Annotated in this window: 41 protein-coding genes and 1 pseudogene (1 of these 42 running past the window's edge); 19 read left to right on the top strand and 23 right to left on the bottom strand. The window is 37.5% G+C overall.

The window, feature by feature from the left end:
* From CSC80_RS12645 to CSC80_RS12655, 3 genes and pseudogenes are all read left to right on the top strand, one after another.
* A pseudogene (locus CSC80_RS12645) lies at positions 1-344 on the top strand (NADH:ubiquinone reductase (Na(+)-transporting) subunit F); the annotation flags it as partial.
* A 73-nt stretch (positions 345-417) separates the two neighbouring features.
* Positions 418-780 carry a hypothetical protein gene (locus CSC80_RS12650; RefSeq protein ID WP_058106063.1) on the top strand — a complete coding sequence of 121 codons (363 nt, stop codon included), beginning with the start codon at positions 418-420 and terminating at the stop codon, positions 778-780.
* Positions 777-1,790, top strand: coding sequence for an FAD:protein FMN transferase (locus tag CSC80_RS12655; RefSeq protein ID WP_099192337.1), 1,014 nt, complete (start codon positions 777-779; stop codon positions 1,788-1,790). Before CSC80_RS12650 ends, CSC80_RS12655 begins: the two co-directional genes overlap by 4 nt.
* Here CSC80_RS12655 and CSC80_RS12660 read toward each other — a convergent pair whose 3' ends face one another.
* Genes CSC80_RS12660 through gpmI form a run of 3 tightly spaced genes read right to left on the bottom strand, consistent with a single transcriptional unit; the run spans position 1,791 to position 4,933 of the window.
* Positions 1,791-2,555 (bottom strand): class I SAM-dependent methyltransferase, encoded by a 765-nt coding sequence (locus CSC80_RS12660; RefSeq protein WP_099192339.1) that lies wholly within the window; start codon positions 2,553-2,555, stop codon positions 1,791-1,793.
* A gap of 9 nt (positions 2,556-2,564) precedes the next feature.
* Positions 2,565-3,389: a type I methionyl aminopeptidase gene (gene map / locus CSC80_RS12665; RefSeq protein ID WP_091602217.1), complete on the bottom strand. Its 825-nt coding sequence runs from the start codon at positions 3,387-3,389 to the stop codon at positions 2,565-2,567.
* Positions 3,390-3,415: 26 nt separating this feature from the next.
* On the bottom strand, positions 3,416-4,933 hold the full coding sequence (gene gpmI / locus CSC80_RS12670; protein ID WP_091602219.1) for a 2,3-bisphosphoglycerate-independent phosphoglycerate mutase: 1,518 nt from the start codon (positions 4,931-4,933) through the stop codon (positions 3,416-3,418).
* Positions 4,934-5,157: 224 nt separating this feature from the next.
* Here gpmI and CSC80_RS12675 point away from each other — a divergent pair, with 224 nt between their 5' ends.
* Both CSC80_RS12675 and CSC80_RS12680 read left to right on the top strand, forming a co-directional pair.
* Positions 5,158-5,550, top strand: coding sequence for an ankyrin repeat domain-containing protein (locus CSC80_RS12675; protein ID WP_071342490.1), 393 nt, complete (start codon positions 5,158-5,160; stop codon positions 5,548-5,550).
* Positions 5,551-5,721: 171 nt separating this feature from the next.
* The gene (locus CSC80_RS12680; RefSeq protein ID WP_091602222.1) at positions 5,722-6,108 is read left to right on the top strand and encodes an ankyrin repeat domain-containing protein; all 387 of its coding nucleotides are present in this window, start codon (positions 5,722-5,724) and stop codon (positions 6,106-6,108) included.
* Between the two features lie 109 nt (positions 6,109-6,217).
* Here the strand turns inward: CSC80_RS12680 and CSC80_RS19505 are convergent, their stop codons facing one another.
* From CSC80_RS19505 to CSC80_RS12715, 8 genes are all read right to left on the bottom strand, one after another.
* Complete coding sequence (locus CSC80_RS19505; protein ID WP_172822512.1) at positions 6,218-6,385, bottom strand: DUF6747 family protein; 168 nt, start codon at positions 6,383-6,385, stop codon at positions 6,218-6,220.
* A gap of 136 nt (positions 6,386-6,521) precedes the next feature.
* The gene (locus CSC80_RS12685) at positions 6,522-7,292 is read right to left on the bottom strand and encodes a M48 family metalloprotease (RefSeq protein WP_074669812.1); all 771 of its coding nucleotides are present in this window, start codon (positions 7,290-7,292) and stop codon (positions 6,522-6,524) included.
* Positions 7,293-7,331: 39 nt separating this feature from the next.
* The gene (locus CSC80_RS12690) at positions 7,332-8,066 is read right to left on the bottom strand and encodes a M15 family metallopeptidase (RefSeq protein WP_071340116.1); all 735 of its coding nucleotides are present in this window, start codon (positions 8,064-8,066) and stop codon (positions 7,332-7,334) included.
* A 129-nt stretch (positions 8,067-8,195) separates the two neighbouring features.
* The gene (locus CSC80_RS12695) at positions 8,196-9,377 is read right to left on the bottom strand and encodes a gliding motility-associated C-terminal domain-containing protein (protein WP_099192590.1); all 1,182 of its coding nucleotides are present in this window, start codon (positions 9,375-9,377) and stop codon (positions 8,196-8,198) included.
* Positions 9,378-9,381: 4 nt separating this feature from the next.
* Positions 9,382-10,035 carry a hypothetical protein gene (locus CSC80_RS12700; protein WP_091602225.1) on the bottom strand — a complete coding sequence of 218 codons (654 nt, stop codon included), beginning with the start codon at positions 10,033-10,035 and terminating at the stop codon, positions 9,382-9,384.
* A gap of 2 nt (positions 10,036-10,037) precedes the next feature.
* Entirely contained in the window at positions 10,038-15,896 is a 5,859-nt protein-coding gene (locus CSC80_RS12705) for a hypothetical protein (protein WP_099192341.1), read from the bottom strand.
* A 235-nt stretch (positions 15,897-16,131) separates the two neighbouring features.
* Entirely contained in the window at positions 16,132-17,295 is a 1,164-nt protein-coding gene (locus tag CSC80_RS12710; protein ID WP_099192343.1) for a gliding motility-associated C-terminal domain-containing protein, read from the bottom strand.
* The gene (locus tag CSC80_RS12715; protein WP_099192345.1) at positions 17,295-20,513 is read right to left on the bottom strand and encodes a hypothetical protein; all 3,219 of its coding nucleotides are present in this window, start codon (positions 20,511-20,513) and stop codon (positions 17,295-17,297) included. Before CSC80_RS12715 ends, CSC80_RS12710 begins: the two co-directional genes overlap by 1 nt.
* 280 nt (positions 20,514-20,793) lie before the next feature.
* On the opposite strand from CSC80_RS12715, the gene CSC80_RS12720 reads away from it, so the two are divergent.
* From CSC80_RS12720 to CSC80_RS12745, 6 genes are all read left to right on the top strand, one after another.
* Positions 20,794-21,537: a hypothetical protein gene (locus CSC80_RS12720; protein WP_099192347.1), complete on the top strand. Its 744-nt coding sequence runs from the start codon at positions 20,794-20,796 to the stop codon at positions 21,535-21,537.
* Complete coding sequence (locus CSC80_RS12725) at positions 21,527-22,300, top strand: hypothetical protein (protein ID WP_180268620.1); 774 nt, start codon at positions 21,527-21,529, stop codon at positions 22,298-22,300. The genes CSC80_RS12720 and CSC80_RS12725 overlap by 11 nt, the downstream gene beginning before the upstream one ends.
* Before the next feature lie 52 nt (positions 22,301-22,352).
* On the top strand, positions 22,353-22,859 hold the full coding sequence (locus CSC80_RS12730; protein ID WP_099192350.1) for a DUF6702 family protein: 507 nt from the start codon (positions 22,353-22,355) through the stop codon (positions 22,857-22,859).
* Positions 22,860-22,917: 58 nt separating this feature from the next.
* Positions 22,918-25,230 carry a M1 family metallopeptidase gene (locus CSC80_RS12735; RefSeq protein ID WP_071340108.1) on the top strand — a complete coding sequence of 771 codons (2,313 nt, stop codon included), beginning with the start codon at positions 22,918-22,920 and terminating at the stop codon, positions 25,228-25,230.
* Positions 25,231-25,322: 92 nt separating this feature from the next.
* On the top strand, positions 25,323-25,652 hold the full coding sequence (locus CSC80_RS12740) for a twin-arginine translocase TatA/TatE family subunit (RefSeq protein ID WP_232231303.1): 330 nt from the start codon (positions 25,323-25,325) through the stop codon (positions 25,650-25,652).
* 6 nt (positions 25,653-25,658) lie between these two features.
* On the top strand, positions 25,659-26,234 hold the full coding sequence (locus tag CSC80_RS12745; RefSeq protein WP_099192352.1) for a phosphatase PAP2 family protein: 576 nt from the start codon (positions 25,659-25,661) through the stop codon (positions 26,232-26,234).
* Here the strand turns inward: CSC80_RS12745 and CSC80_RS12750 are convergent.
* Positions 26,197-26,838: an O-methyltransferase gene (locus CSC80_RS12750; protein ID WP_099192354.1), complete on the bottom strand. Its 642-nt coding sequence runs from the start codon at positions 26,836-26,838 to the stop codon at positions 26,197-26,199. The genes CSC80_RS12745 and CSC80_RS12750 overlap by 38 nt on opposite strands.
* A 63-nt stretch (positions 26,839-26,901) precedes the next feature.
* On the opposite strand from CSC80_RS12750, the gene CSC80_RS12755 reads away from it, so the two are divergent.
* The 3 genes from CSC80_RS12755 (at position 26,902) to CSC80_RS12765 (ending at position 30,035) form a co-directional block, all read left to right on the top strand.
* Positions 26,902-27,372: a GNAT family N-acetyltransferase gene (locus tag CSC80_RS12755; protein ID WP_099192356.1), complete on the top strand. Its 471-nt coding sequence runs from the start codon at positions 26,902-26,904 to the stop codon at positions 27,370-27,372.
* A gap of 65 nt (positions 27,373-27,437) precedes the next feature.
* The gene (gene kynU, locus CSC80_RS12760; protein ID WP_099192358.1) at positions 27,438-28,706 is read left to right on the top strand and encodes a kynureninase; all 1,269 of its coding nucleotides are present in this window, start codon (positions 27,438-27,440) and stop codon (positions 28,704-28,706) included.
* A gap of 180 nt (positions 28,707-28,886) precedes the next feature.
* Complete coding sequence (locus CSC80_RS12765) at positions 28,887-30,035, top strand: MFS transporter (RefSeq protein ID WP_099192359.1); 1,149 nt, start codon at positions 28,887-28,889, stop codon at positions 30,033-30,035.
* Position 30,036: 1 nt separating this feature from the next.
* On the opposite strand, the gene CSC80_RS12770 is transcribed toward CSC80_RS12765, so the two are convergent.
* Together CSC80_RS12770 and CSC80_RS12775 are read right to left on the bottom strand one after the other, a co-directional pair.
* Positions 30,037-31,203 (bottom strand): hypothetical protein, encoded by a 1,167-nt coding sequence (locus tag CSC80_RS12770; RefSeq protein ID WP_099192361.1) that lies wholly within the window; start codon positions 31,201-31,203, stop codon positions 30,037-30,039.
* Between the two features lie 43 nt (positions 31,204-31,246).
* The gene (locus CSC80_RS12775; RefSeq protein ID WP_099192363.1) at positions 31,247-31,927 is read right to left on the bottom strand and encodes a hypothetical protein; all 681 of its coding nucleotides are present in this window, start codon (positions 31,925-31,927) and stop codon (positions 31,247-31,249) included.
* 80 nt (positions 31,928-32,007) lie between these two features.
* Here CSC80_RS12775 and CSC80_RS12780 point away from each other — a divergent pair, with 80 nt between their 5' ends.
* The 4 genes from CSC80_RS12780 to CSC80_RS12795 all read left to right on the top strand — a co-directional run bounded on the left by CSC80_RS12780 (position 32,008) and on the right by CSC80_RS12795 (position 34,347).
* The gene (locus CSC80_RS12780) at positions 32,008-32,634 is read left to right on the top strand and encodes a sigma-70 family RNA polymerase sigma factor (RefSeq protein WP_082643028.1); all 627 of its coding nucleotides are present in this window, start codon (positions 32,008-32,010) and stop codon (positions 32,632-32,634) included.
* The gene (locus tag CSC80_RS12785; RefSeq protein ID WP_058105933.1) at positions 32,634-32,831 is read left to right on the top strand and encodes a hypothetical protein; all 198 of its coding nucleotides are present in this window, start codon (positions 32,634-32,636) and stop codon (positions 32,829-32,831) included. Before CSC80_RS12780 ends, CSC80_RS12785 begins: the two co-directional genes overlap by 1 nt.
* Before the next feature lie 16 nt (positions 32,832-32,847).
* Positions 32,848-33,693: a mechanosensitive ion channel domain-containing protein gene (locus CSC80_RS12790; RefSeq protein WP_071340100.1), complete on the top strand. Its 846-nt coding sequence runs from the start codon at positions 32,848-32,850 to the stop codon at positions 33,691-33,693.
* 105 nt (positions 33,694-33,798) lie between these two features.
* Positions 33,799-34,347, top strand: coding sequence for an ATP-dependent Clp protease proteolytic subunit (locus CSC80_RS12795; protein WP_058105935.1), 549 nt, complete (start codon positions 33,799-33,801; stop codon positions 34,345-34,347).
* 91 nt (positions 34,348-34,438) lie between these two features.
* Here the strand turns inward: CSC80_RS12795 and CSC80_RS12800 are convergent, their stop codons facing one another.
* The 8 genes from CSC80_RS12800 to CSC80_RS12830 all read right to left on the bottom strand — a co-directional run bounded on the left by CSC80_RS12800 (position 34,439) and on the right by CSC80_RS12830 (position 56,077).
* Positions 34,439-36,385 (bottom strand): OmpA family protein, encoded by a 1,947-nt coding sequence (locus tag CSC80_RS12800; protein WP_074669796.1) that lies wholly within the window; start codon positions 36,383-36,385, stop codon positions 34,439-34,441.
* Positions 36,386-36,403: 18 nt separating this feature from the next.
* Positions 36,404-37,306, bottom strand: coding sequence for a type IX secretion system membrane protein PorP/SprF (locus CSC80_RS12805; protein ID WP_099192365.1), 903 nt, complete (start codon positions 37,304-37,306; stop codon positions 36,404-36,406).
* Positions 37,307-37,598: 292 nt separating this feature from the next.
* Entirely contained in the window at positions 37,599-51,449 is a 13,851-nt protein-coding gene (locus CSC80_RS12810; RefSeq protein ID WP_099192367.1) for a Calx-beta domain-containing protein, read from the bottom strand.
* Positions 51,449-51,730: a hypothetical protein gene (locus tag CSC80_RS19340; RefSeq protein WP_143751752.1), complete on the bottom strand. Its 282-nt coding sequence runs from the start codon at positions 51,728-51,730 to the stop codon at positions 51,449-51,451. Before CSC80_RS19340 ends, CSC80_RS12810 begins: the two co-directional genes overlap by 1 nt.
* A 724-nt stretch (positions 51,731-52,454) precedes the next feature.
* Positions 52,455-53,987: a cryptochrome/photolyase family protein gene (locus CSC80_RS12815; protein WP_099192369.1), complete on the bottom strand. Its 1,533-nt coding sequence runs from the start codon at positions 53,985-53,987 to the stop codon at positions 52,455-52,457.
* A gap of 18 nt (positions 53,988-54,005) precedes the next feature.
* The gene (locus CSC80_RS12820; RefSeq protein ID WP_099192371.1) at positions 54,006-55,301 is read right to left on the bottom strand and encodes a DASH family cryptochrome; all 1,296 of its coding nucleotides are present in this window, start codon (positions 55,299-55,301) and stop codon (positions 54,006-54,008) included.
* A 3-nt stretch (positions 55,302-55,304) separates the two neighbouring features.
* Positions 55,305-55,442 (bottom strand): DUF2256 domain-containing protein, encoded by a 138-nt coding sequence (locus tag CSC80_RS12825; RefSeq protein WP_099192373.1) that lies wholly within the window; start codon positions 55,440-55,442, stop codon positions 55,305-55,307.
* Entirely contained in the window at positions 55,442-56,077 is a 636-nt protein-coding gene (locus CSC80_RS12830; protein ID WP_099192375.1) for a flavin reductase, read from the bottom strand. Before CSC80_RS12830 ends, CSC80_RS12825 begins: the two co-directional genes overlap by 1 nt.
* A gap of 157 nt (positions 56,078-56,234) precedes the next feature.
* Between CSC80_RS12830 and CSC80_RS12835 the strand changes: the two genes are divergently transcribed.
* Positions 56,235-57,584: an NAD(P)/FAD-dependent oxidoreductase gene (locus tag CSC80_RS12835; protein ID WP_099192377.1), complete on the top strand. Its 1,350-nt coding sequence runs from the start codon at positions 56,235-56,237 to the stop codon at positions 57,582-57,584.
* A 73-nt stretch (positions 57,585-57,657) separates the two neighbouring features.
* Here the strand turns inward: CSC80_RS12835 and CSC80_RS12840 are convergent, their stop codons facing one another.
* Positions 57,658-57,671 carry the 3' portion of a C4-type zinc ribbon domain-containing protein gene (locus CSC80_RS12840; protein ID WP_058105943.1) on the bottom strand. The gene runs 766 nt beyond the window's last position, so only the last 14 of its 780 coding nucleotides appear in the window; its start codon lies beyond the right edge, outside the window; it ends in the stop codon at positions 57,658-57,660.

Here is a 57,671-nt window from a genome sequence, read left to right on the forward strand (position 1 = left end):
AGTAACTTACTGGTACGGTGGTCGTTCTAAAGAGAACTTTTCTACTTGATCATTTCTATAAGTTGGAAGAAGAGTTTCCAAATTTCAAATTCTACTTGGCATTATCAGAACCATTAGAAGAAGATAATTGGAAAGTAAAAGAGAATATAGATGCACCTGGTGATGGTTTCGTAGGTTTCATACACAATTGTGTAATTGATAACTACCTAAGTCTTCATGAGTCTCCAGAAGATATTGAACTTTATTTCTGTGGACCACCGTTAATGAACAAAGCTGTTCAGAAAATGGGTGAAGATTTCGGAATTCCAGATGAACATATACGTTTTGATGACTTTGGAGGATAAGTTATAAGTTGTTGAAATAGAATGAATTAACCGGTATGTAATGTATCGGTTTTTTTTATAATTTTATTTAGATATGCACGTATTAACAGAACAGGAGCTTCACAATTTGGCAATGAATATTGTTGGGAAGCAGTTAGAGGAAGCAGGGTTTGAGTTTTTAGCGGTCAATAGTGAATTGCGTAAGAATCCGCAATTTGTTTGTACCAAGGATAAGAAGATGCGTTTTATTGTGGTTAAGGCAATTGAATATCCAGGTGATCCCAAGGATTTAGATTTTTTTATGTCCGATTTAAAGAAAATGAAAGAACACGCCCTTAAGTTTGAGGCAACTACATTTTATGCAGGTGTGGGGTTGGTGAATGCAGCTGACCATAATTTACCGGTGTATTTAGATGAGGAGTATATTGTTGATTATGATGGTTTGGTAGAAATATGAAAAAGTACTTTTTAATAATTGGTTTGCTTGCTGTTGGTCTTCAATCGTGTAAATTCGGCAGTGATAATTTTGTACGTAATGATAATGTTGGTGGAGCCTTAGGTACTTCATATAGTATTATATCCTTTACGGAGAATAAATCTGACTTACAACCAGAAATTGATTCGGTATTTGCGGTCATTAACCAATCGTTATCTACATATATTCCAGAGTCGGATATATCAAGGGTCAATAATGGTGATAGCACTGTGGTTGTAGATGCTATGTTCAAGGAGGTTTTACAGCTGTCACAAACCATTCATAAGGAAACAAATGGCTTCTTTGATCCTACTGTTGGTACATTGGTGAATGCTTGGGGTTTTGGACCTGAGCAAAAAATAACTATGGATAGTTTAAAAGTGGATAGTCTTTTAAATTATGTTGGTCTTGACAAGGTTTCTTTAAATCAGAATAATCATATTATAAAGACCGATAGTCGCATCTATTTAGATTTTAATTCAATTGCCAAAGGTTATGCTATAGACAGGTTGGCTGCCATGTTAAATGCTAAGGGAATTCAAAACTACTTAATAGAGGTGGGTGGTGAACTTGTAGCGAAAGGTAAAAACGTGCTTAAGAATAAATCTTGGGTAGTAGGTATTGATGACCCTGAAATGGATATAAGCAGGGCTACCAGAATTTTAATCAATTTAAACGACAAGGCATTGGCTTCGTCAGGAAATTACCGTAAATACAGGGTAGATGAGGCAACTGGTAAAAAATATGTTCATACCGTAAATCCTAAAACCGGTTACACGCAATTATCCAATACACTAGGCGTAACCATTTTAGCTGATAATTGTGCTACGGCAGACGGTTATGCTACCGCTTTCATGGCAATGGACCTAGATGAGGCGTTTAAGGTAATCAGTGAGAATAAAAGTTTAGAGGCTTATATCGTATATATAGATGAGCATGGTGATACTCAGGAATATATGACACAAGGATTTAAATCGTTAGTAGTGGAATAATTATTTCCTTACTAATGGAATGATTTCACCAGGAGCTAGTCGGTATCTATCTATTTCTTCTTGGCTCAAAAGTTTTGTGAAATCTATTTCTTCGACCGTGAAACCAATAGTTCTCAATTTATTGAAATAGTCTCTACCATAAATTCGAACATGGTCATATTGACCAAAAATCTTTGCACGTTCTACTTTGTCCGTTATAGAATCGTCTTCAAAGGTGTTTTCCCTATTTAAGTCTTGTGGTATTTGAAAAATGCCCCAACCGCCTGGTTTTAAAATTCTATATAATTCAGACATCGCTTTGGTGTCATCTGGTATGTGTTCTAATACATGATTGCATAAAATCACATCGAACTTGTTGTCTTCAAAAGGCAAGTTGCATATATCTGCTTTAACGTCCGCTAAGGGAGAATTTAGGTCTGTAGTTACGTAATTAAGGTTCTTTAATTTTCTAAATCTTTTATAGAAAGCTTGTTCTGGTGCAAAATGTAATACGTGTAAACGGGCTGTAAAAAAGTCCGTTTCCTTTTTCAGAAACATCCATAGCAATCTATGTCTTTCCAAAGATAGGGTAGAGGGTGAAAGCACATTTTCCCTTGGGTTTTCATATCCATATGGTAGAAAACTTCTAAAGGTGTTGCCATCAATTGGATCTTCATAGGTGTTGCCCCGGTAATAAGCCTTAAAAAATGGTTTTACCAAATAGCTAAGTGAAATTAATACCGGTCTAGGAACAAGGTTGAGAAAAAATTTAAAAATTTTTTTCATGCTTGTTGACTAGCTTTTTACGATGGAAGAAGTAAACTCATCTTCTTCATCACTTTCAATACCCAAGGCTTCATAAATGTATTTAAAAGTGGATAATAGCTCTGGTTTTCCATTCACAATAGCAACATCATGCTCAAAATGGGCGCTAGGTTGACCATCTGCGGTAAGTATCGTCCATCCGTCTTTAAGTTGTTTAATATTTTTAGTCCCCATATTGGTCATAGGCTCTATAGCTACCGTCATACCTTCAAGAAACTTTTTACCTCTTCCGCGTCTACCATAATTTGGCATTTCAGGACCTTCGTGCATTTTTCTTCCCAAACCATGACCAACCAATTCACGTACCACTCCGTAGCCATGGTCTTCCGTAAATTTTTGAATAGCATAACCTACATCACCAACACGGTTACCTACTTTAAATTCACGTATGCCAACATAAAGTGATTTTTTAGTGACCTCAAGAAGTTTTTTTACCTCAGGGCTAACTTCGCCTACTTCAAAAGTGTATGCATGGTCACCGTAAAATTCGTTTTTTAAAGCACCGCAATCTATTGAGATGATATCACCTTCTTTCAATGGTGTATTATTTGGAATACCATGTACCACTTGTGCATTAGGGCTCATACATAAAGAGTTTGGAAAATCATATAAACCTAAAAAGCCAGGTACTGCACCATGATCGCGAATAAAAGTTTCTGCCATAGCATCTAACTGAAGAGTCGTAACTCCCGGTTTAACTTCTGCAGCGATCATTCCCAAGGTCTTGGAAACGATCAAGGCGCTTTCTCGCATTAATTCAATCTCTTCAGCTGTTTTTATTTTAATCGTGCTCATGATGTGCTAATGGGTTGGTTTTGTAATTATACCAAAGAATTTTGGGTCATAAATTTTGATTGTTCAACGCCCATTAATTTTAATATCGTTGGTGCAATATCACCTAGTACACCATCTTTGATTTGATGAATATCCTTGTCCACCAAAATTAATGGTACAGGGTTGGTGGTATGTGCCGTGTTAGGTGAGCCATCTTCGTTGATCATGGTCTCACAGTTACCGTGGTCAGCAATTACGATTACGGAGAAATCTTTTTCTATAGCTGCGGTAATAACGTCTTTTGCGCATTCGTCAACAGTTTCACATGCCTTGATCGCGGCATTCATGTCACCGGTATGACCAACCATATCTGGGTTCGCAAAGTTCAAGCAAATAAAATCTACATCTCCTTTTTTGATTTCAGGGATGATTTTATCCCTAATCTCGAATGCACTCATTTCTGGTTGCAGATCGTATGTAGCCACTTTTGGTGACGGACATAATATACGCGATTCTCCTTCAAAAGGAACTTCTCTACCGCCATTGAAAAAGAAAGTAACGTGTGGATACTTTTCGGTTTCGGCAATTCTTATTTGTTTTTTACCCGCATTGGATAAAACCTCACCTAGCGTTTCTACAATATTGTCCTTATTGTAAACAACATGAACATTGTTGTAAGATTCATCATAATTGGTAAGGGTAACATAGTAAAGATCAAGTTTGTGCATATTCTGTTCATGCATATCTACTTGACTTAGTACTTGGGTCAATTCTCTACCACGGTCAGTTCTAAAGTTGAAGAAGATAACCACATCCCCTTCCTTTACAGAAGCAATAGGAGTACCGTCCGTATTGGTCATTACGATAGGTTTAATAAACTCATCAGTAATATCGGCATCATAGCTTTTTTGGATTGTTTTACCGATATCGGTAGATTTTTCACCTTCGGCATTTACAATTACATCGTAAGCTTCTTTAACGCGTTCCCATCTTTTGTCGCGGTCCATGGCGTAATATCTACCAATAACCGTTGCCAATTTTGTGTTTTTATCAGAACCGTATGCTACAATGTCTTCTAGAAAGCCTTTTCCACTTTTTGGGTCAACGTCTCTACCATCGGTAAATGCATGTAAATACATATTGTTTACACCAGATTCTTTTCCAGCAGCTATTAAACCCTTAATATGGTTTGTATGGCTGTGTACACCACCATCGCTTAACAAGCCTAAAAAATGAACATCTTTATTGTTTTTCTTCGCGTAGTCAAAAGCACTTTTTAAGACCGGTTCTGAACTTAAGGTATTTTCGTTGACCGCCTTATTTATTTTGGCAAGATCTTGATAAACTATTCTACCGGCACCTAAGTTCATATGACCTACTTCGCTATTTCCCATTTGACCTTCTGGCAAACCAACATTCATTCCGTCGGTCAACAAATTGGAATTAGCATATTTGGTATATAAACTATCTATAAAAGGAGTATTGGCTTTATCTACTGCAGATACTTCTGGATCTGGAGACTTGCCCCAGCCATCTAATATCATTAAGATTACTTTTTTGTTCATCTTTATTAGGTTTTAAGGCTACAAAAATACTATGATCTATTAAGTTAAGCTACTACATTACCTACCTTTTTTGTAAAGCTGGAGTAACACAACAAATTTGTATTCTGTGTTAAGATTTGTTTGTTAAAGTTTAGTTATAACAATGTTAAAGGCTGAAACAATTTATGTAGACAAGCGTCTTTTAAATGTACGCTATTGTACTTCATCAATTAAAATCAATCATCATGAAAAAAGTAATTCTAACATTATCCATGGTTGCACTTACCATGGGGTCAACAATTTTGGCTGCAGACAAAACTAGCAACGCTACAGATTCTAACACAACACTTGTAAAAAGGGTAAACATCAGTTCATTTTGTAAAGCGGTAATTAAGGGGGATTTAGAAACGGTTAAGCGTTTAATTGACCTTGGTGAAGATGTAAATCAAAAATCTCTAGGTATGACACCGGCCATGTTTGCTGCCCGTTATAATAAGGTGGATGTTTTAGAAATTCTCATTGATAATGGGGCGGATCTAAATCTAAAAAGTAACCAAGGCTATACCGCGAAACGTTATGCGGAATTATCAAATGCAACCGATGCTCTTGAACTTATTGAAATTGCAGCTGGCAGTTAATTATTTCAATTATTGTTGTAGTTGAAAAAGCTTAAAGAACAAGAATGTCAATTTGATACGGTGTAAGTGTTAAATATATATTATTTAATTCTTAAATTTAAGAATATCTTAATGATTTATATGTAAATTTATAATATTGATAATTTTAACACTAAATAAAATATAAATATTATGAAAAAAGTAATTACATTTTTATTCTGTATAGGGGTGTTCTCGATAGCTAATGCCAATGTAACCGGTATTGAAAATTCTAATACATATACTATTGAATCTATTACCGTAAATGATGAAATTAGTTCATTATGTAAGGCGGTAATTAAGGGAGATGTGGATAAGGTTAGAAGTTTAATAGCAACGGGGGCGGAGCTTAACGAAAAATCTTTAGGACTAACACCGGCGATGTATGCTGCACGTTACAATAAGGCAGAGGTATTAAAAGTTTTATTGTTGAACGGCGCAAATTTAAACATCAAGAGTGATCAAGGCTACACTGCTAAAGACTATGCCAAGCAATCTAATGCTAAAGATGTATTAGAAGTTATAAAGCAAGATTCTTAAGAAATTAGAAAATTAAATTTGAAAAGGCCCATTGAAATTTCAATGGGCCTTTTTTTAATTAATACAAAATTCTACTCCAAATAGTGTTCAGGTAAAAGAGTAAAACGCGTTAAAAATCAAATCCGTTTACGGCTCTAACAACGAAGGCATACATTGCCATAAATATCATTAGGGCGCAAAACACCGAGTAGACTTTTAAAAATGTAACCAATATTTCTGGTTTACAGTTTTCAAATGCCTGCACGTACAAGTTTTTGAAATGTGTAATTGTTCCCATTATAGTGTTCTTCTATGATTAAATCATAGCTATAAAGGCAATAGATAAATGGTAAAATAAGCTTGGGACTTACCCAAAGTTACAAAAATATTGGTAGCGTATAGCGAGCACTAGATGAAGTGTAAAAAAAATCGGATTAACCTTGATTTTTATACTTTGCTATAGCTTCTTTTATTTTTTCTATTCTATTTTCTGGATCAGGGTGGGTACTTTGAAATTCAGGAGTACGGTTGGGTCCGCCCGCTGCTTTTAAAATTTCCATAACCGTGATCATTTCATAAGGGTCATATCCAGATTGAATCATAAAAAGAACGCCAAGTTCATCACTTTCCAATTCATCGCCCCTCCCATTTTTTAATAAAGTACTTTGACCTATGCTGCCAACAATACTTCCCATGTCTCCGGCACCAACGGTTGCACCCATGGTCGCTGTTTGCCATGTTTGGCTATCAGCTATTCTTTCAGCGGAATGTCTACCTATTACATGACCTATTTCATGACCTAGTACACCGGCCAATTGAGCTTCGTTCAATTGTGAGAATAAAGCGTAGGTAATAAAACATTGTCCGCCTGGCAATGCAAAAGCATTAATGGTCTGGTCATCTGCCAATAAGTGAAAGTCATATTCATATGGCGTTTCCCTAGCGATACTATTTTGAACTAATTTGTTGCCTACCGATGATACAAAAGACTGTAAACGTTGGTCTGGGTAGAGTCCGCCATGTTGTTGAGCCATCTCTGGGGCACTTTGTAATCCTATGGCAATTTCTTGATCAGGGGTCATTGTAATATGCTGTGATCGGCCTGTATAAGGGTTCTCTTCTGTATTGCTGCATTTCTGTATAAAAGCGAAGGCAACAATGGCCAAACCAATGAATATTCTAATTTTCCAACTTCCTCTTCTCATGGTAATGTGTTATAGTACAGGCTCTAATGTACAAAATGCTTATAATAGCTTCCTATTGATATCTAAAATATTATTTTGAATGTAAGACTTTAAAAAGTTCATTGTGAAATGCTCTGCACCATAATAGTCTTCTCTTATTATAATTGAGGCAACATTCTTGCTTCTAAATTGCTCAAGCATAGGTATTGATAATGGAGCATAACTATAGTGCCATGGTTCATACTTAAAACCTCTTCTTTTGGGTTCATTGGTGTAAACTAAATAAAAACCATAAGTTTCAGAGTTTTCATCCATCCATTTCTTAAAATCAACATAGGGTCCGTCACCTTCGTACTTATGTGGTACCAATACATCGCCATCTACTTTTCTGTAACCGTCCACAACATCTATATCAGTACCCCAATGATGTCTACTTGTACCGGGTATAGTAGAATATTCAATGATTTTATCAATAGCATCGGTAGGGTTCATGCCATCATCATCTGTATATTTTAAAAATTTACGCTCAAAAATTGCCTCTTGTCTATCGTAGCTTCTATAACTTGATACAATTTTTAAATCAATACCATCTTTATATGCGGCCTTTTTCATTTCAATAAAAGCATCGTGTGCTTCTTTGCGTAGATTGATACCCTTACCAAAAAGTTCAATATCTTCTTTACCCATAAGCTCTAGAATACCATATTCCTTTTCTTCTTGAATAAATAATGTGGGTGTTAAGGCAAGAGCCAAGGCTGCCGAACTACTTTTATTAATAAACGTTCTTCTTTGCATATCTGAATATTGAGGTTAATGGAGCAAAATATTTGCCAAACTTTATCAAAAGAAAAAAACTAGTGAAAGTGGTCAATTCATTCCATAATAAAGTAAAAATAGTAAATCTTGATCTTAAAAGATGTAAGATTAGTTGTCTTCCCTTGTGGTAAGGTATAAATACCCTTGATGTCTGAGATTTATATCATTTAGGGTAACTATATAAAAATAAATACCCGATGGTAAACCTATATTCTTTGCAATGACACCGTTGACATTGGATATTCCATTGAATTCGTTGTTATAATTCTTCATTGAATATACCATTCTACCGTACCTGTTAAAGATTTGTAAGGTATTATTTGGTGAGCCTTCTATACCTTCTATGACAAGAAAATCATTGATGCCATCACCATTTGGCGTCATATAATAATTGTCCAAAGATATGTTCTCAACAGTTTCCAGAAGATCGGAATTACCACCAATGGTTATGATTTCGTAATCACTTGGTATAAAGTCTTCGGAGGTAATAGAACCGCTATTAAAATCTCCCTCTACATTGGTATTGCCCAAATTGACCCATACTTTGTCTATAATACTCCAACCTACCACTTTTAGGTCTGTAATAAAATCACCATAAAGGCTGGCATTGCTATCTTGGTCCCATGTTAAGGTTACTTTTGATGGAATACTACCTTCTAAATGCCAGAATTCATATTCGCTAACCGATAAAAATTGATTTTCGGTCAAACTGGTATCAAAAGTAGTACCTACAATACTAGGAGTATTAGGGTCTTCAAAATAATAGGCAGCTTTAGTATAATCGTTTGAACTTTCTGAGGAAATGGTCAATGGTCGTAACTTATCGAACTGACCAATGGGGAAGGTGAAGTCGGTTTTATTACTCATAGCCGCATAGCCATCTACCTTTGTGGTATTGCCTTGGCCTATATAAAATGAATCGTTTAGAAAATTAATATTGACTTCTGATGCGGTTCTATTGGTCACAACATCACCTGTAATGAAATTGGCATTGTTTAAGACACCCACGGTATTATCAACATAAAGATCATTATCTACGGCAATCTCAAAATCATAGAAAATAGGATTGGATCCGCCAGATATGGTCAAAGCTTTATCCATGGCATAAAAACCCACTAGACCTTTGTTTTGGTTAAAAGCTCCGTTATTTATTACATCCATGTGAAAACCTACAAGTCCGTCATCATGAATTTGGATATTACCATAATTATGTACGGCATCTTGACCGTAGCTGTATATGGTACAGAGAGCAATGCATATGGAATGTATTAAGGTGTAGGTATTTCTCATAAACTTATCTATGTGCTTCATAAATTACAACAACCCCATCGGCATAATTATCTGTATTCAATGTAAAACCTGTAGAGGTGAATGCGGTAACCGTCGCTGTGGTCAAGCCTAATTTATCACCATTTTGGTTGGCGTATCTTACACCGATACTATGTGAATCTGAAGCATATCTAGAAATATCATTAATAGAGTTTCCGCTACCTCCATTAAAGATAACTTGCTCGGTAATGGAGCCGTTATCATCCCTAGCAAATCCTTTCATGCTACCATAAGCGTTAGGTAGGCCTGTTTCATTGTTTCTGGTACCGTTATCGCTGTCAAGATTAAAATCTTCTACGTTGGCATAAGCAACAAACGATACTGAAGTTGGTTGAAAAGGAATTCCGCTAACCGATAGTGTACCGGATCCGGATATTCTAAAAGTGCCGGTATAGGTAGTTTTCTGCCACATTTGATTCCAAGAAGTGCCATCAAAAACATATACTTGATTAGTATCCGTATTAAAGACCAATGATCCTTTTGCGGCGTCTGTAGTTGCGTTTATATCAGCCGTTGTGGCATTGGTTAACCCAAGCAATAATCCACTTTCCAGTTGGGCATTGGCAATGACACCGGTTAGAAATATGATAGAATATAGGATGTAATTTTTTAATCTCATTTTTATAAATCTAAAACAGTGAACATAAATTCAGAATCAAATCTTGAACGGTCTGTGCCACCGTTGTCATTATCACCTATGATTACCTCAAAACTAGTTGCGGTTTGGTTGGAGTAGGAGATACCAGGGTCGTCGTTACCAGCACCACCTCTTCCAGGTTGTGTTAATTGAATGATATAATCTGCATCAGATACCGCACCCGTAGGTAGTGTAACTCTGTAATAACCAACACTGATTCTAGTTACGGTAACTCCGGCTGTTGCTTTGGTGACCCCACCAGCAGCACTTATTTTTCCAATGGCTTTAATCGGACTCATAGAATTTACCCATTCAGTACCGGTAGCTGTTGAAGTTAATACTTGACCAGCGGTACCAGGCGAATCATTTTCATCTAGAACAGCACCTTCCAATTCTAAAGTTTCGTTTATGATTACTGATGTGTCACTACTGGTTTCTTCGATTTTCATGGCTTCTATACCACCAACAGTAAAGGCAATTTCGTCAGCTGCAGGTCTAAACATACCAGTATTGGTATCATCATTAAATCGGTATGCCGGTTCATTTTCTGTTCCATTGGAATTTAAAATTCCTTGAGAACGAATTGCTCCTGAAACATGAAGCTTGTTTGTTGGGCTTGAAGTTCCTACGCCCAAACTATTACTGCTGGAATTCCAGAATAATTGACCGTTATTTTCGGTTGGAGTACCATCTGCTCCAGCAAAGAAAACAGATCCAGTAGTACCGGTATGAGATAAATCGGATAAAGGAACGTCTAAATCTCCATTAGAATCAGATATTCTTAAGTAGATGGTACCGGCAACATCAACAGTAGAAAAACTAGTGTTGGTTTCATTGGTGGCACTTAAGTCCTCGTCTGCAGTGTTATGTGCAGCAATAGCGGCTGAATTTGATGAAATTGAATTATTCTGAGTTGTTTGCTCCGCTTCCAGATTGTCAATATCTGTTGCGTTAGTTGCTATCGAATTATTCTGCGTAGTCTGTTCTGCTTCTAAGTTATCAATATCAGTTGCATTCGTAGCGATGGAATTATTCTGAGTGGTCTGTTCCGCTTCAAGATTATCAATGTCAGTTGCGTTGGTTGCGATATTGGTATTCTGTGTTGTCTGTTCCGCTTCTAAAGCATCTATATCGGCAGTATTTTGGTCCACATCGGCTCTTAATGCCGTGTCGTCATACGCCAATCCGCTGATGTCCACGGTTTGGTCGCCACCAAGGTCGGTCACGGTAAGGTCCGTTCCGTCGAAGCTGATGCCTGTGTTGTATTCGTTGGAATCGCTCAAATCTCCATCGGCGCTGTTATGGGCAGCAATGGCTGCAGCATTAGTGGAGATATCGGTTGCATTCGTAGCAATGGAATTGTTCTGAGTAGTTTGCTCCGCTTCAAGATTATCAATATCAGTTGCATTGGTTGCGATATTGGTATTCTGTGTTGTCTGTTCCGCTTCTAGGTTATCAATATCTGTAGCGTTTGTAGCGATATTCGTATTCTGTGTTGTTTGTTCGGTTTCCAGAGCATCGATGTCCGCAGTATTTTGGTCCACATCGGTTCTTAATGCCGTGTCGTCATACGCCAATCCGCTGATATCCACGGTTTGATCGCCACCAAGGTCGGTCACGGTAAGGTCCGTTCCGTCGAAACTGATACCTGTGTTGTATTCGTTGGAATCGCTCAAATCTCCATCGGCAGTGTTATGTGCAGCAATGGCTGCTGTGTTAGTGGAGATATCGGTTGCATTGCTTGTTATTGAATTGTTCTGTGTGCTTTGCTCAGCTTCCAGATTATCAATATCCGAAGCATTCGTAGCAATTGAATTATTCTGAGTAGTCTGCTCAGCTTCCAGATTGTCAATATCTGTTGCGTTGGTTGCTATCGAATTGTTTTGAGTCGTTTGCTCGGCTTCTAAGGCATCGATGTCCGCAGTATTTTGGTCCACATCCGCTCTTAATGTCGTATCGTCGTACGCCAATCCACTGATGTCCACGGTTTGGTCGCCACCAAGGTCGGTCACGGTAAGGTCCGTTCCGTCAAAGCTGATACCCGTATTGAATTCGTTGGAATCGCTCAAATCGCCATCGGCACTGTTGTGCGCTGCAATAGCTGTAGCATTAGTGGAGATATCGGTTGCATTGGTTGTTATTGAATTGTTCTGTGTGCTTTGCTCAGCTTCCAGATTGTCAATATCAGTAGTGTTAGTTGCTATCGAATTATTCTGCGTAGTTTGCTCGGTTTCCAACGTATCTATATCGGCAGTATTTTGGTCCACATCGGCTCTTAATGCCGTGTCGTCATACGCCAATCCGCTGATGTCCACGGTTTGGTCGCCACCAAGGTCGGTCACGGTAAGGTCCGTTCCGTCAAAGCTGATACCCGTATTGAATTCGTTGGAATCGCTCAAATCTCCATCGGCAGTGTTATGTGCAGCAATGGCGGCTGTGTTAGTGGAGATATCAGTTGCATTCGTAGCAATGGAGTTGTTCTGTGTTGTCTGTTCCGCTTCCAATGCTTCGATGTCCGTAGCATTCATAGCAATGGAATTGTTCTGAGTAGTCTGTTCTGCTTCCAGATTGTCAATATCTGTTGCGTTAGTTGCTATCGAATTATTCTGAGTAGTTTGCTCCGCTTGTAAGTTATCAATATCAGTTGCATTCGTAGCAATGGAGTTGTTCTGTGTTGTCTGTTCCGCTTCAAGATTATCAATGTCAGTAGCGTTTGTTGCTATCGCATTATTCTGCGTAGTTTGCTCAGCTTCCAGATTGTCAATATCTGTTGCGTTAGTTGCTATTGAATTATTCTGAGTGGTCTGCTCGGCTTCTAAAGCATCGATATCGGCAGTATTTTGGTCCACATCCGCTCTTAATGCCGTGTCGTCATACGCCAATCCGCTGATGTCCACGGTTTGGTCACCACCCAGATCGGTTACGGTAAGGTCCGTTCCGTCAAAGCTGATACCTGTGTTGTATTCGTTAGAATCGCTCAAATCTCCATCAGCAGTATTGTGGGCAGCAATGGTTGCTGTGTTAGTGGAGATATCAGTTGCATTCGTAGCAATGGAGTTGTTCTGTGTTGTCTGTTCCGCTTCAAGATTATCAATGTCAGTAGCGTTTGTTGCTATCGCATTATTCTGCGTAGTCTGTTCCGCTTCCAATGCATCGATGTCCGAAGCATTCGTTGTTATTGAATTATTCTGAGTGGTCTGCTCGGTTTCCAAAGCATCGATGTCCGCAGTATTTTGGTCCACATCCGCTCTTAATGTCGTATCGTCGTACGCCAATCCACTGATGTCCACGGTTTGATCGCCACCAAGGTCGGTCACGGTAAGGTCCGTTCCGTCGAAGCTGATGCCTGTGTTATATTCGTTGGAATCGCTCAAATCTCCATCGGCAGTGTTATGTGCAGCAATGGCTGCTGTGTTAGTGGAGATATCGGTTGCATTGGTTGCGATATTGGTATTCTGCGTAGTTTGCTCCGCTTCCAATGCATCAATGTCCGTTGCGTTCGTAGCAATGGAATTATTCTGCGTAGTCTGTTCCGCTTCAAGATTATCAATGTCAGTTGCGTTGGTTGCGATATTGGTATTCTGTGTTGTCTGTTCCGCTTCTAAAGCATCTATATCGGCAGTATTTTGGTCCACATCGGCTCTTAATGCCGTGTCGTCATACGCCAATCCGCTGATGTCCACGGTTTGGTCACCACCAAGGTCGGTCACGGTAAGGTCCGTTCCGTCGAAGCTGATGCCTGTGTTATATTCGTTGGAATCGCTCAGATCTCCATCGGCAGTGTTATGTACAGCAATGGCTGCAGCGTTAGTGGAGATGTCGGTAGCATTCGTAGCAATGGAATTATCCTGCGTAGTCTGTTCTGCTTCTAAATTATCGATGTCCGTAGCATTCGTAGCAATGGAATTATTCTGCGTAGTCTGCTCCGCTTCTAGATTGTCAATATCAGTTGCATTAGTTGCTATCGCATTATTCTGAGTCGTCTGTTCCGCTTCAAGATTATCTATATCGGCAGTATTTTGGTCCACATCGGCTCTTAATGCCGTGTCGTCATACGCCAATCCGCTGATGTCCACGGTTTGGTCACCACCAAGGTCGGTCACGGTAAGGTCCGTTCCGTCGAAGCTGATGCCTGTGTTATATTCGTTGGAATCGCTCAAATCTCCATCGGCAGTATTGTGGGCAGAAATGGCTGCAGCGTTAGTAGCGATATTGTTATTCTGTGTTGTTTGCTCTGCTTCTAAGTTATCAATATCAGTTGCATTTGTTGCAATGGAATTGTTTTGAGTCGTTTGTTCTGCTTCCAAAACATCTATATCGGCAGTATTTTGGTCCACATCGGCTCTTAATGCCGTGTCGTCATAAGCCAATCCACTGATGTCCACGGTTTGGTCACCACCAAGGTCGGTCACGGTAAGGTCTGTTCCGTCGAAACTGATACCGGTGTTATATTCATTGGAATCGCTCAAATCACCATCGGCACTGTTGTGCGCTGCAATGGCTGCAGTATTAGTGGAGATATCCGAGGTATTTGTTGCAATGGAATTGTTCTGTGTTGTTTGCTCGGTTTCCAAAGCATCTATATCTGCAGTGTTTTGGTCCACATCCGCTCTTAATGCCGTGTCGTCATATGCCAATCCGCTGATGTCCACGGTTTGGTCACCGCCAAGGTCGGTTACGGTAAGGTCCGTTCCGTCGAAGCTGATGCCTGTGTTGAATTCATTGGAATCGCTCAAATCTCCATCGGCAGTGTTATGTGCAGCAATAGCTGCTGTGTTAGTAGAGATATCGGCTGCATTTGTTGCAATGGAATTGTTCTGAGTAGTTTGCTCCGCTTCCAATGCATCGATGTCCGTAGCATTCGTAGCAATGGAATTATTTTGAGTAGTCTGTTCCCCTTCTAGGTTATCAATATCTGTTGCGTTTGTAGCGATATTCGTATTCTGAGTGGTTTGCTCTGTTTCCAAAGCATCTATGTCCGCAGTATTTTGGTCCACATCCGCTCTTAATGCCGTGTCGTCATATGCCAATCCGCTGATGTCCGTACTTACATCGCCACCGGCATCCGATACCGTTAAATTTGTTCCGTCAAAAGTGATGGCTGTATTGAAGTCATCTGTAGCATCTATATCTAAGTTTGCAGGTAGGTCGCTTAAATCATTAAAGCTTCCGGAGAAGTCATCAGCAGCATTTTGATCAAATGCCGATAAATTTACTACAGTTGCATTGGGGTCGTTAGATAAAGTAAGTACGCCCGATGTATAATTCAAGGTCTGTATTTCATTTTGGGCATCTGCATCTGCATCGTCCACATTGATTGCAATGGCATTGCCATTATCAATACTAATATTACCTGGGGTATTATCGGTTTGTAAATTTTGGTTGTCGGTTACAGCTATTGAAATAACGGTTTCTATTCCGTTTTCATTGGTGTACGTGTATGTACCGTCACCATTATCAATAAGTGTAGATATGGTTTGTGCCGCTCCGTTAAAAGTAATCGTATTACCGTTGCCATCATCTAGGGTTATGGTGCCGTCACCATTATCTGTAAAAGAAAAATCGTTGGTATTAATGCCGTCACAAAGGTTTGTCCATACTGTTCCGTTGAAATAATGAACACATTGGGTGTCGGTATTGTACACTACTGCACCGTTCAAAGGGGTAATAGCCTGCATTTGTGCGGTGGAAAGTCTGGTAAGCACAAAAGCTTTGTCCGTACTCTCTAATTCTACAATAGAAGCTGAATGAATAGTGTTAGGGTTCTGACCTATTTTTACTTGTGCCGTGGCACAGAAAGAAATAAATGAGAAGAATAAAAGAAATTTAATTTTTGAAGACATTTACAATGTGGGGAATATGTTAACATCTGTAAAAATAAAGGGGGTTTTGTAAGAAAAATAGAATATGTTGTGTACTTAGGCAAATATGTTGGGAATGTAGACAAGTGTTTCATTTCAACCTAGTAATCTGCGCTTTATCTAATGGTTGTGGGGTGTAGCGGTTATTTTAAAATAATAAAAAGTAGGAAAAATCGCATTAAAATAAAGATTGTCTCCTGTTCTTTTACTATATATTTTATCGTGTTAAATACAAGAAGCCTTGGTAATTTAAATCCTCATCTGGAATGTGGATAGTGTAAAAATATACACCGGTAGGTAAACCCTCTTCTGCACCAAAAGGTACATTGTCCAAATTGGAAAAACCTACAAACTCATTGGTATAATTCGTTTTTTCAAATACTTTGAGTCCGTAACGATCATAAATTTGAACAAAATTACTGTTGAATTCCTCTAGCTCTTCAATATAGAAGGTGTCGTTAACCCCATCGCCGTTTACCGATACAAAGAAGTTATCAATAAAAAGGACATCTTTTGCAAGAGGTTCATACGGTTCTTTTGATGTGCCAAAGGTAATAATCTCGAATTCATCTGGCAGAATTGATCTTGTGGTTATGAAGCCTTCGGTAATTGTGCCAACAGGGGCACTTCTAGATAAATTTACCCATTGCTGTTGTGCCTTGCTCCATCCCACAGGTATGATCAAAGAAACATCATTTGTTAGTCTAGATAGATTACTACGTAGGTTCCAGCTTAAAGAAACCGTTGAGGGTACCGTGCCTTCTAATTGCCAAAATTCGGCTGTACTAACCAATTCGACATCAAAAGCCTTGGTAGCGGTATTGTAGGTGTTTGCCAAGGAAAAAGGATTGTTGGCATCTTCATAGAAGTAAGCACTTTTAGCGAAAAGGTTAACACTTTCAGATATTAGAATTAGAGGCCTTAAATACTCGTTGTCCCCGATAGGAAAGCCAAATTCTTGCTGATTGGTGATAGCCGCATAGCCTTCAATTTTGCTAAAGTCATTTTCACCGTTGTAAAAAGAATTATCTACAAAATTATAGAAAATATTAGGTTGTGATAGGTTAGTAAGAATGTTACCAAAAATAAAATTGGTATTACTAATATTGTCCACACCTAAATCTAACTGCATATCATTTTCCAATGCGAGCTCCATATCATAGAATTGTGGTGTTACCGTTCCTGAAACGATAATGCGTTCTGAACCATAAAAACCAGCCAGCCCAAGGTTGTTGTCCATGGGAGATTCATTAATGAAATTGGTATGGAAACCAATACTGCCACCGTTATGAATGCGCAAATTGCCATTATTATATAGGGCAGATTGTGCAGAAACAATTGCCGTGCATAAAAAGAAAAATAAGAAGGCTATGTTTTTCATTAGTCGTTCTGCTTTTCTAATAACATGGTTTTGATCTCTTCCATTTGGGTTTTTAAAGCCTCTAATTCTGAACTCATGTTAGTATTGACTTTTTGGAGCTCTTTAATTTTCTTTTCTTGTTCAATAGTGTGAAGGAATAATTCTTCTATTTTTTCAAGGTTGACTCTAGAGGATTCGCTCACATTCCAAAACCCTTGTTCTTTTACTGCTTGTGCAGATTGAATACCAGGTAGGTGATTGTTTTCTTTAACAAAAGCTTCTATTTCAGCTAAATCATTAAACTCATAGCTAGGGTTTAGAATGGAATTGCCCAAGAAGTATTTTTGAAAAACGTAGTCGGGAATACCATCAGTTATTGCTCCGGATGCAGTTATTGCCCCTTCCGCTCTTATATCACCATCAACATGAAGTTTTGAGGTTGGTGCAATACCAATACCTACATCGCCTGCGGCATTTATTCTCATTGCTTCTACACCACTAGTGGAAAATCCTAATTGATCCGCGGCTATACGATACATTCCTATGTTGGTATCGCTATTAAATCTATAAGCAGGTTCATTTGCTGTTCCGTTTGAGTTTAGTGCTCCTTCAGATCTTATAGCGCCTGCAACATGTAGTTTGTTTGAAGGGGTGATTGTTCCAATACCAATTGATCCTAACCCTGTAAAATATAAATCATTGCCAGCTAGTCCTACAGTTCTATCGGCATCTAAATCCAAATTTGCGTTTGTAATATTTTGACCGCTTGTTACAGAAAGGTCGAAATCATTACCGGTTGCACTTGGCGTAACGGTAACCGATCCGTTCGTTGAGGTTATATTTTGAATTTCATTCGTATCGCTTTTATCGCCATCTGCTGTATCGGACGCGGCAATAGCTGTAGCTACTTCGGTATCAAGTGCGAAGGTTGCCAAGGAAACGTCTTGGTTGTTTCCCCCCTCGATACCAATGGTAAGGACATCTCCCGTAAGAATGGACCCATCGATGTTCTGGTCGTCAGAACTTCCTGGGACGGCAAGGTCGAAATCATTGCCGGTTGCACTTGGCGTAACGGTAACCGATCCGTTCGTTGAGGTTATATTTTGAATTTCATTCGTGTCGCTTTTATCGCCATCTGCTGTATCGGATGCGGCAATGGCGGTAGCCACTTCGGTATCAAGTGCGAAGGTTGTCAAGGAAACGTCTTGGTTATTTCCTCCTTCGATACCAATGGTAAGGACATCTCCCGTAAGAATGGACCCATCGATGTTCTGGTCGTCAGAACTTCCTGGGACGGCGAGGTCGAAATCATTGCCGGTTGCACTTGGTGTAACGGTAACCGATCCGTTCGTTGAGGTTATGTTCTGTATTTCATTAGTATCGCTTTTGTCGCCATCTGCTGTATCGGATGCGGCAATGGCGGTGGCCACTTCGGTATCAAGTGCGAAGGTTGCCAAGGACACGTCTTGGTTGTTTCCCCCCTCGATACCAATGGTAAGGACATCTCCCGTAAGAATGGACCCATCGATGTTCTGCTCGTCAGTATCAACAAATCCGGCACCAGCCAATTCATCAATAGCTGCCTGTGTATTAGTTGCTGTTAATCCAGAAGTTGTATTGTCATAATCTACCTGACTAGCATTTTGATCATCCGTATCAACAAATCCGGCACCGGCCAGTTCATCTATAGCCGCTTGAGTGGTTAAGGCGGTTAATCCGGAAGTTGTATTGTCATAATCTACCTGACTTGCATTTTGATCATCCGTATCAACAAATCCGGCACCAGCCAGTTCATCAATAGCTGCTTGTGTGCTAGTTGCTGTTAATCCTGAGGCTGCATTGTCATAGGGTACTTCGCTTGCATTTTGATCGTCATCTCCGCCACCTCCACCTGGTGGAAAATTCGCCCATTCAACAACACCTGCAGTAGTTGTAATCAAAACTTGATCTTCGGTCAATATTCCTGGTGCGGGTTCAATCATAATAGGCGTAACCGCTTCATCTTCAATAGTAAATTCACCTATATTGTTCATGGTAACATCTCCCCCTACGGCAACAGGTGTAGGTTCGCTTGCTGCATTACCTACAAAAATAAATCCGTCATCTAAACTAAGATTTCCTTCGGGAATATCTACAAATCCGCCATCGGTCAAAGAAATACGGTTTCCTACTATAGACAATTGTTGTTCATCTGTATCCACGGTGCCCGGTGGAAGGTCAACAAAACCACCGTCAGTTAGTGAAATACGATTTCCTGCAATAGATAATTGTTGCTCGTCCGTATTATCTAAATACTTATTTAAATTAACATTGTTTCCTCCTGAAATCGCTAAGGTATTTCCCGTAAGCGTAAGAGTTTGATTATCCGTGTTTACGGTTCCAGCAGGTAAATCTATAAACCCACCATTAGTAAGGGTAATTCTCCTGTTATTAATACTGATCTGTTGTAAATAAGTTGATAAATCTACCGTATTAGGGTCATTCTCTATGCTAAGAATATTTCCTGTAAGATCTAACTGCTGATCATCTGATCCTACCAAAGCTTCTAAACTAATGGTAGAAACACCTGGTGTAGTTGATCTGGAAATAGTTAAGGTATTGTCCAATTTATCAAAGGTCAGGTCAAAAAGATCGTTGGTGTCTTCCCATTGTACAATGCCATTTTCATCTGTAGTCAACACCTGATCGGCTATAGTGTTGGCCATATCTTCTGGGGCAATGCTACCATCCCTAATTTCTACGGAACCTACCGCATTTTGTCTAAGCTCGCTGGATCCTACGGATTCCGCAGCCAGTTTGTCCTGTGTTATAGAATTGTCCTGTATATCATCTGGACCAATGCCTCCATCAATAATATTATCGCCCAAAATGCTGTTTTTGGCAACTTCTAAGTTGTACCCTGCCGCAGATTCCGTAATCTCTATGGTACTTCTGCCATTGATGATGGGGTCATTGGTTATGGTAAAGTTCACGGCATCACAAAGGTTTACCCACTGGGTGCCATCATAGTAATTAACACATTCCGTATCGGTATTGTAGACCAAACCACCACGTTGTGGGGTAATGGCTTCCATTTCTAATGTTGTAACGCGGGTAATGACCAATACCTTAGAAGAACTTTCTAGCTCTAGAACAGATGAAGCATCTATATTTTGGGGGTTGTCTCCTATTTTAATTTGTCCGAATACGGGGGGCAGTGTCAAAAAAATAAAGAAAATAAATAAAATTATTGCTTTCATACTTAGTGTCTTATGACGAGAAAATAACGATAAACAAAAATAGAATTATCTTGGTAATACCTTTTATTTATAAGTTGAAATAATGTGCTATTGGGTTAAAGTACATGTATGGTCGTTGTACGGTATGGTTTTACATGAAGATAAGGACCTATTGCTTTCTTGGAAGATAAGAAATTAACAAAAGTTTATTGACAGGATTTTTTTTATAATAGTTACAAATCTTTTCTTTATCTTTTGAATACCCTATGGGTAGGGTATCATCCCTTTTAATACACACTAAATGACCAGAAAATTACTTTTTTTATTTGTATTGTTTATCACATTATCGGGCTTTGCACAAGATGATGCTAGAGTACTTTTAAGAGGTTCGGTAATCTACATGAGCATTGGAGTTCCCAATGAAAATGTGATCAACTCAACTTCTGAGCATGCAACCATTACCAATGACCAAGGGCAGTTTAAGATCAATGTGAAAGTGGGTGATCAATTAGTTTTTACGGCAGTAAACTACAATATAAAAGTAGTGACCGTAACCGAGGAAATTTTAGCGAATAACCGTTTGGTGGTAGAGGTAAACGAAAAAGTGACGGAGTTGGACGAAGTGGTCATTACCCCAGAACAGCAAGAACGTTTTTTGAAAATGAGAAACGAAGAATTTAAACAGCACGAGTACGAAATAGATCGAGGGACAGAGGTAGAGAATATTGCCATGTCCGATGTGGATAGAGGTATGCAAGACGGTCTTAATTTTGCCAATATCTTCAGGGCCATTTTTAAATCTCAGGACCAAGCTGCCGAAGAGACTCCATCATTAAAGGTGAGTGAGGTACTAAGACAGGTATATGACGATTCTTTCTTTGTTGTAGACCTGCAGATACCACAAGATAAGATCAATGAGTTTTTGTATTACTGTGATGCTAGAATGCCTGCAAAGTCATTACTTAAAAAGGAAAATGAATTTCAATTGATCGATGCATTGGTGAATCATAGTAAATCGTTTCTTAAAGATTTAAATGAGGAGTAGACTCCTATTCTTTTTTTTGCTTGCTAGTATTTCGGTTTTCTCCCAATTGGGCGAGACAAAGAAATTAGAGGGCAGGGTATATAGTGATGACGGTGACGTTGCCGCCACTCATGTACTTAACTTAACATCGCAACGGGCCACCATTACCGATGAAAACGGATTTTTTACGGTTGCCGTGCAATTGTTGGATACCTTAGAATTTTCGGCCATACAATATAAGAAGAAAATTGTGGTGGTAAATACCGCAATTTTGGAAAGCAAGTTTATCTCTGTAGGTTTGGAAGAAGCGCTTACGGAATTAGATGAGGTTACCGTAACGCCCTATAATCTTAGTGGTAACCTTTTAAAGGATCTACCTACTTTAGAATTGGATCCCATAGTTACCGCATCTACTTTAGGTTTACCAAATGCTTACGTAAAAATACCTACCAAGGCCGAAAGGGAACTTTCTGCGGCTACAGCAAACCCCATAATGAGTTTTGACCCATTGATCAATGCCATTACCGGGCGTACCAAAATGTTGAAGAAGCGGGTAGAGCGCAATAAACTGTATGATAGAACGGAGCGGGTGCGTAAGTTTTATGAAGATAGTGTATACCAAGAACAGTTGTTGATCCCTATTGATAAAATAGATGATTTTCTATATTATTGCGAGGTTGATCCCCGTTTTCAGCAAATTGTAGATAACCATAATGAAATGGAAATTTGGGAATACCTACGACAAAAGAGTATACTGTACAGAAAGAATAATGCTTTGGATTAGGGGTGTTATATTTGGCATGTACTTTGCTCCATAGCATATGAAACCATACATTATGAAAATTTTTAAACCGGTATTGGTATTATTGATACTCCCCCTTTTTGCATTCGTAGGGGCCCACAAATTTTACATTAGTGTTACCAATGTAGACTATTCTGAAAAAGATGAGGCCATACAGATCATTACCCGTGTTTTTATAGATGATATGAATACGGTACTCAAAGAAAGATATGGTTATACTGCAAACCTGGGTACTGCTAAGGAAACGGAAATGGACAAGGATTTTCTTGAAAAATACTTACGCACAAAATTCTTGGTAGAAGTAAACCAAGAAAACGCAACCTATGATTTTATAGGTCATAAGTATGATTCTGATATGGTCATTTGTTATTTAGAAGTACCTAATATTCCGTTATCCAACTTAAAACAAATTGGTATTACAGATGAAGTCCTTACAGATATTTATGATGATCAGCAAAACGTGGTGCATATGAAAGTAAAAGGCACAAAAAAAAGCCATGTTTTGGTGAAATCCCGTCCTAAAGGAATGTTAAATTTGTAACATATATTAAGATATCCCTATAAAAACTTTAATTTTCGGACACTAAAAAAACCAAGTAATGAAAAGAGTAAAGTACGCATTTGCGTCTATTTTATTCCTTTTTACGGCCGTAACGTTTGCTCAAGAAACGATGACCAAAGAAAAGGAACCTGGGCACTACAACCAGAGTAAATTCAAACAATTGTATGAAGAGTTTTCTACTCCTAACACCTACAGATCTGCATCTGGTGCACCTGGTCCTGATTACTACCAGCAGCAGGCAGACTATGTAATGGATATTCGTTTAGATGATAAGAATGCTAAATTATTTGGTGAAGAGACCATTACATATACCAATAATTCTCCAGATGATTTGGAGTATTTATGGGTGCAGTTAGACCAAAATGTACGAGCTAAAGATTCTAAGGCGGCTTTAAAAAATGGTAGCGGTATTTCTTTGGGAGATTCTCCAGAGAAATTTGTAGGTAACTTTATGACCGAACCTTTTGATGGCGGTTTTAATATAGATTACGTTAAGGACGATTCAGGAAAAGCATTGCCTTACACCATTAACTTTACTATGATGCGTGTAGACTTACCTACGCCGTTAAAGAGTGGGGATAAGTATGCTTTTAAGATCAAGTGGAACTATAATATACCGGATCATACGATTAATAGGGCAAGATCAGGTTATGAGTATTTTGCTGAAGACGGTAACAGAGCATATGTAATTGCACAGTTCTTCCCAAGAATGGCCGTTTACAATGATGTTGAAGGATGGCAGAACCACCAGTTTTGGGGTAATGGCGAATTCGCTCTTCCTTTTGGGGATTATGAGGTGAACATTACCGTACCTGCAGATCATATTTTAGATGGTACAGGTGTACTTCAAAATAGAAAAGAAGTATATAGCAAAGAAATGATGGCGCGTTATGAAAAAGCGAAAAAATCATATGACAAGCCTGTGATCATTGTAAGCCAAGCAGAAGCAGAAGCTGCAGAAAAAGGTTTTTCAGATAAAACAAAGACATGGAAGCTAAAAGCGGAGAATGTTCGTGATTTTGGTTTTGCAACTTCAAGAAAGTTTATTTGGGACATGCAAGCGGTAAAATTGGGTAACAGGGACGTAATGGCGGTATCTATGTACCCTAAAGAAGGTAACCCATTATGGGAAGAGTATTCTACAAAAGCTGTAGCACATACTTTGAAATCTTACTCTTCGCATACATTTGACTACCCTTACCCTAAAGCAATTTCGGTACATGCCAAAAGACAAGGTATGGAGTACCCAATGATCTGTTGGAACTACGGTAGACCAAATAAAGATGGAAGCTATTCTGACAGGACTAAATACGGAATGATCAGTGTGATCATTCACGAGGTAGGACATAACTTTTTCCCAATGATCGTAAATTCGGATGAGCGTCAATGGGGATGGATGGATGAAGGTTTAGATACTTTTATGCAGTATATGGCAGAGCAAGAGTTTGGGGAAGCATATCCAGAAGCTATTGCGCCTAATGCAAAATACCCATCAAGAAGAGGGGATCCAGCTAAGATCGTACCTTACATGAGCGGTGATCAAAGTACTATTGCACCAATTATGTCTAACCCTGAAAACGTTTTTCAATTAGGGCCAAACGCCTATGGAAAACCTGCAACAGCCTTGAATATTTTGAGAGAGACCGTAATGGGTCGCGAATTGTTCGATCATGCGTTTAAAACCTATTCTCACCGTTGGAAATTTAAGCACCCAACCCCAGAAGATTTCTTTAGAACAATGGAAGATGCATCTGCCGTTGATCTAGATTGGTACTGGAGAGGATGGTTCTATACTACCGACTATGTGGATATGGCCGTAAAGGATATTAAGAAATACTACGTAAGCGACCAGCCGAACAAGAAGATGAAAGCATACTTGGCAGAGCGCGGTATACCAGAGTCCAATTTACCACCAATGGTATATTTAGAGGAGTATGATGATGCCGGTATGGTATCACCGGAACTAAAGAATAATTTACCATCTGAAACTTCTAAAACGTTGAAGGAATTTATGATGGATAATATGACGGCAGCTGAAAGAGCAGCTATAAAAGAGCCTAAGTATTTTTACGAAGTAACGTACAACAGTCCGGGTGGTTTACCAATGCCTTTAATTGTTGAGTATACATATGCTGATGGTTCTGTAAAAAATGTAACCTATCCGCCAGAAATCTGGAGAAAGAACAGCAAAGAGGTAAGTATGGTGATTTCATCCACATCTGAGCTAAAAGGAATTCAGATAGACCCTAAAATGGAAACTGCCGATATTGATACAACTAACAATAGTTGGCCAAAGAAAGAGCAGGAAAGCGATTTCGATAAAATGAAAGAAGGAATCAAAGGAGAATAATTAACAAAACATTTATTGAAAAAAGCCTCGTATAACTACGGGGCTTTTTTAATTTCGATACTAAACTTGTTTATATTTGTAGTATGATTGCTATGTATTCATTATTTATTAGTGGCGCGGAAATTTTCTTCATTATGTTTATCGTAGTGATGGTTTTTGGTGCCGACAAAATTCCTGGTATTGCCAAGGGCTTGGGCAAAGGTATGCGCCAGCTTAAAGATGCTACCGAGGATATTAAACAAGAAATTCAAAAAAGTGCCGACAAACAAGGTATAGATACAAGTTTTGTGACCGATATTAAAAAGGATATTGATGACATGAAACAAGATATTAGTTCCGGTTTAGGTACTGACGTTAAAAAGCAAATAACTGACGTCACTAAAAATATCAATGAAGTAACCGGTACGATCAAGAGAAAATAAGCGCTTATGCTAGATAAGATCTTACAATGGGATCGAGATGCCTTTGTCTATCTTAACAGTCTAGGTATAGAACAGTACGATGCTTTTTGGTCTACCGTTACCAAATTTCCACCTTGGATTCCTCTCTTTGCATTGATCATTACACTTTTCTTTATAAAATTCCCAAAGAAAGAAGCTATAACAATGATTTTGACCATATTGATTATGGCAGCTTTTGTGGCTACGGTCACTGACCTGACAAAGCATGTGGTAGCCCGCTTAAGACCTAATAATGACGAAGAGCTAAATACGTTGATCCGTATATTACGGAGTCCGTCCGGGTTCAGCTTTTTTTCGGGCCATGCCTCATCTTCCTTTTCTATAATAACGTTGACCGTTCTTTTTTTAAGGCGAGAATTTAAATGGGTGTATTTATTTTATATCTGGCCCATACTATTTGCTATGAGTAGGGTGTATGTTGGGGTGCACTTTCCTATAGATTTAATGGTAGGTGCTTTGGTAGGTATATGCTCCGCCTGGTTGTTCTATAAATTATACGGTCTGCTTATTTTACCCTACTTAGGGTCAGTCCGTCACGTATAGGCAGCAATACCGTCTCTAATTGTGGATGACCACTTAGTTTTTTATTATAGTCCAACAATACTTTTGTGGTCACATCTTTTGGGTTCAAAGGCTCAACCACTTTACCTGACCACAATACATTGTCTGAAAGTATCACAGAGCCAGATTTGGTTTTGGGTAGTACAACATCTAAATACTTATCGTATTGCTTTTTCTCCGCATCAATAAAAATAAGGTCAAAGGTGATATCCATTTTAGGGATAATGTCCAAAGCATTACCTACATGTTGTATGATCTGATTACCATAATCACTTCGATCAAAAAAAGTACGCTGAATTTGTTCTAGTTCTGCATTGACATCAATAGTATGTAATTGTCCGTTTTTCTGTAATCCTTCCGCAAGGCATAAAGCGGAATAACCGGTATACGTGCCAATTTCTAGAATGTTGGCAGGATGTATCAATTTAGAAAGTAAACTTAAAACACGACCTTGAAAATGCCCCGTTAACATACGGGGCTGTATAACTTTTAAATGCGTTTCTCGGGTAAGTTCTTGTAACAACTTAGGTTCTGGCTGTGAATGGTCCGCTAAGTAATTTTCTAAAAGTGGCGATAAAAAATGCATGCGTTTCTTTTTGCAAAAATAGGGTTTTAAGCCTTATTTTAATGGACTCAAATTAGCATAACCATGAACAATGAAATTACCATTAGGGAAGCCCTAAAAAATGATGTGCCTGTACTATTGCAATATGAGCAAGAAGTGGTCAAGGCAGAACGCCCAATGGATCCAACTATTAGAAATAATGATGTGCAATACTATGATTTAGATGAATTGATAGAAAACCCAAGAGCTACCCTTATGGTTGCTTGTGACGGAGATAAAATTGTGGCAACGGGTTATGCATTAGAAAAACAGGCAAGACCTTACTTGGATCATGAGACCTATGCTTATTTGGGTTTTATGTATACCGATCCGGAATATAGGGGCAGGGGAATTAACGGTAAAATTGTGGAAGCCTTACAGCATTGGGCCATGAATATTGGGCTTACGGAAATAAGGTTGCATGTATATGAGGAAAATGAACCTGCTATTAAAGCCTATGAAAAAAAAGGGTTTAAAAGACACATGATCGAAATGCGATTAAGAACAGAATCTTAAAATGCTATTATTGCATGGAGCTTATAATATTATAGGCTTATGTTTACCTTTATACAAAATTAGCTATGGAGTTTAAAAATACGTTGCAGTTTGCACAATCATTAGACGCACAAGACGACTTAAGTACATATAGAGATGAATTTATTTTTCCTAAAATTAATGGGAAGGAGGTCATCTATTTTACCGGTAATTCTCTAGGATTACAGCCAAAAAGAACCAAATCGTTTGTAGATGAGGTCATGAAAGATTGGGCGGAACTTGCCGTTGAAGGTCATTTTTATGCAGAAAAACCTTGGTGGGACTATCATGAGCGCCTAGCTGAGCCCTTGGCAAAAGTAGTGGGGGCGTTGCCTGAAGAAATATCGGTAATGAATACGCTTACGGTTAATCTTCATTTATTGATGGTCTCTTTTTACAACCCCACTCAAAAGAGATTTAAGATTCTTTGTGAAGAAAAAGCATTTCCAAGTGATCAATACATGTTTCAAAGTCAAGTCCGTTTTCATGGGCTAGACCCGGATGAAACTATTGTAGAGATTAAAAAGAGAGAAGGGGAGCATCACTGGAGAACAGAAGATATACTGGCAAAAATTGAAGAGTTGGGAGATGAACTGGCACTTGTTTTAATTGGCGGAGTAAATTATTACAATGGTCAAGTAATGGATATGGAAGTTATTACCAAAGCAGGAAAAGCAGTTGGTGCCAATGTGGGTTGGGATCTAGCACATGCCGTTGGTAATGTAGAATTGAAACTGCATGAATGGGATGCCGATTTTGCATCATGGTGTAGTTATAAATATATGAATAGCGGACCAGGAAATGCTTCTGGAATTTTCGTGAATAAAAAGCACCTGAACAAAAAAAATATTCAGCGTTTTGAAGGATGGTGGGGAACCAAAAAGGAAACCCGTTTTTTAATGAAGCCAGAGTTTGAACCTATGGAAAATGCCGATGCTTGGCAAATAAGCAATGTACCTGTGCTATCGGTTGCGCCTTATTTGGCTTCATTGACCATGTTTGAAGAAGTTGGTATGCAAAGATTGATTGAAAAGAGAAAATTAATTGTTTCCTATTTAGAGTTTATTCTACAAGAAATAGATAAAGAGGTAGATAGCACTTTTGAAATCATAACTCCGGCAGATAGAGGCTGTCAGCTTTCTGTGTTCTTACATGGACAGGGCAAGGCGTTGTTCAATTATTTGATGGAAAATGGGGTGGTGACAGATTGGCGAGAGCCCAATGTAATCCGTTTGGCACCGGCTCCTTTCTATTCTACGTTTGAAGATATGTACCGTTTTGGGCAGATATTAAAAGCGGGTGTGCTGGCGAATTAGGTTATAATAGAATTTAGAAAAGAGAAAATAGAATAAAGAGAAGAGAAAGGAGAGAAGTATTTTATAAAATTTCAACCAACAACCAACAACCAACAACCAACAGCCAACAACCAACAGCCAACAACGAACACCTGTGCTGAGCGTAGCCGAAGTAACCAATAACTAACAACTGACAACCAAGTGAAGTCATTACGATTAATTTTAGGGAAAGCACGTTATTTTGGTCCGTCATGGGTATTTGCAAGTATCAACATACTATTTGGAACATGGGCCATTTATATACCCACGGTCAAAGAGACTTTGCATATTAGTAAGTCTGAGCTGGGTATAGCTATTTTCTTTTTGGCATTAGGTGTATTCACGGTTTTTCCGTTTGCCTCAGGTATTATCAATAGGGTAGGGGTTGGTAAAAGCACATTTTACGGGGTGTTGGCGAGTTGTGTTGCTGCCATGCTGCCACTACTGGCACCTAGTTATTATATGTTAATGGCTGCCTTGTTTCTTTTTGGGGCTTCTAATGGTATCACGGATATTTCTATGAATACGTTGGTAACGGAAATAGAGAAAAAAGACAAGGTAAAGTTTATGGCGGCATCTCATGGCTTTTTTAGTCTAGGTGGAGTTTTGGCGGGTTTGGGTAGTTTTTTAATTGGTCCGTTGTCAAATCCCGTACTACACATGTTCATTGCCGTGTTACTCGTTTTGGTGGTCAATTTTAAATTTAGGAAACAATATTTTACGGAAGTAGCCGAAGAAATAGAAAATGAACCCTTTAGTTTTGGTTTGCTAAAACCGTTAATGCTATTAGGTCTTATTTCTTTTTTGGCCATGGGTAGTGAAGGTGCTATCGTAGATTGGAGCGGACTATATTTAAAGGAAATTGCGTTAGCGCCCGAAACTTTATGGGGATTGGGATTTTTAGGGTTTCAAATCACCATGACCTTAGGAAGGTTTTTAGGGGATGGGATCAGTGATAAAATTGGGTCGGTCAAGATAGTTGCCGTGGGAGCAATTTTAGCAATTGCAGGATACTTTTTAGTATTGACAACAGATACTTATTTAAGTATTATTGGTTTTGCGTTAAACGGACTGGGATTTTCTGTCATGGTACCTGAAGTTTTTAGAATAGGGGGGAATGTAAAAGGAATAGATTCTTCTAAAGGCATTGCCTTTATTGCAGGTTCAGGATATGCCGGCTTTTTGTGTGCCCCACCAATTTTAGGTTTTCTAGCAGAGAATTATAGTTTGACCAGAAGCTTCGTGGTACTTTTGGCTTGTGGATTCCTGATTCTATTATTTACATTTTTATTAAAGAAAAAGAAAGCTTAGATCAGTTTTTGATATTGCTTCTTACTTTAAATTCATTATTGGGATCTTGTACTTTGTCAATAAAATTCAACATTTCTTCTGTTAGCAATAATTGATTTTGAGCATTCCAATAACGCTGATCGTACGGGTATTTTATTTTGAATAGATCTTTAGAGGTGCTTACATTTTTTTTAACGGGAAAGTCGCCCTCATGGTCAGATGTAGTCAATATAAAAGATACATCATAAAAAGAGGTGTAGGAATTTTTATCATCTGTCACCTCTACCTTTACATCATATTTTGCAGTGGCTATGTAATATTTGTTTGTAATTGAAGATTTGGACAGTGACATTTCTTTTTCTACGGAGACCGTTCTAAATCTAATATTGCCATCCTTTTTATAAGGATTGTCTTTATTGTTAATGGCCATGTAAATTCTTTCAATAGCATGGTCATTATTGTTGATAATATAATGGCCATTTACTTCTTCATTTTCAATTTCTGGTTTGGTCTGAAAACTTAAATTGGTCTTACTGCCATTATTAAAAGTAGCTTCGGTCAAATCAAAAGCATCTCCAGTAGCGTTCATAGGGGTGAAATTCATGAACAATTGGTAAAAGGTTTCAAAAATGAAGTATACTTCATTTTCATCTTTCACTAATCCAACTTTACGCATATTGGTCAACTCTACCTTAAAGTCTTTCTTATCTGGGTCAATCTCTTTAGTGTATAAAAGTGTTCTTCTTTCCAGTTTACCTTGCAAGTCTTGAATTCTGGTAATTTCACCATTATATCTTAAAACACCTCTCAACAGAAATTTCTCTTTATAGGGATAAATAGGGTAATTAGATCTAATAGAATCCCCAACTTTTTGCCATAGGGTTTTTTCATTCGTAACCGTAACTTCATTAAGCTCCAATACACTTTTGTTGAGGAGAATGGTATCCTTTACTTTTTGAAAAGTAGTACTTAATTTATCATAACCAACCCTGTAAATTATAATGGAATCTAATAATGATGAAAATTGAAACCGACCATCTTCATTGGAAATAGTATGATCTTTAGAATTATAGACACCGACAAATTCAAGAGGAACATTGTCGGCACTATCTACTATTACAGCATCTATAGTCTGTTGTGAAAATCCAATAAATGAAAGTAGAAAAAAAAGAAAGAATGATGGTTTCATGGATTAGTTGTTAAGATTGAAACGTATCAAACTTTGTACCATATTATTTCACCTCTACCCCGGAAAAATAAAGTGAGAAATCAGTATCCGGTCTTTTGTGCATCATGCTTATGTGTAATCCGTTTAGGTTTTTATAGTCTTCCCAAGTGGTTACCATGTTAGGTTCAGACTGGTTTTCCTTTCTGTATACCCATTCTTTAATAATATAATCATCTCCAAAATAATAGTCGTAGGCATCGCCAGGTGTGTAGCCACCTTCATTATTATAAACTGTGGTTAATTTATGCATGGTAGCTTTGCTGATCGGTGCTTCTACATTTTCTGTGTGCTTGTGGGTGAAACTTTTTTGATCCCATACCAATTGATATGGTGCCAATAGCCAAAACTTATCATTTACAAATCCGCCATCGGTGGCCGTCATGGTACTGTCTACAGATTTTCTGTTGTAAGAGATGGTGTCTTGTCTTGTCATCATGGTTACATCGTTAGAACCGGTTTCCCATAACCAAGTACGTTCAAAGTGTTCATCTTCACGATCTACATTAAAAGTAAATTTTATAAGCTCTACATCTTTCCAGTTTTCAAAACCGTTGGCATTGGCTATTTTTTCAAGAACGGTCAATTCCTTATCTTCGGCAACGACAACTTTAGTTTTTTTTTGGTCGGTTTTACATCCTGTAAATACGCTTGAAACAAGAATGGAAAGAAGAATTAATTTTTTCATTTTCTGTAGATTTTCAAGTAAATATATCAATTACAGTATCTTTAACCTACTTTTATTTTTTTGTAAACATAATTATTAGGGTGACTTTTCTTAAGAAGCTTTGTTTTATAATCATTGGAAACCAGTTTGGAAATAAAACGGTTTCTAAAGGCGCACATGAAAAACTTACCGATAATGAGTTGATCGAGAGAATTGTTGCCAATAATGATTCTTTATTATTTGGAGAATTATATGATCGGTACTCTCAATTGGTCTATAATAAGTGTTTAGGATTTTCAAAGTCTAACAAAGAAGCTGAAGATTTAACCCAAGATATTTTTTTAATGTTATTTGTTAAGTTGGGTTCGTTCAAGGGAAATTCAAAATTCTCTACTTGGCTCTACTCTTTCACTTATAATTTTTGTGTCAATTACGTGAACAGAAATAAGGAAAGAAAAATAAATGATAACTCAATAAAATATGATACTCAAGAAGATATACCTGTTGATGTAACCGATGATTTACTATTGCAAATGCAGGTAGATAAGCTAAAAAAGGCTTTGGAACTAATTGCGCCGGAAGATAAATCTCTATTATTATTGAAATATCAAGATGGAGCATCAATAAAAGAATTGGAAAATATCTTAGATTTAAAACCGAGTGCGATAAAAATGAGGCTCAAAAGGGCAAAAGCGAAAGTAACGGAAATGTATAAAACCCTACCTTAATGTTAGAACAGGACAATAATCCATTTAAAAATTTACAAGGGGATCTTAAAGATGTTCCACCAGAACTACGTAAAAAAGTTATGGATGATGTCGCTGCGGCTAAATTGGTGATGGAATTGACCAATCTATTTACGGGTAATTTTGCCTCTATTATTGAGGGCATGTTAAAAACGAATTCAAAACCTAACCAGAAATAATAGTAGTAGACCAGATATGGAAACAGTAGATAAGTGGAAAGACCTAACATTTGAATCTTTAAGTAATATTTTTAAAGATATAGCGGCAGCGTTACCAGGTATTTTCGGGGCCTTTATAGTAATTGTATTTGGGTGGATCATAATAAAAATTACCACCTTGGTATTAAGAAAGATATTTAAGGTCATTAAGTTGAGCAGTATTTCTGAAAAAATTAATGATGCTAAACTTTTTGGTGATGCCGATATTAAGATAGATCTATCTAAAATCATTGTAACCTTTGTAAAAGTGCTGCTTTGGTTGGTGTTTATAATTGTGGCCTCAGATATTATGGGCTTGACCATTATTTCTACAGAAATTGCCAATTTACTACGTTACCTGCCTATTTTGTTGTCTGCTATGGTCATTTTCATGATAGGATTGTTCTTGGCCAAAACGATCAAAGAGACCATTATTAAGGTTTTTGATTCTATTGGTCTAGGTGGTGGAAAAATTCTTGGAAATGTTTTGTTCTACCTCATTATAATTTTTGTAAGTATAACAGCGTTAAACCAAGCAGGTATAGACACACAGATCATAACCAATAACTTTACTATTGTTCTGGGAGCTTTTTTGTTGGCGATCTCTTTGGCCTTAGGTTTAGGATCTAGAGAAATAGTTGGTGATCTTTTAAGAACCTTTTATTCTAGAAAAATTTATGCAGTAGGAGATAAGGTTAAAATAGGCGATTTGCAAGGTACAGTGGTTGGTATAGATAATATAGCAATGGTATTAAAGACAAAAACCGGCAAAGTGGTTATCCCTATTAAGAAGGTAGTGGAAAAAACGGTGGAAGTAGAAGAGAGTACGGCACCAAAAGAGTAATTGTAATATAAGTTGAAAAGAATTGGACGTTAATTAGGAGAAGGATTGCCTCTTCTGTTTATGATTTAATTCATTAATTTTGTTAGAGATAAATAAACTTAAAATATGAGTTCTAAAAAAGGAAAAATTCAGGAAGCCATAGATGAGAAATTGCTGGAGGAAAGAAAAGTCTTCTTATGGGGTATGGTTGATGACGATTCTGCAAAACATGTAATTGATAGGTTGTTATACTTGGATATGCAGAACAATAAAGAAATTCAATTATATATTAATAGTCCTGGTGGTTATGTAACTTCTGGTTTTGCAATGTATGACACTATAAAGTCATTAAAGAGTCCTGTTTCTACTATTTGTAGCGGTCTGGCAGCCTCTATGGGGTCTATATTATTGTCTGTTGGTAAAAAGGGTAGAAGGTTTATTCAGCCACACGCACAAGTAATGATTCACCAGCCAAGTGGTGGTGCAAGAGGGCAAGCTTCCAATATTGAAATTCAGGCAAGGGAAATTATTAAGACCAAAGAGTTAAGTGCCCAGATTTTGGCGGATAACTGTGGTCAAGACTTTGATAAAGTCTTAAAAGATTTTGATAGAGACTATTGGATGAATGCAGAGGAGTCTATTAAATACGGTATCGTAGACGGTATTTTAGAATAGGTAGCTACTTATTATAAAAGCAAAAGTCCTTTACAAAATTGTAAAGGACTTTTTTTATGGTTGGTCGTTATTTGGTGATAACTTTATATACTTATTTTGAGGCAACTATGCCTTTTTTAATCTGTAAAATAGGGAATTCTGTTCTTCTATTTAGTTCCAGTTCCTCTGCAGAACAGTCTTGTTTACTTGTACAATGGTTGATAGGTACTCGCTTGCCAAACCCTTTGTATGAAACGATTCTATCTTTAGAAACACCGTTCTCAATTAAATATTCGTAGGTAGATTTTGCCCTTCTTTCAGAAAGATCATCATTGTAGGCATGACTACCAACCGGATCTGTATGTGCCTCTAGTTTAATGATCATATCTGGGTAGGTAATGTTCATTACCTTAATTACCTTATTTAGCTCTGCAGCAGCATCGGGTCTAATATCACTTTTGTTGAAATCAAAGTATATTTTATTAAGTCCCGCCAATACTTTAAGGTCTAATACAGGCTCAAGAACAATATCTTGCCTCATAAGCTTTTGTGCCTTTGGGGTAGAAGAGGTGTTAAAGAAAACATTTTTATGTGGGTGGGTTTTTCTCACCGCCTCGATCATGTATGTAGTTTTTCTGTTCACCGGAAATCTATAGTACCCATTTTCATCTGTTGTAGTCTGCGCCACCAGCGTGTTGGTAATTTGATCAAATAATTTGACCGTAACACTATCCAGCATTTGATTATTGACACCATCAACAACATAACCTTCTACATCTAAGGCAGGGGTAAATTTAAACTTGTAAATATCATCACTACCAACGCCGCCTTCTCTGTTGGAACTTACATAGCCATCTAAACCGTTAGGTAGCCCATAGTATGCAAAATCATCGCTAGAACTGTTTATAGGAGTACCTAAATTAATAATGTCAATAACTTCACCATCTTCATTTGATATGGTAGAAAAGACATCTAATTGGCCAAAACCAACATGACCATCTGAACTAAAGAATAATTTACCCTCTTCGTTTATGAACGGAAACATTTCGTTTCCTTCCGTATTAACAATGGGTCCGGCGTTGATCGGCGTTTGTATACCTCCACGTTCATGAATTTCTGCGTAATAGATATCTGTACCACCGTAACCGCCAGGTCTATCAGAAGCAAAATATATTCGGGTCCTAGATTGGTTAACAGATGGGTGACCGGTTGAATAGTAGTCGCTGTTCATTCTAAGATTACTATTTTCTACCCATTTGCCATCTACAAATTTGGCGCTATATATTTTTAGGTTGATTTCGTTTGATACACCGTAACCAGCTTTTTTATCATAAAAATTATTTCTGGTAAAATACATGATGGTATCGTTCTTATAATCTGTAGAAAAAGCTACGGAACTTTCATGAAATTTTGTGTTGATATCTCCTTTTAAACGTATAGGTTCAGACATAGGGTTGTCCTCTTGCACAGCAAAAAGATCTAACCAAGGCTCATCGTTCCAGCCATAAGTTTCACCGGTTACCACGTCTCTTCTAGAAGAGGCAAAATAGATATTTCCTAAAAACCGAAACGCGCCAAAATCACTATCTGTAGAATTAAAGGATACAGGTTCAACCTCATATCGTTGTCTACTGTTAAAGACTACCGATGCCAGGTTACCATCTTTTAAGAATCGTTTTACACGAGAATCGTTCTTATTGTACTTTTTGTATTTTTTCAACCAAGTTTCAGATTCATCCAAATCTCCATTGGCATAAAGTGCCATGGCATATTTAAAATAATAATCCGTAGGAAGGGTGGCATTGTTGATTACAGCCTTAAAATGCGGAATAGATTTTTTATAATCACGGATTAATAGGTAGCATTCAGCTAATTGCTGGTGTGCATATTCCGCATTAAAATCTGTTTCCACCATTCTTTCATATTCAGGTATTGCTAAAGAATAGGAAAATTTACTAAAGTAATAATCAGCTTTTTTTTGCGATGCTATTTGCGCAATGGTAAATTGCCCTACTAGAAATAGTAGCGTTAAAAGCACCAAATTTTTATAATTTTTCATCGTATCGATTTTAAATTATTAGAAATATCTGGGGGATTTTACCGGACCTAATACCTTTTTGGCAAGTTCAAATATCAAAATTATTTCATGTGTACCGCCAGTATAAGGTCTTACCGAAGATGTCGGTAGATCATAGGCATAACCAATTCTAAAATCTCTAGAAACTTGGTAATCCATCATTGCACCAAAGTTAGATGCATCGTTCACTCTATATGAGGTACCTATCCAAAATTTCTCATTGAACAAAAAGTTAATGGTAAAATCATAGGTTGCCGGGGCACCATTTGTAAATTTTGTAATGATGGTAGGTTTAAAAATAGTTGTTTCAGACAGATCAAAAACCAGACCACCAATGGCATAATAGCTATTACGTTCTATAGCTTCAAATTCGCCTTCGTTCAAATCTGTATTTAAAATTCTTGGTGATGAAATACCGGCATACCATCTGTTTGAGCCAATATAAAAACCAGCACCAAAATTAGGGTTTATACTGTTGAAGTTGGCATTGAAGAATTGATCGTTGGGATCAGGATTTTCTAGGTTATAACTTGTGAAACCGCCCTTTAGTCCAAAACGCATTTTTACTTGCTGACTTATTGGAACGGTATATGAGAAATCACCATAAAAATAGTTGGTGCTTTCAAAACCTAAACGGTCATTGATGTATGATACGCCAATACCGATCTTTTCATTTTTTAATGGAGAATGAACTGATAGGGTACTGGTACGTGGGTTACCTTCTAATCCTGCCCATTGGTTTCTATGTAATATTGTAGCGTTCAACGTTTCTCTACTACCTGCGTATGCCGGGTTAACAGAAATGGTGTTGTACATGTACTGTGTAAATTGAGGTAACTGCTGTGCACTTACAAATACACCGGTAAATAGTAAAATGGCTAAAAAGAGATTAGCTTTTTTCATGGTTATGTTTGGGTTTAGCTTTTTACGGCTATATGTTAATGAATAAGTAGGTTAATCTTATTTAAACAAATTTAAACGCTGTTCTTATGTATAGAAAAATTAACGGTTGACTCTCCTTATTATTCGTTCTTATACAGCATTTTCGTTTAATTGATGATTTTATCGGTTAAATGAAATGTGTGCTATAATGGGCTTATAAAGAGTGTTTTATGGCTAATATTCTAATGGGGGAAAGAAAAATAAGCACCTCATCTTTTTTAGGATGAGGTACTGTAATTAATGTGTTTTAATATTAGTTGGTACCTAGGTAAATATATCCGTTGAACGGTTCTAGAATAGTACCTGTTTCAATATCGGTTGCTGTAATTATATAGTAATAAGTACCTGTTGGTAACATACCAGATTGACCGAATGAACCATTAGGAGACTCACCGCCCCAATCATTTTGGTAGTCTTTGACCTCTGCAACTTTTGTACCCCAACGGTTAAAAATGATGACATCAAAACTAAAGGCACAGTACTCAACACCCGTAATTTCAAAATAATCATTAACTCCGTCGCCATTTGCGGTAACCGCTTTAGAGATGATAATATCACCTCTACCACATGGTACACATTCAGTATCTACAATTACTGTAAAGTCAACATAATATTTACAGGTACCCTCTGTGGAGCTATAGGCAATTTTATATTCACCTGGCTCATGGTTCATAGGATCAAAAATGTTTTCCTCAAGAACAACATCACCTTCAAGTATCATAAACGTACCGTTACGATCAAAATCTGCAGGTAGGTAATTCAATAGGTCAATTGGCTCTTCTTCTATGCAAATGTTAATTGTAATTTCCTGTAATTGAGGTTGTAATACGAAAATTATTTGCTCAAATAAAGCAGTGTTGCCACAAGAATCCGTTACGTTCCAAGACCTTATGATCATATAATCGTCAGAGTCATCAGCTTGTTGCGTTTCTTCATTGAAAACAACTTCAAAATTACCGCAACCACCTGTAAAGGTCATTTCTGGTGCTTCTGGAATTTCGTCGCCACAGATAATAGTAATTTCTTCTTCATAAGGCTGGCTCATTATAGGACCAGTTGGCTCAATAGTAATTACTTGGGTATGTTCTGTTGAATTACCGGCACAATCGGTAGCGGTCCAAGTTCTAGTTACCGTATAACCAACTGCACAGTTTTCTTCATTGGTAATAGTTTCTTCAAAAACCACTTCAATGTTAGGGTCACAAGAATCTGTAGCTGTCAATATAGATGCATCTGGTACCATATTACATTCTACGGTCATATCTAACGGTAGCGCTTCATTGAAAGTTGGGGCTACTGTATCTTCAATAGTAATTACTTGTGTATGTGTACGAACATTACCTACGCAATCAGTAATAGTCCATGTTCTGGTAATGGTATATTCCGTTGCACACTCATCATCTTGACCTTCCACTAATTCATCATAATCCACGGTAATGGCACATGTACTATCAGAAGTTATTACAAATGCATCTGGGATCGTATCACAAGCTTCAATGGTCTCATCGGTTGGCCAGCCTTCATTACCATCATTATCTATAATGGTCACCGTAGCAATATTATCTGATAATATACCAACTATTGGGCTAGATATATTTTCAAGAATGACATTGAAAGTTTCTGGGTCTTCAATAATAATATCGTCAATAATAGGAATTACTATAGCTTGAGTATTATCGTTTGTGCCGCCGAATGTCAATGTTTGGGTATTACGAGGTACACCTGTGTAATCGTTGGCATCCACTGCTGAACCATCTACCGTATTGAACTCAACAGTAAATTCATCTTGAACATCAGCATTAAGTACAACATTTAAGGTTACGGTACCTGCACCTTCGTTTACCTCAACCGAAGTAGTATCGAATTGTACACCGTATAAAGAAGGATCGGCATCGTTATCAATAATGTTTACGGTAGCCGTATCATTGGCAAGAATACCTACGATAGGCGAAGAAATATCTTCAAGGATGACCTGGAAGTTCTCCGTAAACTCGATTAAGGTGTCATCTATAATAGGAATAACAATAGTCTGAGTATTTGAATTTGTTCCGCCAAATGTCAATGTCTGGGTATCTTGAGGAACACCTGTATAATCGCTACCTTCTATGGTAGTTGCATCAACGGTATAATATTCAACCGTGAACTCGTCTTGAACATCTGCATTTAGTATGACATCAAGGGATACGGTACCTGCATCCTCGTTCACATCTATTGAGGTGATATCGAATTGTACTCCGTATAAAGAAGGATCGGCATCGTTATCAATAATGTTTACCGTAGCCGTATCATTGGCAAGAATACCTACGATAGGCGAAGAAATATCTTCAAGGATTACTTGGAAGTTCTCCGTAAACTCGATTAAGGTGTCATCTATAATAGGAATAACAATAGTCTGAGTATTTGAATTTGTTCCACCGAATGTCAATGTCTGGGTATCTTGAGGAACACCTGTATAATCGCTACCTTCTATGGTAGTCCCATCAACGGTATAATATTCAACCGTGAACTCGTCTTGAACATCTGCATTTAGTATGACATCAAGGGATACGGTACCTGCATCCTCGTTCACATCAATAGAAGTGATATCGAATTGTACTCCGTATAAAGAAGAATCGGCATCGTTATCAATAATGTTTACCGTAGCCGTATCATTGGCAAGAATACCTACGATAGGGGAAGAAATATCTTCAAGGATTACCTGGAAGTTCTCCGTAAACTCGATTAAGGTGTCATCTATAATAGGAATAACAATAGTCTGAGTATTTGAATTTGTCCCACCGAATGTCAATGTCTGGGTATCTTGAGGAACACCTGTATAATCGCTACCTTCTATGGTAGTCCCATCAACGGTATAATACTCTACCGTGAACTCGTCTTGAACATCTGCATTGAGCACAACATCAAGGGATACGGTACCTGCATCCTCGTTCACGTCAATAGAAGTGATATCGAATTGCACTCCGTATAAAGAAGGATTGGCATCGTTATCAGTGATGTTGATAGTACCTTGATTGTCATTAATAGCAATTAATGTGGTCGATAGATCAGAAAGGTCAACAAATAGACTTTCCGTAAACTCAATTAGTGTGTCGTCAATAATACTTACGGTTATAGGGTGAACTTCACCATCTGTACCGGTAAAAGTCAACTGACCAGCATTGGCGGTATAATCTCCAGGTTCAACTGCTGAATCATTATTAGTTGTGTAATCTAAAGTAAATCCGTCTTGAACGTTACCTGTCAATAAAACATTGATCGTTGCAGTACCTGCAGCTTCATCAACCGTAATATTGTCATTCTCAAATGAGATACCTGTAACACCTGGTATATTATCGTTATCGGTGATATTGATATTGCCTTGGTGATCATTTATAGCGATTAGTGTAGTAGAAAGGTTAGACAAGTCAATAAACAATCTTTCAGTTGCTTCAATTAAATTATCATCAATGATACTTACGGTAATTGGCTGTGTTTCTCCATCTGTACCGGCAAAGGTCAACTGACCGGCAATAGCAGTATAATCTCCAGGTTCAACCGCTGAATCATTGTTGGTAGTATAGTCTAAAGTAAATCCGCCTTGTACATTACCCGTCAATAATACATTGATCGTAGCAGTACCGGCAGCTTCATCTACCGTAATATCATCATTTTCAAATGAGATACCTGTAACGCCAGGTATATTGTCATTATCTGTGATATTGATATTACCTTGATTGTCGTTTATACCGATCAAGGTAGTAGAAAGGTTAGACAAATTGACTAATAGCGTTTCAGTAGCTTCAATGAAATTATCATCAATAATAGTAACCGTTATAGGTTGTAATTCGCCATCTGTACCAACGAAAGTAAGTTGACCGGAATTACTAGTATAATCACCAGGTTCAATTGCGGAACCATCGGCAGTGGCATAGTCAATAGTAAATCCGCCAGGTACATTTCCTGTCAATTGAACATTGATCGTTGCAGTACCAGCAGCTTCGTCTACGGTAATATTGTCGTTTTCAAAATCGATACCAGTAGTGCCAGGTATGTTATCATTATCTGTAATACTGATATTACCTTGATTGTCATTGATAGTAATAAGTGTCGTGGATAGATTAGGAAGGTCAACCAACAATCTTTCAGTTGCTTCAATTAAATTATCATCTATGATACTTACGGTAATTGACTGTGTTTCGCCATCTGTACCAACAAACGTTAATTGACCGGCAGTTGAGGTGTAATCACCAGGAGCTTCCGCGGTGTCGTCATTAGTGGTATAATCTACCGTAAATCCGCCTTGAACATTACCTGTTAACAATACATTTATAGTTGCTGTGCCAGCAGCTTCATCAACTATAATATTATCATTTTCAAATGAGATTCCGGTGCCGGGCACATGGTCATTATCGGTAATGTTAATATTACCTTGATTGTCATTGATTGCAATCAATGTGGTAGATAAGTTTGACAGGTCTACAAATAACCTTTCCGTAGCTTCAATGATGTTGTCATCTATAATGCTTACTGTTACAGGATGGAATTCACCATCTGTACCTACAAAAGTTAATTGTCCTGCATTGGTAGTATAGTCACCTGGTTGTACTGCAGAATCATTGTTCGTAGTATAATCTAGGGTGAAACCACCTTGAACATTACCGGTAAGCAATACGTTGATCGTTGCAGTGCCAGCGGCTTCATCAACTGTGATATCGTCATTTTGGAAAGAGATACCCGTAGTTCCCGGTATATTATCATTATCGGTGATATTGATGTTACCTTGATTGTCATTAATAACAATAAGGGATGTCGATAAATTTGAAAGGTCAACAAATAGTCTCTCGGTAGCCTCTATGATATTGTCATCGATTATGGTCACCGTAACTGGCTGAATTTCTCCATCTGTACCGGTGAAAGTCAATTGACCGTTTATAGGAGAATAATCTCCTGGTTGTATAGCCGTATCGTTGTTGGTTGTATAATCTACCGTAAATCCGCCAGGAACATTACCTGTTAATTGCACATTTATGGTTGCCGTACCTGCAGCTTCATCAACGGTAATATCATCATTTTCAAATGCAATACCCGTAGTACCAGGTATATTATCGTTGTCGGTAATATTAATGTTTGCTTGATTGTCATTGATGGCAATCAAATTAGTAGATAGGTTAGATAGGTTAACAAATAATCTTTCTAACGTCTCAATGGCACTATCATCAATAATTGTAACGGTAATTGGCTGTAGCTCACCGTCAGTACCTACAAAGGTCAATTGACCTGAACTTGTAATATAATCACCTGGTTGAACAGCAGAGTCGTCACTGGTGGTATAATCCAATGTAAAACCACCTTGTACATTACCGGTTAAGAGTACATTTACGGTAACCGTACCAACAGCTTCATCTACAGTAATATCATCATTTTGAAATGAGATACCCGTGGTTCCAGGATTGTTGTCATTATCGGTAATATTGATATTCCCCTGGCTGTCATTGATAGCAATTAAGGTTGTAGATAGGTTAGATAGGTCTACGAACAGTCTTTCAGTAGCTTCAATGATGTTGTCATCTATGATGTTGACCGTTACAGGGTGAATTTCTCCGTTGGTGCCGGTAAAAGCTAATTGACCAGAAGTTGAGGTATAATCACCAGGTTCAATGGCAGAATCATTGTTGGTGGTATAGTCTACCGTAAATCCGCCTTGAACATTACCTGTCAATAGAACGTTTATAGTGGCTGTACCAGCATCTTCATCTACGGTAATATCGTCATTTTCAAATGAAATACCGGTAGTTCCAGGTATGTTGTCATTATCGGTAATATTTATATTCCCTTGACTGTCATTAATGGCAATTAAGGTTGTAGATAAGTTAGATAAGTCTACAAACAATCTTTCTGTAGTCTCAATAATATTGTCGTCAATAATAGCAACTGTAATTGGTTGTAGTTCACCGTTAGTACCGGCAAAGGTCAATTGACCTGAACTAGTAGTATAATCCCCTGGTTGATAGGCAGAGTCATCATTAGTAGTATAGTCTATAGTAAATCCGCCTTGAACATTACCTGTTAACAGTACATTTATTGTAGCTGTACCATCAGCTTCATTAACAGTGATATCATCATTTTGGAATGAAATACCCGTACCGGCGCCACCATCATTATCGGTAATATTGATAACTCCCTGGTTGTCATTTATAGCAATTAATGAAGTTGAAAGGTTTGAAAGGTCTACAAATAGACTTTCAGTTACCTCTATAAGTGAGTCATCATTAATGGTAACGGTTATGGACTGGGTTTCACCATCTGTACCGGTAAAGGTCAATTGCCCCGAGTTAGTAATATAATCACCAGGTTGGGTGGCCGTATTATCATTGGTTGTAAAGTCTAAGGTAAATCCGCCTTGAACATTACCTGTTAATAGAACATTAATGGTAGCAGTACCTGCAGCTTCATCTACGGTAATATTGTCGTTTTCAAATGAAATACCCGTAGTGCCCGGTATATTATCGTTGTCGTTAATGGTACCAATAGCAGAATTAGTTGGCTGTTCATCTAAGAACCCAACATTAATATTAGATTGAATATTGGATAATGTTATAGTGAAATCTTCCGACGGTTCAATTATGCTATCGTCTATGATCGGTACGTCTATATTAACTGAATTTGTAGTACTGTTGAATGAAATTGTACCTGTAGAAGACGTGTAATCACCTGGTTCAATAGCGGTGTCGTTACCTGTTGCGTAATCAACGGTAACTGTTTCTCCAGGAGTAATACTACCTGTAAAAGTAGCTGTGAATCTCGCAAAAGTGTTAGTACCTTCTGTAACAATAACATTATCATTGGCAAAAGAAACACCTGTACTACCAGGTACATTATCATTATCGGTGATACTTACAATACCCTCATTATCATTAATGGTAGGTGTATTTGTACCATTTGTAAGTTGAACAAAGAACTGCTCGGTAGTTTCTATAATTGTATCATCATTAATTGTAATGGTAACCGATCTTGTTTCGTTATTGGTACCGGCAAAAGAAACGGTATTCGATGCAGAAACATAGTCTTCAGATTCAACCGCGGTATCATCTGCGGTAGTATAGTTTACCGTGAATCCACCAGAAACAGTACCGGTATGTGTAATTTCAAGAACAGCCGTACCAGCATCTTCATTAACGGTAACGTCGTTAATACTAAGACCTATAGGATCACCATTTTCACTAACGTAAATGTATTGTGTATGGCTTGTGCTATTACCTGCACAATCGTTAGTTGTCCAAGTTCTAATAATCGTGTAATTTGTACTTGTGTTATCGCCATCATATGTTTCGTTGAATGTCACTGTAGAGTTGGAGTCACAATTGTCATTGGCAGAAAGTATAGGTGCTGTAGGTATATTGTCATGAGCAGCATAAGAATCTTGTGGTAAAGTTTCATTAAAAGTAGGCGCCTCATTATCTTCAATAGTGATAACCTGGGTAAAAGTTTCACTTACTCTACCACAAGCATCTGTAAATGTCCAAGTATTGGTATACGTACCTTCAGTAGGACAAGCTCCAGATTGTACAAAACTACCTGCTGTTTTATTCAAAGTAAAATCACAAGAAGCCGTTGCAGGTACCAAAGAATTGGCATTGTTAAGTGCTGCAATATTATCACAGGCAATAGTTCTGTCCAATGCATTAGGAGCCGTTGACCAATTTACCTGTGGGGGTTGTTGTACATCTATAATTGTTGGGGTATGTGTACCTATACCACAAGAATCTGTAGAAGATGAACTGTTAGTGGTAATAGGGTCACCACTAATTACTCCACTATACGTAGCCGTTGCTTGTAATTCAAAACTAGCAACACAGGCGGTTTCCAAAAAGTAACATGCTTCTATAATTTCAATATCGAAATCAATATCATAATTATCACCCATATTGGTAGTACCATTTTGAGCCGTAAAGGTCAATGTTTTAGTAGACGGGTCATAAGAATGGGTAATTCCTGAAGGTAAAGTTCCTAATCCGGAGAAATCTGCTTCAGCAGGAAGAACCGTGGTAATAACAAGATCTTGAATATCGTCATTACCAATATTGGTAACGTTTAAAGTCAAGGGTACAATATCACCAGCATTAAAAGGACCACTGGTATTTGTATTCAGACTTAAGGCCCCTAGACTTGGTTTGTAAACATCTACACTTAATCCCATTAAATATAGACCGTAAGACTCTTGATCTGTAGTAATTTTAAATCGGGCAAAAGTTTGATCGTTATCAATATATCTATTGGCCGTATTGGCTAATGGAAATACGGTAGCATCAAAACCTAAGGTATTGGTACTAGCGGCATTTCTGTCCACGTAATTCAGACCGTCAATGGTAATACGACTGTTAAAGAAGTTATCTTCATCTCTTAACGTAGTCGATAATTTTGACCAGTTATTAGAAGTATCAAATATTAATAATTGGTCACCTGAAAGATCACGGTCACCTTCTAATGCACCTAACATTACATTGGCATTGATATTACCGTTAGGTATGGTTTCAAAGCCACTAAAGTTAAATTCTGTTTCACCCGCACCATTAGATGCAAAGGTGTGCACATAACCATCATAAAGGGTAATGTTTTTAGGGTCTAATGATACGTTTTCATAAACGAATACAATTTGCCATCCACCAGAGGTTCCGGTCACATTTGCAATACCGTGAGAACGTAAATCCATTTCAGTAGCCTTTACATTACCTACTTGATAGGTTCCAAAAGGTGTAGAAAGAGCATTGATGTCATCGGTAATATCCTTTATACATACATATGGGTCGTTTTGAAAATGATCATCACGACCTCTATAAATTACCTCATCTGCAGAAACTGTTGTATATGAAGATTGGCCTGGTAGCATTAATTTAACCTGGTTGTAATTCCAAGAAGGTTCTGTAGCACCACCACCAGTAGTACCATCGTATTCTTTATCTGCGGCAGCCCAATATAGATAAGCCTTTTTAATATTTAAACAGCTCAACGAAGGCTCTGGGTTTGCTAAGTTCGCATTGGTAGAGTTGAACGTTGTTGGGTCTGAGTCTATATCTACAAAAACGTTGTTGTTGAAATCATGGTTACCATCTTCTCCATTGTAATTGCCTGTTGCATTTCTTGAAAGTACATTGTTGGCGATCATGGTAAAGTCTCCGTTGATACTTCCGGAATAGCGAATTTCAAAATCTTTTTTAAGGTTGGTGTCGTTTACAAATATGTTAACAACAGCTTCATCTTCAGATCCGTTAGAATCTACTATTTTATATCTAAAAGAATCGTTTCCGTTAAAAGATGGACTAGGTTGGTATTCAAAATAATCATCTGTAGCGTCACCAGGTGTACCATTGTCCCTAAGCGTTACCGTACCATTAATAGGGTTGTTTACCACTTGTAGAGGGTTTACGGCTGCAGGTCCGTCAAACCCATAATCATCATTATCAAGCACCGTAATATTTGCGGAAGCTTGGTTTTGGAATACAACAAAAGAATCATCTACTGCACTTGGTAAATGATTAATATCCCTAATAGTACCAATAGCTGTAGGATTAGAAGCTGTAATTAAACTTGGGGAAATTGAGATTATTGTCAATCTCAAGGTCTCATCACCTTCAATTATAGCATCTTGAATAATATCCACAGGAACTTGTAGTACTTCATCTGAAGTACCGGTAAAGTTAAGGGTACCTGTTGCCGAAGCGGTATAGTCACTACCATATGTGGTGGTATTGTCCGTAATTTCATATGATGCTGTAAAACCTCCATTTATTGGTTTTCCGGTATACGTAACTTCAAAATTGGCGGTTACATTGAATTCGTCTACAGAAAAACCTGTAGCAGCCACTGTACCCGTATCATCATTGGTTATCGTACCAATTGCATCCGCATTGGATATACTGATTTTGGATGAAGATGGATTAGAAATCGTAATTCTCAAATCTTCATTGTTTTCAATGAAATCATCACCAACAACATTGATTTGAACTGAACGTACTTCGTTATTTACACCGGTAAAAGTTAAGGTTCCAGTTGTTTGTGGATCTGTGGTTAAAGTATAGTCAACACCAGAAGTTGTGCTAATATCGGTAATAGAATATGCCAGGGTAAACCCACCGTTTAATCTGTCTCCGGTATACGTAACATCAAAATTGATACCGTTGGTCTGTTCAACGATACTAAAACCAGCTACAGCAACAGAACCTCCGTCGTCATCAAGTATAACTCCTCTAGCTTGGTTGTTTAATAAGTTGACACCAACATTTGAACGTATGGCAACAAGATCAACAAAGAAATCCTCTTCGTTCTCAATGGTATCATCGCTAATTATGGGCACAACTATATTTTGTGTTTTTGTTGTACTGGTAAATGTTAAGGTTTGTATGGTAGCATGAGGAGTAAAATCTGTGGCATTTGCCGCACTACCGTTAGTTACAAAATAATCTACTTCAATAGTTTCGCCAGTGTCCACATCACCAATGAATTCAACGACGAATGTCGCATTTACATTATCACCAGTATCACCTTCTGTAACGGTAACCGTTAAATTCTGAAAATCAATTCCTTTAGTAGCGGTATTGTCATTATCGGTAATAGCGCCCGTACCTGTTGGATCTACGATGTTAATTAAAGTAGTGGACAGATTAGAAAGTTGAATGTTCAAATCTTCCGTTGCTTCTATGAATGCATCTTCCAGTATGGTAACTTCAATTGACTGTTGATAGTTATTAGATGTACCGGCTGGGAAAGTTAACTGTCCTGAAGCAAGTGTTGTGGTATAATCTTTTCCGTCTGAAGCAGTACCGTCCGTAATATTGTAATCTACGGTAAAGGAATCTTGTACGGTATTTCCGTTATAAGTGATGATGAAGTTAGTACTTCCTGCGGATTCGTTAACCGAAAAGTCAGATGCACTTAAACCTGTGGTTGCCGTTTTTAAATCATTATCGGTAATAGTACCAATAGCATTTGCATCTACTAAATTAATAAGGCTAGTAGATAAATTCGTTAATTGAAAATTGATGGTTTCATCAGATTCAATGATGGTATCGTCATTGATGTTGATACTCACATTTTGTGAATCACCGTCATTGGTCCCTGCCGGGAATGTCAATTGACCTGTTAATGTAGGGTTTCCACTAAAATCTGTACCAGCTATAGCTGAACCATCCGTTATAGCGTAATCTACAGTAAAAGAATTTTGCAGTTCACTACCATTATAAGTAACCACAAAACTAGCAGTGCCATCATCCTCATCAACATTGATGTCAGCAACCGTTAAACCTGTGGTAGGTGTTTTAGAATCATTATCTATAATGGTACCGATCGCATTTGGGTCCACTAGGTTGATAAGATTGGTAGAAGGATTTGATAGTTCAATATTTAAATTCTCGTCACCTTCAATGATGAGGTCATTTATTATGGTAACATTTACAAGTTGAGTTGCACCGTCCGTAGTGTTGTTTGGAAAAGAAACCTGACCTGTTAATGTAGCGGTATAATCATCTCCTTCTATAGCAGACCCATTGCTAATGGTATAATCTGCTGTAAAGCCAGTTTTAACGTTACCACCATTATAGGTAACTACAAAGTTTGCCGATGCAGTTGCCTCGTTGAAATCTACGTCTGCAATAGATAGTCCTGTCGTTGGGGTAGTATCATTATCTATGATTGTACCAGTAGCATCTGCCTTGATAATATTCAAAAGACTGTTTGAGATATTTGATATTTGAATACTAAGACTTTCATCACCTTCAATTACGGTATCATCTGTAATTGCTACTAAAAGTGATTGGGTGTTACCATCAGAAGTACCGGCAGGAAAAGTAACCTGACCAGTAAGGTTTACATTATAATCTGAGCCATGAGTTGTACTAATATCTGTAATGGCATAGTCTACGGTAAAGGAATCTTGTACTGTAGGTCCGGTGTAGGTCAATATAAAATTAACGGTACCCACATTTTCATCAGCGGAAAAATCAGCTATGGAAACACCTTCACCCGCAGCAGGGGCATTTATATTAGTAATGGTTCCCAACGCAGTATCGGTAATATCGCCTACATTGGTTGAGCCATTGGTCATGCCCAAGGTAAAAGTTTCATCACTTTCAATGATATTATCATCTATGGCCGGAATAAGGATATTTGTATTCAATGTATTACTAGGTACTGAAAAACCTGACAGGGCAGTATAGTCCGATGCTATTGTAGTAATATCTGTATACGTAAGGTCAAACGTCACTACTTCATTTACCGCATGAGATAAGCTAACGGAGAAATCCAGATCATTACCTTCTGCATCACTCGCGTCTGCAATGGTAACAACAGGTCTTATAAAAAGGTCTGCGGCATTAGAGTAGGTATAAGGAGTACATAGATTTTCACTATCATACGCGCTAAATCTATATTGATTTCCACTTTCAGAGCTTGTGATATTTGTCAAGGTCAATGTGGTAGTCGTGGAACCCGAATAAATACCGCTATCCGAAATAGGGTTCCAAGTGGTACCATTGTCCGTACTAACTTCCCATTGATAGGTAAGTCCGGTTCCGTTAACACCTGTTGTATAGGTAATAGTGTCGCCAAGGTTGGCAACTCTATCGTTTGGCTGTAATGTTATACTAACGGTTTGGAACGCTGTGGTAACCTTACTATCCGTACCTGTATAGCCACCTTGTGCTAAAACACGCCCTGTAGAAGGGTCTACTGTACCGTTGCTTACGGTTAGAGGACCGTTACCTAAATAACCATCGCCGTCAGGATCTGTATGTCCAGCCTCTACAGCATCGGGACAACCGTCATTGTCAGAATCATTATCTAAGCTGTCAATAATGGAGTCGCCATCGGCATCACCGTTACCTTCGTTAATATCCGTAATACCGTCATTATCATCATCTTCATCCACTAAGTCATTTACGCCATCAAAATCAGTATCCAAGTCATCATCTGTAATTGTAATTTCACCTTCACCGGTTACAAAAACTATGTTTTGGGGAACATAGTTGGTCATGGTGTTGGCATCCGGGGAATAAGAAGGTATTACCGTGAAATATTCTGTGGATTCAATTACGGTATCATCGTTAATTTTAAAATTTCTATTAAAACTTTGATTATTAGACCCATTAAAATTAAGAAAGCCGGTAGTTTCATCATAATCAGAAGGTTGTGTTGCCGTATTATCTGATGTAGCATAGTTAATTCTGAAATTATCTTGAACTTCGCCATTTAATGTAAAACTAATTCTGGCATTACCAACAGATTCTAATTCTGTAGTATTACTTAAATTTATGGTAGCGGTATCATTATCATGAATGCGAAGTGCAGAGCGTTCTGTATTTATGCTAACCCTTGAAGGACTAGAGCCATATTTGGTAGTCTCCGCTGCATTTCTAGATTTTACACCGTTGAACTCTTCAGAAGGTTCTACTATAGCGTTGTCTATGGTTGGTATGGGTATAATTATTTCAGAACCTGCAATAGAACCTGCAGGAAAAGTAGCCGTAGTGGTGAATGCGTTGAAATCACTACCATCACTAGCAGGACTCGTTGAACTTGCATTGGCCTCTACAGAAAAATCAACAGTATAATCATCTTCAATACCTACGTATTGTTGACCGCTGGTATTAGTGCCGTTTGATAATCGAAGAACATATTGTATTTCTCCACCTTCCGTGATATCATAGTTTCCACCGGTTACATAGGCTACATCAGTATCTATAATGGTACCGGTACCCGTATCATCGGAAAAAGAGTATGAGCCAGAGGGATCACTTAGCGTAAGTGTAAATTCTTGCTGGGTTGTTTCTACCCAATCATCGTTTAAAGCGGCAACGGTAAAAGTTGAGGTGGTACCAAAAAAACCCAGGGTTACTGAATTTGGACCGGAATAATCTAAAGGTAGTGCAGTATCTGCTACGTCACCATATGTAATATCAAATATTCGGTTTCCTATTATAAAGCTACTGGAAGTAACCGTAAAGGTCATGTTAGACCCCTCATTTGCACTTGCGTCTGAAACCGAAAAAGTTTGTGCCAAGCCATCTATTGATCCTATAAAGAACCACATGACAAATAAAAAAAATGTCGGTTTTATGAAAGTTGATCTTTCCATTATAAATTTTTATTATTTGTTAGAAGAGTACCGTGCTTGAACACGTAAAAATTTTTAGCCATATTTTGAGTGTTGGAGCTGCCGTTGGTCAACGGAATATCCATCCCTAGAAAAGAATTATGGTTTACCTTATAAACAGCATCACTATCCGCCATTGATTTGGACAGATTGTTGACCCTTGAAAAAGATGTAAAGAGATGTTGTATTCCATATATTGGAAATACAGTTTTTTCAAAACAGCATTTGGGGGAGATGATGTTAGAAGTGTAAATAGACTTCATATTAATGGTTAAGTTTAATTCTTTATAGTTTACTTAACCAACATCAAAATAGATTACGAAGAATCGCAATCAATTGCTAAATAGAAGGTTAAGTTTTTTGTTAGAACAGATTTGGGATCTAATTCTGTTACAAAATTAGGACCTACCCGTCTAATAACTCAATTTTATAGTTCACCCGATGTTATTCGTCGACGAACCTACGTTGACAAATTAACGGTGATAGTTTTGGGATATTTAATTGTTGTTGTGAAGCAAGGTGATTTTGTGGTAAATAATATGTAGTCCTTTTCTTATTTTTCAGTTAAATGTAAATTGTGAATTTTCTATTTATATTTATAAGTAATTGATAATTAGTATTTTAAACTGAATTTTTTATAAAAATCGTTTTTGTGTTTTATGTAAGAATTGACTTGAATTACGATTTGAAATTGTTGTAGAGTGTTAAAATTGTTGTTAAAGACCTGTTGATGATGTGATTGTGCATTTGGTCGATGAAATCAATAGGTTCAACCGATTGGAGTTAAAGTAGGACAAGAATTTAGATGGGTAATTTTGGTGATTTTGGAAGATTTTAAAAAACTTCTTAAATGCAAAAACACCTTTTCAAAAATGTTAAAAAGGTGTTTTTATTTATATAGGCGCTCTCGCGGAAAGTTAAATTTAACTACACAACAAAAATATAATTTGGCTTAGATAATAAGGTTAAATTCATATTAACTAATTATTAAAGTGCGTCTAAATTTTTCATTAAATCATTTGCTTTTAATTGTATGTCAGCTAAAACACTACCGTCCATTTTATCTAAAAGTGACAGCATCATTTTCATACGTTGGTTGTTTTTAAAATTCGCTTTCTTATCTGCTAAAAAATTCCAGTACAGCGAGTTAAATGGGCAGGCTTTGTCTCCTAATTTTTTTGTGTGGTTATAAGGGCATTTTGAGCAATAATTACTCATTTTATTAATATAATTGGCACTGCTAACGTAAGGTTTGGTTGCTACGATACCACCATCTGCAAATTGGCTCATTCCTCTGGTATTGGTAATTTCAACCCATTCTATGGCATCTATATAAACACCTAAATACCATTGGTCTACCTCGTCTGGATCCATTTGTGTAAGTAGTGCAAAGTTTCCAATAATCATTAAACGTTGTATGTGGTGGGCATATGAGTGGTCTAAACTTTGACCAATGGCATGTTTTAAACAGTTCATGTTCGTTTTACCTGTCCAAAAGAACTGGGGTAGTTTGTTTTTATTTTCTAGCACATTTAAGCCCTTATATAGTGGCATTTCTTTCCAATAAATACCTCTCATATATTCTCGCCAACCTAAAATTTGACGAGTAAAGCCTTCAACTTGAGATATATGAATTACGTCCTTATTTTTATGATAATGGGCTGTGACCCGGGTAATTACCTCTTTAGGCGAAAGTATTTTGCTGTTCATTGCAAATGACAATCTAGAATGAAATAAAAACTTTTGGTCTTCATGCATGGCATCTTGGTAATCACCAAAATGTGGTAAGAGCTGGTCACAGAAATAAGTCAAGGTACTTAGGGCATCTACTTTGGTTACTGGCCACGAAAATGCTGTGGGGTCAACATTACCAAAGGTCTTAACCTTAGCTTTGGAAAGCTCCTCAATAATTTCTTCAACGTTCTTTTTAAAATCTTTCTCATGGGGAATGCTTGGTTGACCTTTCCATTTATTTCTGTTGCTTTGATCATAATTCCATTTTCCACCTTCAGGTTGATCGTTATTTATTAGGATATCGTGCTTTTTGCGCATCATACGATAAAAGCTTTCCATGATCATTTGTTTTTTTCCTTTGAAGAAATCCCTTAATTCAAATCGTGTTGTATAAAAATGTTCGGTATCGGCGTAAGAGGTAGCTATTGGTAATGACTTACATATATTATTTAATTGTTCATCAAGTCTGTACTCATCAGGTAATTGATATTCAAATTTTTTGGCGTTTGATTCTTTGATGGTTTTAGTGATAATTTCCTCTAGTTGTTGAGGATTATTTGCATCAGTAAGTGAGAAATATATAAATTGATGACCTTTAGCGCTCAGTTCATCTTTGAAATTTCGCATAGCTAAAAAGAACGCTATTACCTTTTGTATGTGATGTTTAACATAGTCGGTCTCTTGGCGCATTTCTGCCATAAGATATATGACATTATCATTTACTTCATTGAACCAAGAGTGATTTTGGTTTAACTGGTCACCAAGAATTAACCGTACAGTTTTCATTTCGTCTAATTTTAATTTTTAAAACAATGTTCCTTGCAGCCACAAACGTTGGTAACTACCGGTACTATCATAGCGATCAGCCTGACTTTTACTATTGAACTTTCTATCTCTGGGGTCATTACCAACGCCGCTATTGTACATCCAATTTCCATAGTTACTATGCACATCGTAATCTATGAGCATACGCTCAAAATATGCGGCGCCAATTCGCCAGTCTTGCTCCAATTCTTTAGACCAAAAACTGGCTACATTTTGTCTACCTCTATTGCTCATCCATCCGGTTGCCAATAATTCTTTCATATTTGCATTGATAAAAGGTTCTTTGGTAGTGCCATTTATCCATTTTTCTAGTGCTACTGGTGTTGTTTTCCATTCGTAAGGCTTTTGAAGTATACCTGTTAGTCCAAAGATTTTATCACCATGTTTTAAGGAGATATACTTAAAATAATCACGCCAAATAAGTTCAAAGATTAACCAGTAGGTACTTTGGTTCTTTACTATTTCTTTTTCAAATTCTCTAACTTCCCAGTAGATGGTTCTGGGAGATATACTCCCATTAGCTAACCAGGCAGAAAGCTTTGAACTATAATTTTCACCTATTAATCCGTTTCTGGTTTTTTTATAGACAGCTAGCTTTTGAGAATCCCAAAAATATTGTTCGATGCGTTTTTGTGCCTCATGTTCACCACCCTGAAAAGGGAAGGCCGTATGCGTGTGTTGGGTGAAGTCATTAAAACCCAATTGATTTAAAGTGGGTAATTCTGTTTTAGTGCGGACCAAATTATTCTTAGACATTGCCTTAATCGGCATTTGAGGAGCTCTTACCTTGCAATGGGCTTCGCAATCTTTTCTGAAGTTGGTGAATATTTCTTGTATGGATTTGAAACTTGTATAGGGAATATCATCTGGATGAAATAAAAATTGGTCGTACACTTCTTTGAATTGAATAGAAGGCGATATTTTATTCTTTACATTTTCAAGTACAAGCTGCTCATCTCTTGTCCATTCTTTTTGTAGAAATACGGTATCGATATTATGTTGTTCAGTTAATTTAGGCAAGAAATCTTCAGATCGGCCCACATAAATGAAAAGGGCAATGTTAAGTTTTTCAAGCGCTGCTTTTAATTGGGTTACGGTTTCAAGTAAGAACTTGGCCCGGTACTTGCCCGTTCGTTTAAATCCGTAGGTATCATAATCAAAAAAAATAGTTTCAAAACAATAGAAGGCAATAACTTTCTGTCCTTTCACGGCATCGTTCAAGGAAGAATTATCACCTATTCTTAGATCATTTCTAAACCAGATTAAATTATTCATGTTCTATTGTTTAAGTTGTTTACACTTTTTACTACAGTATTTTACATGATCCCAATCTCTTTCCCATTTTTTACGCCATGAAAATGGTCTTTTACAAGTAATACATATTTTAGAAGGCAGCTGTATTTTTTTATGCGCCATTACAGTAATTTTTGTAAAGGCTTGTCCGGTTCAGCATAAGAAAACCTAGTTAAAAGTTTAGGTAGCGCATACGCATCTAAACCATTGGTCACAACAGCGTTATGTTTGTCTAATTGTAACCAGCCATCTTCATGTACAATGTCGTCGGGCAAATAAATATGTTCAATGGCACCTATGATTATTACACAGCCATTTTCTTCTATTCTATATTCATTAACATAGCTACACCCCAGTTTTATAGCACTTTCATCTACATAGGGAGCGTGAAATTGGTCTAAGTAAGTTTCAGTTAAATTTGTTTTTGAAAATTCTGAAATATGCTCGTTGTAGCTAGCTGCGGTTTGGTGAGCGCCTTCAATTATTTCATTGTTTACTTGGTTTACAGTAAAAAAGCCAGTCTCCTTAAAGTTTTTATAAGTATCTCTTGCTACTGTTAACGGACGTAAAATGAAACCTAGCATTGGCGGAGTACTGCCAATATGCACCACGGAGTTGAAAATGGCTAAATTACTAATACCCGATACTGATTTTGTCCCTAAAAGATTGGCAGATTTATAACCGGTACAACTATTGATCAAATGTGCCCTATATCTACTGGGCATTTCATTAATATCCTTTGAGGTAAAATGTTTCAATATAATTTTATTTTGTTTAACAAAAATATTAAAAAATTAAACAAAAAAATAACCTTATCAGATAAATGATTTGTTCAGTTTGTTGCGATAAAGCTTAAATTTTGGGCAATATTTCATATTTTTAACATTCACTTAATGTAGGCTTAAAGCCCAATACATGACCCAAGAAAAAAAGAATATTGCCATAATAGGCTCTGGATTAGTAGGATCTTTACTAGCTATTTACTTAAAGAGATACGGACATAAAATAACGGTGTTTGATAGAAGACCGGATATTAGAAATATTGAGTTTTCTGGTCGATCCATTAACCTGGCTATGAGCAATAGGGGATGGAACGCTTTAAAAACTGTTGGAATAGAGGAGGAGATCAAAAAAATAGCCATTCCTTTAGACAAACGTGCCATGCATGTTATTGGTAAAGAACAGTATTTTCAAAAATACGGTAAAGATGGTGAGGCAATTTGGTCCATATCAAGAGGGGTCCTGAACAAACGAATGATTGATTTAGCCGAAAATAATGGGGTAGACTTTCGTTTTGAAGAAAAGGTATGGGATATTGATCTGCCAAGGGCGGTTGTTTTCACAGGTGAAAGTGAAAAGGGCGAGTGGAAAGAATATCCATTTGATTTGGTATTTGGTTGTGACGGGGCATTTTCTAGGGTGAGACATAAAATGCAACGACGTAGTAGGTTTGACTATTCGCAAGATTTTATTGATGTTGGATATAAAGAATTGACCATTCCTGCTAACGCAGACGGTACGCATAAACTAGATAAGCATTCTTTTCATATTTGGCCGCGAGGTAAATTCATGTTTATTGCTATGCCCAATTTAGATGGCAGTTTTACATGCACCCTTTTTATGCCATTTGAAGGGGAAGTATCTTTTGAAAGTTTACAAACAAAGAAAGATGCTGTACGCTTTTTCAATACTTATTTTCCAAATGTAAAGGATGAAATTGAAAACCTTACCGAAGATTTCTTTAAAAACCCTACAAGTGCCATGGTAACTATGAAATGCTATCCTTGGACCTATTGGGACAAAGTAGCGCTGGTAGGAGATTCTGCCCATGCTGTGGTTCCTTTTTATGGTCAGGGAATGAATGCTGGTTTTGAAGATATTTATGTCTTAGATCAGCTTATTCAGGAATTTGGAGATGATTGGGAGCGTATTTTTACTACCTATCAAGAAAAACGCAAGCCAAATGCCGATGCTATAGCAGAGCTGAGTTATAGAAACTTCATAGAGATGAGCAGTAAAACCGCAGACGCTAATTTTTTACTTCAAAAGAAAATAGAAAAACACTTTTCTACAAAACACCCAGAAAAGTGGATACCTGCATACAGCAGGGTTACCTTTTCCAATAGACCTTATGCAGAAGCATTAGCGGAAGGTGATGCTCAAGAAGAAATAATGAAAGAGGTTATGAAAATATCCAATATTGCAGAAAATTGGGATAGTTTAGAGGTTGAGAACTTAATGTTGAAGCTGTTATCCGGTTCCTGAGAATTTTATACATATACCAATAAAAAAGCCATCTTTAGAAGATGGCTTTTCTTTTTTTATACAATGTGCGCTATTATAATTTAGCGA

The organism is Maribacter sp. 6B07, from assembly GCF_002700155.1.
In the GTDB taxonomy this organism is placed as follows: Bacteria; Bacteroidota; Bacteroidia; order Flavobacteriales; family Flavobacteriaceae; genus Maribacter; species Maribacter dokdonensis.

Bases quoted from the DNA above. Each gene is read 5' to 3' on its own strand.
- CSC80_RS12735 (WP_071340108.1), top strand. From the start codon at position 22,918: ATGAAAAGAGTAAAGTACGCATTTGCGTCTATTTTATTCCTTTTTACG.
- kynU (WP_099192358.1), top strand. From the start codon at position 27,438: ATGGAGTTTAAAAATACGTTGCAGTTTGCACAATCATTAGACGCACAA.
- CSC80_RS12650 (WP_058106063.1), top strand. From the start codon at position 418: ATGCACGTATTAACAGAACAGGAGCTTCACAATTTGGCAATGAATATT.
- CSC80_RS12720 (WP_099192347.1), top strand. From the start codon at position 20,794: ATGACCAGAAAATTACTTTTTTTATTTGTATTGTTTATCACATTATCG.
- CSC80_RS19340 (WP_143751752.1), bottom strand. From the start codon at position 51,730: ATGAAGTCTATTTACACTTCTAACATCATCTCCCCCAAATGCTGTTTT.
- CSC80_RS12820 (WP_099192371.1), bottom strand. From the start codon at position 55,301: ATGAATAATTTAATCTGGTTTAGAAATGATCTAAGAATAGGTGATAAT.
- CSC80_RS12655 (WP_099192337.1), top strand. From the start codon at position 777: ATGAAAAAGTACTTTTTAATAATTGGTTTGCTTGCTGTTGGTCTTCAA.
- gpmI (WP_091602219.1), bottom strand. From the start codon at position 4,933: ATGAACAAAAAAGTAATCTTAATGATATTAGATGGCTGGGGCAAGTCT.
- CSC80_RS12690 (WP_071340116.1), bottom strand. From the start codon at position 8,066: ATGCAAAGAAGAACGTTTATTAATAAAAGTAGTTCGGCAGCCTTGGCT.
- CSC80_RS12775 (WP_099192363.1), bottom strand. From the start codon at position 31,927: ATGAAAAAATTAATTCTTCTTTCCATTCTTGTTTCAAGCGTATTTACA.
- CSC80_RS12730 (WP_099192350.1), top strand. From the start codon at position 22,353: ATGAAAATTTTTAAACCGGTATTGGTATTATTGATACTCCCCCTTTTT.
- CSC80_RS12700 (WP_091602225.1), bottom strand. From the start codon at position 10,035: ATGAGATTAAAAAATTACATCCTATATTCTATCATATTTCTAACCGGT.
- CSC80_RS12675 (WP_071342490.1), top strand. From the start codon at position 5,158: ATGAAAAAAGTAATTCTAACATTATCCATGGTTGCACTTACCATGGGG.
- map (WP_091602217.1), bottom strand. From the start codon at position 3,389: ATGAGCACGATTAAAATAAAAACAGCTGAAGAGATTGAATTAATGCGA.
- CSC80_RS12710 (WP_099192343.1), bottom strand. From the start codon at position 17,295: ATGAAAAACATAGCCTTCTTATTTTTCTTTTTATGCACGGCAATTGTT.
- CSC80_RS12755 (WP_099192356.1), top strand. From the start codon at position 26,902: ATGAACAATGAAATTACCATTAGGGAAGCCCTAAAAAATGATGTGCCT.
- CSC80_RS12790 (WP_071340100.1), top strand. From the start codon at position 32,848: ATGGAAACAGTAGATAAGTGGAAAGACCTAACATTTGAATCTTTAAGT.
- CSC80_RS12745 (WP_099192352.1), top strand. From the start codon at position 25,659: ATGCTAGATAAGATCTTACAATGGGATCGAGATGCCTTTGTCTATCTT.
- CSC80_RS12680 (WP_091602222.1), top strand. From the start codon at position 5,722: ATGAAAAAAGTAATTACATTTTTATTCTGTATAGGGGTGTTCTCGATA.
- CSC80_RS12770 (WP_099192361.1), bottom strand. From the start codon at position 31,203: ATGAAACCATCATTCTTTCTTTTTTTTCTACTTTCATTTATTGGATTT.
- CSC80_RS12685 (WP_074669812.1), bottom strand. From the start codon at position 7,292: ATGAGAAGAGGAAGTTGGAAAATTAGAATATTCATTGGTTTGGCCATT.
- CSC80_RS12740 (WP_232231303.1), top strand. From the start codon at position 25,323: ATGTATTCATTATTTATTAGTGGCGCGGAAATTTTCTTCATTATGTTT.
- CSC80_RS12750 (WP_099192354.1), bottom strand. From the start codon at position 26,838: ATGCATTTTTTATCGCCACTTTTAGAAAATTACTTAGCGGACCATTCA.
- CSC80_RS12800 (WP_074669796.1), bottom strand. From the start codon at position 36,385: ATGAAAAATTATAAAAATTTGGTGCTTTTAACGCTACTATTTCTAGTA.
- CSC80_RS12795 (WP_058105935.1), top strand. From the start codon at position 33,799: ATGAGTTCTAAAAAAGGAAAAATTCAGGAAGCCATAGATGAGAAATTG.
- CSC80_RS12785 (WP_058105933.1), top strand. From the start codon at position 32,634: ATGTTAGAACAGGACAATAATCCATTTAAAAATTTACAAGGGGATCTT.
- CSC80_RS12725 (WP_180268620.1), top strand. From the start codon at position 21,527: ATGAGGAGTAGACTCCTATTCTTTTTTTTGCTTGCTAGTATTTCGGTT.
- CSC80_RS12715 (WP_099192345.1), bottom strand. From the start codon at position 20,513: ATGAAAGCAATAATTTTATTTATTTTCTTTATTTTTTTGACACTGCCC.
- CSC80_RS12810 (WP_099192367.1), bottom strand. From the start codon at position 51,449: ATGGAAAGATCAACTTTCATAAAACCGACATTTTTTTTATTTGTCATG.
- CSC80_RS12835 (WP_099192377.1), top strand. From the start codon at position 56,235: ATGACCCAAGAAAAAAAGAATATTGCCATAATAGGCTCTGGATTAGTA.
- CSC80_RS12825 (WP_099192373.1), bottom strand. From the start codon at position 55,442: ATGGCGCATAAAAAAATACAGCTGCCTTCTAAAATATGTATTACTTGT.
- CSC80_RS12805 (WP_099192365.1), bottom strand. From the start codon at position 37,306: ATGAAAAAAGCTAATCTCTTTTTAGCCATTTTACTATTTACCGGTGTA.
- CSC80_RS19505 (WP_172822512.1), bottom strand. From the start codon at position 6,385: ATGGGAACAATTACACATTTCAAAAACTTGTACGTGCAGGCATTTGAA.
- CSC80_RS12660 (WP_099192339.1), bottom strand. From the start codon at position 2,555: ATGAAAAAAATTTTTAAATTTTTTCTCAACCTTGTTCCTAGACCGGTA.
- CSC80_RS12705 (WP_099192341.1), bottom strand. From the start codon at position 15,896: ATGTCTTCAAAAATTAAATTTCTTTTATTCTTCTCATTTATTTCTTTC.
- CSC80_RS12695 (WP_099192590.1), bottom strand. From the start codon at position 9,377: ATGAGAAATACCTACACCTTAATACATTCCATATGCATTGCTCTCTGT.
- CSC80_RS12815 (WP_099192369.1), bottom strand. From the start codon at position 53,987: ATGAAAACTGTACGGTTAATTCTTGGTGACCAGTTAAACCAAAATCAC.